Origin of the sequence: Enterobacter sp. J49, from assembly GCF_002148625.1 — a bacterium.
GTDB lineage: Bacteria > Pseudomonadota > Gammaproteobacteria > Enterobacterales > Enterobacteriaceae > Enterobacter > Enterobacter ludwigii.
Genome location: NZ_MWPY01000048.1, coordinates 1 through 44,483, shown reverse-complemented (window position 1 = coordinate 44,483; position 44,483 = coordinate 1). Strand labels below are relative to the sequence as shown.

The following is a 44,483-nucleotide window of genomic DNA, read 5'->3' as shown; positions in this document are numbered from 1 at the left end:
CGCGATCAATAACCTGCTTGACTGCTTCAATTTTAAACTCTTCGGGATAACGTTTACCGCTCATGGGCACCTCTCTTTAAGTCATCTTAAATGACTCTGAGGTGTCTGTTAAACCCGTGGCGATTCAAAAATGTATAGAGGGTACGATACAAGATAATTTTGAGTCGCTCTTTACTTTTAACAGCTCACGCAACAAATAAAAAATGGGCTTACCATTAGGTAAGCCCTTACATCGAATCAATAAATGCCAATAAATATTTTTTCGTCGACAAACGTAATCAAATTTTTGTATCGGGCATCTTTTGTATTAGTACCCGGATTTACTATATTCGTCACACTATGTGATGCACTCTCTGTTATACCACCATCAGCTTTTTTATATGCATCATAAAAATCCCAAAAGAACAATGCTGAACGAACCACTTGCTTTGTTGATGCAGTAATTAACTCTGGATGCTCTTCATAATCCACTGGATCGCCCCAAACCTTATTAGCATACTGAGTAAAGGCTCTATAATTATATCTCCCTGTGAGTTGTTTCATCCCCCTGCCCTTATAGCGCCATCCATCACCAGGCTCTGTATTACCATTACGTCCGCCATAAGCTTTATTGGCAATCGCTTCCTGATTTGCTCTGTGTGCACCTGTTCGCCCATCAATTTGCTGTTCATCAGGATGTCGTCGATAATAGCTGGGTTGGGCTACGGCGTATTCGCCGCACTCAATCAGCCGGCAGAAAAGGTATTTGTGTGGGTAGTGTTGATTGCCCTTCTGTTCGCCGGCATCAACGGTCTGACGATGTTTATGATGGGTAAAGGCAGCATTCGCGCCGTGCGGGTACATCTTTCTCTGGCATTCATAAGCCTTCTGCTGACGGTCGTTTATCTGCTTGCGGCTCTGAGCGGCACCATCTGGCCAGGCGTCAATTTAACAGCCGCACTGGTGAGTGTTGTCATGTTGCTGCTCAGCGGTTTCTGTATACGATCTCCTTCCTTCTATAAGATGCTGCTATTTACCCTTCATAATCGCGCCTGGCGCCAGCAAATCCGCCAGACACGCAATAACATGCAGCGTTAAACACCTTCCCGCCACTACTGGCGGGACTTCGCCCTGTGCCTGCGTAACCTTATCGCTCGGTCGCGGAGATCAAAAAATCAATCAGGGCTTTCACCCTTTTTGTTTTCCCCGCATTTTTCGGGTAATAGAGATACACTGGCGGATAGGTTTTCCAGAAGCTCTCCATCACAGGTACAAATTGTTCCCGATCTGGCTGTAACCGCCAGATGGGTTCGAACAAGCGCCCAATTCCCAGCCCGTTACGAATTCCGTCTGCCATAACGTCAATATCGTTGCTGATTAACTGTCCGGGCATCTCAACGGTTAACTGTTCTCCGCGATCGTTCAGGATCAACGGAAGGATGCGGTTGTTAGTGATAAAACGGTAACCAATCAATCGGTGATGACTGAGATCTGCCGGCACCTCAGGCATACCCTGTTCAGCGAGATAGACAGAGGATGCGTATAACCCTTCACGAAACGGTTTCATTAACGGTCGTGCTACCACCCCACCCTCCAGAATATCGCCAAAACGAATCCCCAGATCAAAACGCTCCTCGATAATATTCACGGTACCGTCGAAGACCGAAATTTCCAGTTGAATCCTTGGGTATTGCTGACAGAACGCAGCCATTGCAGGCTTGAGAATTAACAGATAGGCGAAACGCGAGAGCGTAATTCTTACCACACCAGAGGGTTCCTGACTCCGATCGCGAATGCTTTCCAGCGATTTTTCCAGCGAATCCACCGCGGCGGCAGTTTGTTCCAGCAACTGTTGCCCGGTTTCGGTCAGCTCAATACGCCGGGTCGTGCGCACAAAAAGCGGATGACCAATATGCTCTTCAAGCAACTTAAGCGCATTGCTGACGGAGGGCGGCGTGATTTCAAGTTTCCTCGCGGCTGCCGAGATATTTCCTTCACGCGCAATGCTCTGAAAGATGCGGATCTGATTATAAAGAGCGTTATTCATAGCATTTTCCTTAAGCAATTACCACCTGATTATTAAGTACAGGCTAAAGATGCTTAAGTCAATGCTCGCCTTATCTTCTCATATAGAGGCTCTTATACTTTCTGCTCTTCTCACTGAAAACTGATTACTGGAGCGACTGATGCGAATTTTATGTCTGGATATTCCCGCCGCGGGTGCATCGCCGGAAAAATATGCACCGCACCTTACTGCTGAAGCATTGCACGCCTGGGGGCTGTATAAATCCGGCGTCATCCGCGACATCTACTTTCGTCAGGACAGACCCGGCGTCGCTATTTTCCTTGAATGTGACGCTGTCGAGGAAGCGATGAACGTAATGGCCGAATTCCCTCTGGCGAAAGCAGGCTTATTAAGCTTCGAGTGCATTCCTCTTGGCTCCTTTATTAACTGGGAAAATCTCTTCTCAGAAGAATTTAAAAACTAAAAGCACGGCGTGGCTGACGTCCCGTCTTTTTAAGACGCTGCATCTGAAAACACGCCTGAGTTAAACATCCACAATTCAACATAACTGATAGAAATGAAAAATATCCTTATCGTTTCCGGACATCCAGAGCTTAACCATTCTGTCGCCAACGCCATCATCCTTGACGAGGTGGCTACAGCCCTGCCCGACGCTGAAATTCGTCGTCTGGACTGGCTCTATTCGGACGGCAAATTCAATATCGGTGCGGAGCAGGAAAGCCTGCTCAGGGCCGATGTGATTATCTGGCAGTTCCCTTTTTCCTGGTACGGACTCCCGGGACTCATGAAACAGTGGCTGGATGAAGTTTTTGTTCACGGTTTCGCGCATGGTTCCACGGCGAAACTGGGTGGTAAAAAGCTGGTTCTCTCCTTCACAACGGGGGCACCGCAAGCGCTTTACACCGCTGACGGTTTCTTTGGCCACACCATTGAGGAGTATCTCATTGCGTTCGAGACGACGGCAAGGCTGTGCAATCTTGAGATGCTGGCACCGGTTTATACCTGCGGTATCAGCTACGCCGACAGGGATGCCGAGAAAATCGCCCAGCAAAAAACGCTTGCCCGGGAGCACGCGTCAAGGCTTGTCGACCTGCTTAACGCTATTGGTGAATAATTCGGAAGGAGAATAACGATGCAGTATACCCGGCTCGGTAAAAGTGACTTACTTGTCTCTCGCATCTGCATGGGATGCATGGGGTTTGGCGATCCGTTGACAGGCCAGCATCGCTGGACGCTGGACGAAACGGAAAGCCGGCACATCATTCGCTACGGCCTTGAACAGGGCATCAATTTTTACGATACCGCCATCGCCTATCAGAACGGTTCGAGTGAACGGTTTGTTGGCCGGGCATTGCGTGACATGGCGAAGCGCGATGATGTGGTGCTGGCTACAAAGTTTCTGCCGCGGACGCCCGCGCAAATTGCCGAGGGGATCAGCGGAAAACAGGCAATAGCCCGCTCGCTGGATCTGAGTCTGCAAAATCTGGGTATGGACTACATAGACATCTACATTTACCACATCTGGGATTACAACACGCCCGTTCTTGAGGTGCTTGAAGCGCTGCATGCCGCCGTTACTGCCGGCAAGGTGCGCGCTATAGGGATCTCAAACTGCTACGCCTGGCAGCTGGCTAAGGCGAACGCGCTTGCAGAACGCGAAGGGCTGACGCCCTTTGTTTCCATGCAGAGTCACTACAACCTGATTATGCGTGAAGATGAACGTGAACTCTTCGGTTTATGCGCTGAGGATGGGATCGCGTTGACGCCCTATAGTGCGCTGGCAAGCGGCCGCCTCTCCCGTAAAGAAGGCCACACGCGGCGAGCCGTCGAGGATGACTACGCCCGCGGGAAGTATGACCGTACGGCAGAACAAGATCGGATCATTATCGAACGCGTTGCCGAGCTTGCCGAACAGTATGAGGTAACCATGACGGAAATATCTCTCGCCTGGCTACTGACCAGGGTCACCTCACCTATTGTCGGTGCCACGCAAAAACGTCATGTCGAAGGTGCAGTAAACGCCGTGAGCCTGCAGCTGAGTCCGGAGGCGATCCGCTATCTGGAAGAATGCTATCAGCCCCACTTTCTGACGGGGGTTATGGCGCAAAATACGCCGCATACCAAAGACGTTAAGCAGGTCTGGACGCGGTAGCCTGTCTCTGGTTTAGAAAAAGGATCATCATGAAAAAGAGTCTCATGTTTTTAACTTACCTGCTAATAAGCAGTCCTGCCTTTGCAGAAAGTCAGGGCACACAGGATACGCCCGTGATGAATATCGTTGAGATAAGCATCACGCCCGATCGGGACAGGCATTTTGATGAGGTTGCCAGGCAAACAATCACCGCTTCGGTTGATCATGAAGTGGGCACGCTGGCGATGTACGCGCTGAAACGCAGTGACAAGGCGCGTCAGGCATATATGGTTGAGCTTTATGCAAGCGAGTTGGCCTACCGCAAACATCTGGATGCCTCTCCATACAAAGCGTTTGTTACTCAAGCACCTGATATGATTGATCGGAAGCTGAAAATCACACTGGTGCCGCAATTTACAGGGGACAAACACATCATACCCGATGAGCGGACCATCAATAATCTGGTGGTAGTTGAGGTGAAGCCGGAATATCAGACTGAATTCAAAAACATTGTCCTTCCTGAAATGGCTCAGTCGCTCAACATAGAAAAAGGCGTGCTTGCCATGTATGCCGCGACAGACGTAGATGATCCCCACCGCTGGTATTTCTATGAGATTTACGCCAGTGAGGAAGATTATCAACTCCACAGACAGACGCCGCACTTTAGGGATTATCTAAAGCAAACGGCGCACATGAGTACCCGTAAAACGTCTATTCCTGTCAAACCACTATTTCTGCGTAATAAAGGCGGGATAACCGCAGAAATCGCCCCTGGCGGCTAAAGCGTAGAAAAATGGCGTTTACGCAGGCCAGGTGTGATACATTCCGGGCGCTCTAATGACCACCACACATGACAGGTATGCAGAACATAACTCAACATTTTCGCTGGCTTCTGCTTGTTATCCCGTCACTGAGCGGTTGTGGCACCCTCTCGCAAATGTCCTCCCCGGCAGGAACACAGGAACTCCTCACCCATAAATCGCTGGACGGCGACGTTGATAGCGTGGTCCGTCACTATATGGCGCAAAAATCCGTTCCCGGGATGACGGTTGCGGTGATCCATAATTACGGTTCTCCGCAGTTTTACAGTTGGGGCGTAACCGATGTGGCCAATCGCTACCCGATCGGGTCCAATACCTTGTTTGCCCTCGGTTCGCTCAGCAAAGGGATTACGGCGGAAGTGGTGGCTTGTCTGGTGAACGAAGGAAGGCTGAGTTGGGACGATAACCTGGCGACATTGCTGCCACCGGGTACGCCCTTAAGCGCAGATGCACAAAAAATTACTCTACTGGAACTGGCGACCCACACCTCTGGCCTGCCCCGTCAGAATATGGATGTTCCGATGCTGGGAAAATTCATCAGCTATTTAAGCAGTGGTGATAATTTTTATGGCGAACTGGATAGCGATAAGGTATTGCGCTATTTAGCCAACTGGCATGCACCGCAGCATAAAATGCCGCAATATTCTAATACCGGCTATGCCCTGATTGGCTATATCCTGAAACACAAAACCGGCGAAGATATTCAGAGTTTAGCCTCGCGCTATATTTTTCAACCGCTGCAAATGGCTAACAGTAGTTTTACTCCCCAGACGTTAAAGGGATACCCGCAGCGTGCGCTTGGCCATGCTGGCGATCAGCCCAAATTCATCCCGCGCGGGCAACTGACGCCCGACTGGCATTTTTCCAACAACATGGTAGCGGCAGCGAGTTTATACAGTAACGCCGAAGATCTGGCCGCGTATGCCCGCTATCACGTGGCGACAACCGACAATCGCTTATTGGATAGCGTCTTTGCTGAAGTCAGTAATACCGATATTCAACGCCCCGATGGTGTACAGGGTATTGCCTGGACCACCGACTTTATCGGTCTGGAAAAAATTACTTATCAGGTAGGCTATATTGGCGGCTACTCAAGCTTTATCGGTTTCGATAAACAAAAAGGCAATGCGGTAGTCGTGCTTCAAAATGCGTTTAACTGGAGTAACTATATTGGTATCGCACTATTGATGGATATGGCGAAGAACGATAGCCAGAGAGAAGAATATTCTCGCGCGCTGTAACCTCGCCTGGTCATGTCTGCAAACCAACTGCAGCGCTTCTCCGTATCGGCATGATACTGCTCAGCGGTGGCTGCATTCTTACTGCGACCTTCTAAAAGATGCTGAAAACGCCCCTCACTCGAGGAGCGTATACCCGTGACATCCACCACGCGCCAGTTAATTCGCCTGATTCATACGGCGATGTTTCTCTGCCTGTTGCTGGTGAATAACAGAAGACTGCCCATTGTTCGCCGTTTCATGCACAACGGCGGCCTTCTCATGCTCATTCATTGCAGAGAAAGACTTTGCCGATTCGGGAGTATTACAGGGGCCAGCTTTGAGCATTTTCTTGTGCATCTCAGCCATGGTTTGATGCGCAGTTGCCTGAGCGTTATTAACCTGGTCGTGCACATTGATCGTTTCTGCTGCCCAGCCAGATGAGGTGACAGCCATAATGGTGACAATGGATAACAGGATCTTTTTCATGGTCGAATCTCCTAAGTTTACATGCTCTGCAATATCGCTGAATGAAAAGTCAGAGATAAATGCATCGGCGTCTGAATTATCATTGATTATAAAAACCGACCTCTGTTTATCCCGTGACGGGCTGATGACATTTCTGTCACTGGGCCATACGGGGAATAACCCTCTCCCCCATACGCATAAAAAAGGACACTCCAGCGTGTCCTTTTAATATCGTCGTGTGTTTATTTATGTCTTCGCAGCCAGATTAATTTGTAGGCGGCCGGAATAATGAACAGGGATAACAGCGGAGCCGTAATCATTCCTCCAATCATCGGCGCGGCTATCCGGCTCATGACTTCTGAGCCCGCACCGGTTCCCCAGAGGATGGGCAACAGACCGGCAATGATAACCGCTACGGTCATCGCTTTCGGTCTCACGCGGAGTACCGCCCCCTGATAAAGGGCTTCATCGAGCCCTTCCGCGGTAAAGGTTTCCCGCTGGGCAAGCGCCGGATGGGCTTCAATGGCATGACGCAAATACATCAGCATCACCACGCCAAATTCTGCTGCCACCCCGGCCAGGGCAATAAAGCCGGTTCCGGTCGCCACGGACATATGGAAGCCCTGCCAGTACAGGAACCAAATTCCGCCGACCAGGGCGAATGGCAGACTCATCAGAATAAGCAGGGCCTCATCAACACGACGGAATGCCAGATATAACAAAATGAATATGATCATTATCGTCATCGGCACCATCAGTTTCAGTTTTTTATTGGCGTGCTCCAGCAATTCAAACTGTCCGGAGAAAGAGACACTGGTGCCCGGTCTTAATTTTACGTGCTGGCTGATAGCGGTTTTAATGTCGTTTACAACCGACACCATATCCCTGCCACGGGCATCAATATAAATCCAGCTGGCAGGACGGGCATTTTCCGTTTTCAGCATGGTAGGTCCGGAAACGACACGAATATCAGCGACATCGCCCAGGGTAATTTGCTGTTTCATTGGCGTCAGAATGGGCATCTGTTTCAATGCCTGTGGGCTGTTTCGGTAATCCTGAGGGTAGCGGATATTGATCGGGTAACGGGCTACGCCCTCAACCGTCTCGCCGATTGTTGCGCCACCGATGGCTGATGAGACAAACAGCTGCACATCACCCACCGTCATTCCGTATCGGGATGCTTTCTCCCGGTTGATATCCACATCGATGTAGCGTCCGCCTTCCAGACGTTCTGCCAGTGCTGAAACCACGCCCGGCACGGTTTTGGCCACCGCTTCGATACGTTGTGCCGTGACATCAATATCAGACAAAACGGTGCCAGACACCTTGATACCGATTGGGCTTTTAATGCCGGTGGAGAGCATATCTATACGGTTACGGATCGGCGGTACCCAGAGGTTAGCCAGGCCGGGCAAACGCACGGTCTTATCCAGCTCATCAACGATCTTGTCAATCGTCATTCCTGGTCGCCACTGATCTTCAGGTTTGAGCTGAAGGGTGGTTTCGACCATTTCCAGTGGCGCGGAGTCGGTCGCCGTTTCGGCCTTACCGGTCTTACCAAATACGGACGCCACTTCAGGGACGGTTTTGATTAATTTGTCTGTCGTCTGCAAGAGCGCGGCAGCCTCTGCCGGCGATACGCCAGGTAACGTTGAAGGCATGTACAGCAGATCGCCCTCATTGATCTTTGGCAGAAATTCCCCCCCGACCTGACTCAGCGGCCATATGACCGTAAAAATAGTTAACGCCGCAATCAGCAAGGTCGTTTTCGGCCAGTGGAGCACGCGAAGCAATAACGGATGATAGGCATTAATCAGCAGTCGGTTCAGCGGGTTGCTGGTCTCCGCGGGGATTTTCCCTCTGATCCAGAACCCCATCAGTATAGGAATGACGATGATTGCCAGCGCGGCCGCGCCCGCCATGGCATACGTCTTCGTGAAGGCCAGCGGCCCAAACAGGCGCCCTTCCTGTCCCTCAAGCGTGAAAATGGGGATGAACGACAAGGTGATGATCAGCAGGCTGATAAACAGCGCCGGGCCCACTTCAACGGACGCATCGGTAATGACCTTCCAGCGGGTTGCGTTGTCTATCTGCTCCCCTGGGTGTTGATGATCCCACTCTTCCAGCCGTTTATGCGCATTTTCAATCATCACAATGGCGGCATCCACCATCGCCCCCACGGCAATGGCAATCCCGCCCAGTGACATAATATTGGCGTTTAGCCCCTGGAAATGCATGACGATAAAGGCAATGCACAGGCCAAGCGGCAGAGAAACGATCGCCACCAGCGCAGAGCGGATATGCCAGAGGAACAGCGCACAGACGATGGCCACCACGATAAACTCTTCAAGGAGTTTGTTACTCAGGTTATCAATGGCGCGGTCAATTAACTGGCTGCGATCGTAGGTAGTCACCACCTCGACACCGTCTGGCAGGCTGGCTTTCAGCGTCTCCAGCTTGTCTTTCACTGCGGTAATGACTTCACGTGCGTTTTTCCCCGAGCGCAGGATCACGACGCCACCAGCAACTTCGCCCTGGCCGTTAAGTTCTGCAATGCCGCGCCGCATCTCCGGGCCCGTTTGCACGCGTGCCACATCGCGCAGATAAACCGGCACGCCGTTCTCGCCCGTTTTCAGGACGATATTATTGAAATCATCAATGGACTGAAGGTAACCGCTGGCGCGGACCATGTACTCCGCTTCCGCCATTTCAATGGATGATCCCCCTGCTTCCTGGTTAGATGATTCGAGAGCCTGTTTAACGTCGGGCAGCGTGACACCGTACTGCGCCAGCTTCAACGGGTTAACCTGAATCTGATACTGCTTAACCACGCCGCCTACTGACGCAACCTCCGCGACGTTAGGGATGGTTTTCAGTTCGAATTTCAGGAACCAGTCCTGAAGGGAGCGCAGTTCTGCAAGATCGTGTTTTCCGCTGTGATCCACCAGGGCATATTCAAATATCCAGCCGACACCGGTGGCATCTGGTCCTATTTCTGAGCTTACACCGGCAGGCAATTTGCCCTGCACCTGATTCAGGTATTCCAGAACGCGTGAGCGGGCCCAGTAGAGGTCAGTACCGTCTTCAAAAATGACATAAACATAGGAGTCACCAAACTGGGAAAAACCACGCACGGTCTTTGCGCCGGGTACCGACAGCATGGTTGTCGTGAGCGGATACGTGACCTGATTTTCAACAATCTGCGGGGCCTGACCGGGATAGCTGGTTTTTATGATCACCTGCACATCAGACAGATCGGGCAATGCATCCACAGGGGTATTGATGATAGTCCATGTTCCCCAGACGCTGAGAAACAAAGCGCCCATCATCACCAGGAAACGGTTGGCGACGGAGCGCCGGATAATCCATTCAATCATCATCGTCTCCTTAATGGCCCGAATGCGCGTCGTGAGTTTTTTCAGGATGACGCATGCGCTCCAGCGCACCGCTAATATTGGCTTCGGAGTCAATCAGGAACAGACCGCTGACCACGACAGCATCGCCTTCGTTCAGTCCGCTGCCAATCGCGGACTGTTGCTGAGATTCATGCAGAACATGAATGCTTTTCGGCACAAAACGCCCTTCCGCATCGACCACAATCACCCGCTGTTCTTTGCCCGTATCAATCACGGCCTGGGATGGGATCAGCAGCATCTCCTGGCTCCTGGCGTTCAGTTTCAGGTAGGCGTTCATGCCGGGTTTCAGACTTTCGTCTTGGTTGGAGACCTGCAGACGGACCTGCAGCGTGCGGGTAGTTTGATCCACGCTGGGGAGAATGTTCCATTTTTCAACGGCAAACGATTTATCCGGATACGCGGGCACTGAAATTTCAAACTGCGAGCTGTCTTTGAGAAGATACGCAATGGATTCCGGCACGGCCACACTGATCCAGACCGGATCCATCCCCTGTATCTGTGCCACCACGTTATCTTTGGTAATGTTCATGCCCGTGCGCAGGTTAAACGCCGTAATCACGCCATCTATGGGGGCCTTGATAGTAAAACGGGTCTGGATACTCCGGGTCGCACGCAGTCGTTGAACATCCTCTTCCGGCATGCCGGCAAGACGTAGTCGCTCCAGAACACCTTTTATCTGGGTAGGGGTTCCGCCGGTACCCGATAACAACAGGAACTCGCTTTGCGCTTCTACCCATTCCGGAATGGTGATATCGATAAGCGGCGTCCCTTTTTTAACATGATCGCCCACGGTCAGTGGGTACACCCTCTCAACGAAACCCTCAGAACGCGCCTGCACAATGACAAACTGATATTCGTTATAACTGACGTTGGCCGGTATGGTCTGGGCGTAATTCAGCGCTCCCCGCGTCACTTTCTGCGTTTTGAGTCCCAGGTTCTGAACCTGCGTCGGGTCAATACGAATACCCTCACTCCTTTTTTCGTCATTTTCATCGGCATATTTCGGCACCAGATCCATATCCATAAACGGAGACTTGCCGGGTTTATCAAACCGGGTATCCGGCTTCATCGGGTCATACCAGAAAAGTACCTTTCTCTCCGTCGTGGTCTGTTCTGTTTTTTCTGCGGGATGCACCGACTGCCAGGCGATAACTGAAATCAGCCCTCCTGCAATAAGGCTGCCGATGATGACGGCAGCAAACTTTATTCTTAAAGAGGCCATGCTTTTTCTCGCTATTTAATGCTCTTGAGTAAAGAGATATTGCCCTGCTGAACAAACGTGAAATTAACGTGGCTGCCGGCTTTTAAGGCGAGAAGCGTTTCGTCTGCCTGGACAAAGGTGAAACGCATGGTCATGGCGGGCCAGCCAATCGCTGGAATAGCATCATGCGCGATAGTGATTTTTTTAGTGCTCAGATCAACCGCTTTCACCACGCCGGTTCCCGCGATGACCTGCTCTGGCGTGGCTTGTGCTGCTGTGCTCATCTCCCCGTGCTGATGTGTTTCAGCATGCAGGCCTGCAGAAAATATAACGGAGAGTGCGCCCAGTACGACCGCGTTAAATAAACTGTTCATTTTTCATTTCCTGATGGAGTAATTAAAAGGAATTACTCAACCCAACCGCCACCCAGCGCGGTGAATAAGTTAATTTCATTCACCTGTCGGGAATAGATAAGGTCGAGAATGGTTTGTTGTGTTGCAAAAAGAGAACGTTCAGCATCGAGCACTTCAATGTAACTGACCGCGCCACTGGAATATAAACCTCTGGCTCGCTGCAGGGTGATGTGTAGCGAATCAAGATAACGTTGCTGGGCGTCGAGTTGCTGACTGATGCTGTCCCGCAATGCGAGCGCGTCGGCGACCTGTTTAAAAGCCGCCTGAATTTTTTGTTCGTAATTGACGATTGACTGCTGCTGGCGAATTTCAGCCAGTTTGAGATTGGCTTTATTCCTTCCGGCATTAAAAACAGGAATGTCAATTTTCGGAATAAAATTCCACATCCCGCTTCCTGCGGTGAAGAGGCTGGATAATTCCGTACTGCTTGCTGAAAGCCCGCTGGTTAGCGTAATAGACGGGAAAAAGGCGGCGCGCGCCGCGCCAATATTGGCATCAGCCGCTTTCAACTGATACTCCGCTTCCATAATGTCCGGGCGCTGAAGCAATATTTCTGACGGCAGACGAGGCGGCAGTTTGACGGGTGAAATCTCATCGACGCTGCCTCCTTTCTCTGCCGGCAGCGCGCGATAGGTTCCCAGAACCTGCTGCAGGGCATTATTGGCCTGAGCCAGCTCGCCTTCTCTTTTCGCTATTTCTGCACGGGTACTTTCAATCTGCCCCCGGGCCTGTTCAAGTGCCAGAACGTTGGTGCTGCCCGTTACCAGCTGTTGTTCAACAAAAGCCCAGGATTGTTGATAGTTTTTTAGCGTATCGCGGGCAATACGACGTTGTTTGTAGGCCAGCTGCTGGCTGAAATAGCTCAGCGACACGCTGGAGACAAGCAGGATATGCACGGCACGGCGAGCCTCCTCGCTGGCAAAATAGTTCTGTCTGTCAGCATTACTCATATTCCTGAGCTTGCCGAAGAAATCGAGTTCGTAACTGAGGTTCAACCCTGCGTCGTACTGCTGTGTGGTCGGCTTGTCCGTTTTCAGCCCACCGCTGTAGGTCACACCTGACGAGGCATTCAGCTGCGGATACCGGTCGGCATCCGTCACGTTGAACTGCGCGCGCGCCTCTTCAACCTTAAGGGCGGCCATTTTTAAATCACGGTTGTTATTCAGGGCTTCGGCGATCAGTGCTGCAACCTGAGGATCGGTAAAAAAGCTACGCCATCCGCTGTCGTGATACCCCACCACCACCGGCGTGAGGCTATTTCGGGATAACGAGAACTGCTGCGGAACCGGTGCTGGCGGACGCGCATATTCTGGTGCCAGCGAGACGCAGCCTGCCAGGAAAAATATTGTGCTAATGCTAAGTCGTTTTAATGTGCACATCACGCTTCTCGTCCAGGCAGACCTGGTAAATGTTTCAAATGAAGTCCAGAGTATTACCAGGGTTACTCTACAGCGTGCTTCCTGTTTGCCTGGTGACAGGATAATGACAATGTTGTCATTCTTAACGTAAGTCATTGATAACGGCTTAAGGCTCTCTAGAATGTCCAGAGCAGCCAGTCAGGGGAGCAAGATGAAAATACTGATCGTTGAAGACGAGATAAAAACCGGGGAGTACCTCAGCAAGGGGCTAACTGAAGCGGGGTTTGTGGTAGACCACGCTGACAATGGCCTGACCGGATATCATCTCGCCATGACCGCCGAGTATGACCTCCTGATTCTGGATATCATGCTTCCCGACGTGAACGGCTGGGATATCATCCGCATGCTACGTTCTGCCGGGAAGGGAATGCCGGTTCTGTTACTCTCAGCCCTTGGCACTATTGAACACCGGGTGAAGGGTCTTGAACTGGGCGCGGATGATTACCTGATCAAACCCTTTGCCTTTGCGGAGCTTCTCGCCCGCGTCAGGACGCTTCTGCGACGGGGCAATACGGTGATCACGGAAAGCCAGTTTCAGGTGGCTGATCTGATGATTGATCTTGTGTCCAGAAAGGTGAGCCGCGCGGGAAACCGCATCCTGCTGACCAGCAAAGAGTTCAGCCTGCTGGAGTTTTTTATGCGACACCAGGGGGAAGTGCTGCCCCGCTCCCTGATTGCATCCCAGGTCTGGGACATGAATTTTGACAGCGACACCAACGCGATTGATGTCGCCGTCAAACGGCTTCGCGCGAAAATAGACAATGATTATGAGCCGAAGTTGATCCAGACGGTCCGCGGCGTGGGGTACATGCTGGAGGCACCGGATGCGCGTTAAATTACCCAGACGCCCTTTCTCATTAGCCCTGAGGCTGACGTTTTTTATCAGCCTCTCCACGATACTGGCATTTTTCGCCTTCACCTGGTTTATGCTGCACTCCGTTGAAAAGCATTTTGCCGAGCAGGATATCAACGATCTGCAGCAAATCAGTACCGCGATGCACCGTATCCTGCAGTCCCCGGCAGATCCGGACGAGAAGAAAATCAGTAAAATCAAAGAGTCAATTGCCAGCTATCGCAACGTTGCGGTTCTGCTTCTCGACGCGCGTGGAGAGGTGTTGTTCAGTACGGCGCAGGGGGCAGCGTTACGCCCTGCCGTGAACACGGCGGCATTCAGCACGCACAGCCGGGCACGGGATGTGTTTCTCTGGACGGTAGATGCCCCCACCCTGCAGAGTCATTCCGGCGCTGAGATGAAAAGTGACACGTACCGGATTATCGCCTCGTCAGGCATGGCGACGCTGCAGGGAAAAGCGCAGAATTACGTGATGCTGATCGGGCTTTCTATTAATTTCCATCTCCATTACCTCGATGCGCTGAAAAAGAACCTGATTGCGATTGCCGTGGTGATCAGCCTGCTGATTATTCTTATCATTCGAATCGCGGTCCGTCAGGGACACCTGCCGCTGCGTAACGTCAGCAATGCCATTAAAAATATCACCTCTGAAAATCTCGATGCGAGGCTGGAACCGTCGCGCGTTCCGGTTGAACTGGAGCAACTGGTGATTTCGTTCAACCATATGATTGAAAAGATTGAAGATGTGTTCACCCGCCAGGCGAATTTTTCTGCCGATATCGCCCACGAAATCAGAACCCCCATCACCAATCTGGTGACCCAGACTGAAATCGCACTCAGCCAGAACCGGACGCCGAAAGAGCTGGAAGATATCCTCTACTCAAGCCTTGAAGAGTATAACCGGATGACCCGGATGGTCAGCGATATGCTGTTCCTGGCGCAGGCGGATAATAATCAGCTGATCCCGGACAGGGTGATGTTTGATTTAAGCGCGGAGGTCATTAAAGTCTTTGATTTCTTCGAGGCCTGGGCGGAAGAACGTCATATCACGCTGACGTTTCACGGGATGCCCTGCCTGATCGAAGGCGATCCGCAGATGTTCAGACGCGCAATCAACAACCTGTTATCCAATGCCCTGCGCTATACGCCGGAAGGTAAGACGGTGACCGTCTCGATCGCCGAACGGGAAAGCGATTTTGAGCTGATGATTGCCAACCCCGGGAAACCTGTCCCGCAAGAACATTTACCCAGGCTGTTTGACCGTTTTTACCGGGTGGATCCTTCCAGGCAGCGAAAAGGCGAAGGCAGCGGGATTGGTCTTGCCATTGTGAAGTCAATTGTCACCGCGCATCATGGCAAAGTCCGCGTCGAATCGGATGCTCAGTCGACACGCTTTATCTTGTCCGTGCCTAAGCGGGTTACTCAGCACTGAGTGGTTGCTGCACAGTCCGACACACGTCCAGCACTTTCTCTCTCAGCCAGCGGTGCCCCGGATCCCTTTCCATTCGCGGGTGCCACATCTGCGATACCGTAATGGTTCGAGTTTTAAATGGCAGTTCAAAGACATGCACACTCTGCGCCATCGGCTGGTTCAGCAGATACAATGCCGGAACCATGGCGATCAGATCGGACGCCAGCGCCACGGATAACGCCGTCGGGAAACCGGGCACGACGCTGGCAATTTTGCGCTTCATCCCCACTTCAGCCAGCGCATCGTCGACAAAGCCGTGTAGCGACCCGTCGGGCGCGGCAACCACGTGGCCCCAGGAAACATAATCGTGAAGGCTGACCGCGGGGTGTGCCGCCAGCGGATGTCCCTTACGCACCGCGGCAATGAACCGATCCTGAAATAATCGCTGCAGGCGTATTTCAGGTCCCATGTTGCTCTGCACGCCAATTTCCAGGTCAACCAGCCCTTCCCGTAGATAGCGTGACGTTTTCTCGGGCTTCGGCGAGAACCGAATACACACATCGGGCGCAGCTTCGGCCACGGCGGCAATCAGCAATGGGCCAAATGCGACCACAAAACCATCATTGGCTCTGATGGTGAACAGCCGCTCGAGGTCTTCCACCTTCAGCGTTTCAGTGGAGGGCTGCAGTACGGCTCTTGCCTCATACACGGCCCCTCGGGCTCGCTCCCGGGTGGCCTCGGCCCAGGGCGTCAGCACCATATTACGCCCTGCCCGCACCAGGATCGGGTCGCCGGTCACCTCTCGCAGCCTGCTCAGGGTACGGCTCATGGCTGACGTACTCAGGTTTAAACGCCGCGCCGCGCCCGCCACGCTGGCTTCGGCCAGCAGAACGTCGAGGGCGACAAGCAAATTAAAATCCGGATCGGACATGATGCATCCTCAGATAAGGCGTTGTATGCAACTGAACAGTGCAACTGCTGCGTCTTCCGCCTTGTATATCCCATGATTATAGTTTCGTCATCAACATTCTTTCCGGAGTTACGACGATGACGCTATTTTCAAACCAGCCCGGCGACGAAGGATTGCCCGGCCATGAACGCGCTCGGGTGATGGCCGCGGTAATGACGACCACGCTGATGGGCGTTTTTGATGGCACCATGATCAACATTGCCTTGCCTTCGATGGCAAGCGCAATGCAGGTGCCCGCGAATGTGGCCGTCTGGTTCGCCAATGGGTATCTGTTGTCCGCGGCCATGACTCTGGCCATCTTCGCCGCCCTTGCGGCCCGCGTTGGCTACCGCCCGGTATTTCTGACCGGACTTGCCGTCTTTACACTCACCTCGCTCGGCTGCGCGCTGGCCCGCACCCCGGACATGCTGATCGGGATGCGGATATTGCAGGGGATTGGCGGGGCGGCCACACTGAGTATTGCCCCGGCGATACTGCGCGCCGTCTTCCCCGGTCGACTGCTTGGCCGCATTCTGGGACTGCACGCCCTGCTGATCGCCTCCAGCACGGCCATTGCACCCGTACTGGGCGGGACGATCCTGGACGTACTGCGCTGGCAGTGGTTATTCGCCATTAACCTTGTTCCCGGAACGATTGCCCTGCTGTTGGCCTGGAAGGCCTTACCACGACAACTGGCTTCAGATCCCTCTCCGTTCGATGCCCCGGGCGCACTGCTCTCCGCGGTCCTGTTGGGGGCGATGATCATGACGGCCAACAGTTTCCAGCGTGCTTCGCACCACATCAGCCACGAGGCCATCAGCTGGGCGCTGCTCGCCACGATTAGCGCCATCACCTTTGTCTGGCATATTCGCCGCGCCCGAAGCCCCATACTGCCTCCCGTTATTTTTCACAATGGACGCTTTACGCTCGCCGCGCTCACGTCGCTGGCCTCGTTTGTGAGCCAGGGCATCACCTTTATCGCCCTGCCGTTCCTGTTTCAGAGCGTATATGGCTACAGTCCGGTGGTCTCCGCGCTGCTGTTCACGCCCTGGCCGATAGGCATCGTACTGATTGCGCCGCATGCGGGCCGCTGGGCAGACACAATTTCAGCCCCGCTGATATCTACCCTCGGGCTTATCGTGTTTGTGGTGGGATTGATCCTGCTCGCGACACTGCCCGCCAGCCCTTCCGCTTGGAATATCTGCCTGCGAAGCCTGGTGAGCGGGATCGGTTTTGGCTGTTTCCAGAGTCCCAATAACCGGGAAATGCTCTCTAACGTGGTGCGGGAGTATGCCAGCTACGCATCCGGCGTACTGGCTATCGTGCGGACGTTTGGACAATGCCTGGGGGCTGCCGTGGTCGGCGTTCTGCTGGCCACAACGCAGAATCAGCCGGCTTTTGACGATCGGGCCGTTCATTATTCACTGTGGATTGCGGTCATTGCTTCGGCGGTTTCTGTCGTGTTTAGCGTGAGCCGGCTGCGCGCCACGCGTCAGGCTACGGCATAAACACGGTGCAGCGCACTACGCGCTGCACCTGTGATTTACTCCAGCGCCAGCAGCGCAAAACTCGCCAGCCAGTGTCCGCCGCTGTAGTGGCTTCCCACCACATGCTCGACGCTTGCCGCCAGATGTCGGTTGACTGCCTCGCGCAGCGCCTGTTGTCCCGGATGGTTATCGGGCAACGCGCGGGCAATATGCTTCATGCACCAGGCGCGGCTGAGGTTTAACCCATCCAGATGGGCAATTTTCGGGTCGGTACGATCGCTCACTTCTGCCGGGTGCATCAGGGCCGAAACAGACCCCACATCAGGAAGAAAGGCGTCAAACCACGTCGGGAAATGCTCCGCCACCTTACTCATCAACAGCGCTTCCGTCAGCGCGCCGGAAATATACTCATCACCACCCGGTTCATAGTGAGCCGGGTAATGCGTGTCAGCCAGATAAAAGCGCGTCGCCGCCGTCAGAATAGCCTGTTCAAGGGCGTTATCCTGCACTGCACGGGCGTAATCAATCCCCAGCGCCAGCGCAAAAGCGGTGTTGTAATGCGTACCGACACGGATCGGATAGGTGAGTTTGCTGAGGTAATCCACCAGCCTGTCGCGAATGTCCTGCGTTAACGGCTGCAGTGTCTGATACCAGCTGGCGGCCTGAGGTAACGCGGACTGCTTCAGCTCCTGCGCCAGCGCCAGAAGCCAGCCGTAGCCATAAGGGCGCTCGAACGAGGCGCGAAACGGTGCCTTGAAATAGGCCAGCTCTTTCGCCACCTTCTCCTGCGTGATGTGTTCATCAAACAGGGCGACAATTTCATCCCGGCACGACAGTTCAGGGTAAAGCCGCACGCAGCGCAGCAGCAGCCAGTAGCCGTGCACCGCCGAGTGCCAGTCGAAGCAGCCATAAAAAATGGGGTGCAGTTCGCGGGGTGGCAGGACATCACCGTCATCATTAAGCAGGTGCATAATGTGGTTCGGATATTCCTGGCGTAAATAGGTCAAAGGCATGCGGGCAAACGCGTCGGCCTGGTGTTGCGTTAATTCCATATCAGCTCCTTAGATCGTTGCCGCGCTTAGCGAAAAACGAGGAAATACATTAAGAACACGTTGACCACCAGCAGGGTTAACGCCGTTGGGATCTGGATCTTGATCACCTGGTACTTATCTTTAAGCTCCAGCAGCGCGGCCGGAACGATATTAAAGTTGGCCGCCATCGGCGTCATCAACGTGCCGCAATAGCCCGCGTACATGCCAATCGCCAGCAGCGGTGCCGGGTTACCATGATGAACGTTAATCAGGAACGGCAAGGCGATACCGGCGCTGAGCACCGGGAATGCCGCGAAGGCGTTGCCCATGATCATGGTGAAAAGCGCCATGCCCATGCAGTAAATCACCACCAGCATGAACCGGCTATCGGGGTTCACAAACAGGCTAACGACCTTCTGGACTGATTCGCCGGTGTTCGCCACCACAAACACCCCGCCCAGCATGGCCAGCATCTGTGGCAAAATCACCGCCCAGCCAATGGTGTCGACCAGGCGCCGGGACTGGCGAATAGCCTGCAATGGCGTGCCTTTTGTCAGCCACCAGCCGGTCAGGATCGCCGCCACACAGGCGACGCACAGTGCCGCCAGCGTGAGCTGTTTCTGGTCAAGAAGGAATACGCCCCCTATCGACACCCCTTTCAGGAATAATGTCCCGATCACCGTAACCACCGGGATCATCAGCGCAGGCAGGAACAGCCAGTTTTTCAGCCGCGTTGACGAGGCTTCGCGCTCGGCATCGGTAGCCATTTTATAGTGTCCTTTGCCGACCAGACCAAAGCCCGCCAGCAGTGCAATCACAATGACGCAGCCGCCGATGATTCGATAAGCAAGGGATTTGCCCAGCTCCTGCACCATCAGGTCGCCAAACAGGAAGATCCCGCCGAACAGGAACCAGAATAGCGCAGTGGTAAAACGTTTAGGATTCGCGCGATCGCGCAGGGTCATCACGACCAGCAGCATCACGACAAAGCCGATCAGGTAATACACGCGGTTAATGGTGATCAGGGTCATCATGGCGCGATCTCCTGTGTACCCTGCTCAGCGCGCCAGGACATAACGTCACGACGGATGCTGGCATCCAGACGCAACAGGCGCGTCATATGAATAATCAATGCCGCGATGGCGGTCGGAATGGCCCACAGACCGATATGCAACGGTTCAATGCCCTGTATCCCATTCTCTTTCAGGAAAGCGTCGATCAGCAGCACCGCGCCAAACGCGATAAAAATATCTTCGCCAAAGAAAACCGCGATGTTGTCGCACGCCGCGGCATGCGCTTTGATCTTGTCCCGGATATGTTGCGGCAGTTCGCCATACTCATTGAGCGCTGCGCCTTCGGCCATCGGTGCCAGCAGCGGACGAACGGTCTGAGCATGCCCACCCAGCGACATCAATCCCAGCGCGGCCGTCCCTTCACGCGCCACAAAATAGAGCATCAGAATACGTGCCGAGGTGGCGCTGGCAATCTTTGCCACCCACGCCTGCGCCCGCTCTTTCAACCCGTAATATTCCAGCAGGCCAATAACCGGCAGGATCAGAATAAAGGTCGCCAGGGAACGACTGTTGACGAACTTCTCGCCAAAGGTCTCCAGCAACATCCCAAAATCCATGCCAACCAGCAGTCCGGTAGCCAGCCCCGCCACCACAACCACCAGTAGCGGGTTGAAACGCAGAGCAAAACCAATAACCACCACCGGTATACCGATGAGCGGCAACAGTGTCGAACCGTCCATAAACGTTTACCCTATCCAAAGTGAGCGTTGCGCGCCGGCGGCTATTTTTTTAATACTTCGCATCATGGCGAAGCGGGATGCAGTGCGGCGCGCGATGTTGTGTTTTGCGTCAGGCTCCGCAGAACCTGCACTAAAAAGCTATATCTGAACCACAAAAACATGTAAACAATTTATCAATAAAATGTTCTTATTTTATCGATGAGTTTACATTTCCGGGCCAACGTCACCCCCCGTAAGGAACGTTATGACTGCAAAGAAGAGTGCTGGATCATCAAATCACGACGATATAACCGATGGCCGTATCGTGTCCTCTCGCCATCTGGTATCGGAACGTTGCGCGGAATTATCAGAGCTGGAGTACGCGTTGATCATGACCAGCAACGCGTTTAACAAATGGATGGTGCGCTGCATGACCGCAGCCGGTGAGCCAGATATGGGCGCTTTTGATGTCTCGCTTCTGCATCACGTGAACCACCGCGATCGCAAGAAAAAGCTGGCCGACATCTGTTTTGTCCTGAACGTGGAAGATACCCATGTGGTGACGTATGCACTGAAGAAGCTGGTCAAGGCGGGCTACGTGACGAGTGAAAAAGCCGGAAAAGAGCTCTATTTCTCAACGACGAAGGAAGGGAAAGCGCTATGCATGAAATACCGCGACGTGCGGGAAGCGTGCCTGATCAATATCCATGCGGAGAGCGGGATTTCCGGAGCGTCTATTGGTGACACCGCGCAGCTGCTCCGGACCATATCTTCCCTGTATGACACCGCCGCGCGGGCAGCGGCATCACTGTAGTTAAGGGCGTCTGAAAAGCGAAATACTTCGTCCGGCCAGATGGTATTCCACGGCTTTGGTGATGACCGTCCCGGGGACAACGTCATCCGCCGTGGAGAGTTCCAGTACCCAGCCTCCTTCGCCAAACTGGGGGATCTGGAACGGCACGGTGCCTTCAAACGGGTTAAACAGCATCAGCACATCGTGCCAGAGGCCCGGCTCCTGTCTGAGGTCCGGTCTGCTGATGGATACGCCGAGGGTTGAACCTTCATCCCACTGCTCATCCTGCTGCGGGCCGCCGCCGGCGTTAAACCAGCGGATCTCAAGTCCGTCGCGCCAGCTTTCTCGCCGCAGCAATGGCTGTTTCGCGCGAAGGGCAATCAGATGGCGGGTAAAGTCGCGCAGGGCAGTGTCGTTTTCCGATAACCCCTTCCAGTCGATCCAGGAGATCTCGCTGTCCTGGCAATACCCGTTATTGTTCCCCTTTTGCGTACGGCCAAACTCGTCTCCGGCCAGCAGCATTGGCGTGCCGTGAGAGAACAACAGCGTGGTGAGGAAATTACGCTTCTGCCGCTCCCGGGTAGCGATAATATCCGGATTCTCTGTCGGCCCTTCCTCTCCGTAGTTATACGACCGGTTATCGTTATGCCCGTCGTTATTGTCTTCACCATTGTCGGCATTATGCTTTTCGTTGTAAGACACCAGGTCGTTCAACGTAAAGCCGTCGTGGGCGGTGATAAAGTTGATGCTGGCCCACGGACGGCGTCCGCGCAGATCGTACAAGTCACCGGAACCGAGCAGGCGCGCGGCGAAGTCGTTAGACACGTTATCGCCCTTCCAGTACTCACGTACGGTATCGCGGTATTTGTCGTTCCACTCCCCCCAGCCTGGCGGGAAGCCGCCGACCTGATAACCACCGGGGCCGATATCCCAGGGCTCACCAATCAGCTTCAGACGGGATAACACCGGATCCTGCGTGACGGCATCGAAAAAGCCACCGCGCGGATCAAAGCCTTCGGGCTCACGGCCCAGAATTGTCCCGAGGTCGAAACGGAAACCGTCAATATGCATCGATTCGGCCCAGTAGCGCAGTGAATCCATCACCATCTGCAGCACTCTCGGGTGGGAGGTATTCACCGTATTCCCCGTGCCGGTGTCGTTAATGTAATACCGGTGTTGATCGGGTAAGGTGCGGTAATAGCTGAAGTTATCGATGCCCTTAAACGACAGCGTTGGGCCGAGCTCATTGCCTTCTGCCGTGTGGTTATAGACAACATCGAGGATCACCTCGATGCCTGCGTCATGGTAGGCGCGCACCATATCGCGAAAACCCTGGATCCCCGCCGGACCGTAATAGCGTGACGCCGGTGCAAAGAAGCCGAGCGTGTTGTAGCCCCAGAAATTTTTCAGCCCCCTGTCGAGCAGGTGTTGATCGTCCGGGAACCAGTGAACCGGCAGCAGTTCAACCGAGGTGATGCCAAGGCTTTTGATGTAATCGACCGAGGCTTTGTGTCCCATCCCTTCAAACGTACCGCGCAGTTCAGGCGGAATCGCCGGGTTAAGCTGGGTAAAGCCCTTCACGTGGCTCTCATACACAACGGTATTCGGCCACGGAATGGTTGGCCGGTTATCATCCTGCCAGTCAAAAGCATTGGGGTCGATGACCTTGCATTTTGGCGTGAACGGCGCGCTGTCGCGGGTATCAAAACTGAGGTCGAGATCGTCATGACCCAGCTCATAGCCGAAATGGGCGTCGTTCCAGTCGATATCGCCCACCAGTTCACGGGCATACGGATCGATAAGCAGTTTATTGGGGTTGAAGCGATGCCCGTTTTCCGGGTCATACGGGCCGTAAACACGATAGCCGTACAGCGCGCCAGGCTTCAGATCCGGCACATAGCCGTGCCACACTTCATGGGTATATTCCGGTAGCTCCAGCCGGGCGATTTCGGTTTTTCCTGAAGGGTCAAACAGACAGAGCTCAACCCGCTCCGCATGTGCTGAAAACAGCGCAAAGTTGACCCCCTTCCCGTCATAATTTGCGCCTTGCTGCTGGCCATGACCGGCCCGAATTTCAAACGTATTATCCTTTGGCATTTTTTGTTCTCCACGATCATTCGCAGGTAAGCAGAACCATTAAGCATCCCGTTTCAGACGTTACATCCAGCGTCTCTTGCAGAACCCGGCTTTCACCGGTGAACAGATCCCGGTAGCGTTTTCCTGCCAGCGCATCGGGTATAGCAATAGTGGTATTGGCCCACAGTGCTTCATGGGTTGTCACGTCGAAGACCAGCCGCGGCACGGCAACAACCAGCGCCTCCTCGTCTTTCACGCGTGCATAAACAATCAGGTTCTCCGCCCGCTCGCCGCTCACCTTCAGCGGCAGCCAGTCACCGTAATGGAATAGCGCGGCATAATGCGGACGAAGCCGTAACAGCGTGGCGGTGACATATTGCTTAACGCTTCCGTCTCGCCAGCATTCCGGGCGGGCAAATACCCCGGCATCCGCCGTGCTGAGGTGGTGCACCAGCGCGGGGAAATCCGGTTCCCGTCGGTTATCCGGGTCGACAAGGCTAAAGTTAAGCGCTTCGCAGCCCTGATAGATGTCCGGTACCCCAGGTGCGGTGAGTTTGATCACCGTCTGGCTGAGGCTGTTCATCAGCCCGGCACGGATAAAGGGCTGCATCGCCTCACTGAAATCCTTCAGGAACAGCGTGTTGTCCGGTGAAAGCAGATGCCGGGCATAGCTCAACACCACGCTCTCATAGCTTTCGTTGCTGTCTATCCAGTCTGTGCGTTGTTTGGCTTCGCGTAGCGCTTTCTCCAGGAAGCCGAGGAAGCGCTCTTCGAGTGATTTCAGCCCGTCGACATCGTCAGGTGACAGCGTGGCGGGCCAGACGCCGGCCAGAGCCTGATAAATCATCCAGGTATCGGCAGCGTTCGGCGCGGTACCGTCGCTCAGAAAACGCACGTGGGTTTGATTCATCTGCCGCCAGCGGGCCAGATTTTCGCCCCACTGTTCCGGCGCTTCCGTCAGGGTATAGAGGCGTGCCCGGGCATCTTCACCGCGCTTCGTGTCATGGGTGGATGTCCCGAGTAAGGCGTCAGGCTGACGGGCAAGACGGATGCGCATTTCCTGATGAAAACGCGATAGCGAAAAGGCGCGCGGCGTCGGGTCTGCCCCCACTTCGTTAAGCGCCAGCTCCAGGTTATGGCGAAAGAACAGCGTATCTTCCACGGATTTCGCCATCAGTGGCCCGGTGAGCTGCTGGAAGCGGGTTCTGAAACGAGCCGCGTCGTCGTGGCAATTTTCAGGAAGATCGCCGGTGAGAATGCACACGATCAGGCTCAGGGCCGCTTCAGAGGTGTTAACGCTTGCGACAACGCGATTGAGCAGCGCCACGTCAGAGGCGGTTAATCCTTCACGGGTGCCGTAGGTCCGATACACCGGAAACGCGATCAGCAGCTCGCGCAACGCATGGTGGATCTCATCGGGTTGCAGTTCAACCGCATTGCGTCGGGCAAGATCGGTGGCGATAGTTAACAGGGTAGTGAATTCGCCCTCAAAATTGCGATCGATCATCAGCCCTTTGGCATCCCGTAACGCTGCAAACCGATCAACGGTTTCCCCGAGCGTGTCGTCATGGATTTTCTCCAGGCGGTCCAGGCGGCTGTCGTCCACCAGAACTTCCGCCAGCGAGGCAATAAACTCGTACCCCGTGGTGCCGGAAACTGGCCATTCGACGGGCAGCTGTTCCCCTTTGGCGAGAATTTTTTCAACTGTGATGTAACAGGCCGGTCCGGTTGCCTGGCGCAGACGCTGCAGATAGCCCAGCGGATCGGCCAGACCGTCGATATGGTCAATTCGCAGACCGTCAACGACGCCAGAATGAACCAGTTCAAGGATCAATCGGTGTGTATCACTAAATACCGACGCGTCTTCAACCCGCACGCCCACCAGGCCGGTGATTTCGAAGAAACGCCGCCACGAGAGCTGTTTCGGGGCTTCACGCCAGGACATCAGCCTCCAGTTCTGGGCCTCGTGCAGCGCCGCAAGGCTTTTACCCTCCACAAAGGTCCCGGGGTTAAGAGGATAGGCGGTGTCGTAGTAGACCAGCGCGGCTTTGTCCGTGACAGGGTCACGTTTTAAAGTGATCGCACCCTTTTCAAGCTCCGCCTCAAAGGTGTCGCCCAGAAACGGCAGCGTAAGCGGCCGTGACCAGTCAATATCGAAATAGCGTGCGTAGCGGCTCTGTTTGCCATGCTCAATCACGTCTCGCCACCAGTGATTCTCCAGCGAGGTCGACATGTGGTTAGGCACAATATCCAGTATCAAGCCCATTCCCGCCTGCCTGAGCGCGGCCGCCATACGGTCGAATCCTTCTCGTCCGCCAATGGCGGGGTCGATTTCATTCGGGTCGGTCACGTCATAGCCGTGCGTAGAGCCGGTCGTGGCGGTAAACACAGGTGAGGCGTAAAGATGGCTGATGCCGAGATCTTTCATATACGGCACCAGTTCCACGACACGGTCAAACGTCATGCCGTTACGGAACTGAATACGGTAGGTCGCGGAAGGGATCATAACGATGCTTCTCCATCAGCAAAGCGAACAACAATACTGTTCGGCGGTAACACCTCGTTCACCTCCGGCCAGCTAAAGAGCGTTTCTCCTGCCAGTGCAGGCACATCAACAGCCTTATTGCCGGTATTGAACGCCAGAGACAACGTTCCGGTCGGGAATCGCCAGCTCACTGCAATCATGCCGGGTGCCGTCCTGATGACCTTGCCCTCCACCGTGACGCCCTTTCGCAGTAACGGAACGATATGATGATGGCGCAACGTCAGCAGCGTTCGCGTGAAGCGCAGCCACGTTTTGCCGTCATCGGTGGCGACCTTATTCCAGTCAATTTTGGAGCGAACAAAGGTCTGCACGTCATTCGGGTCGGGGACGGACGCACCGTGCCCGGCATGGCCGGTAAACTCTTTTGCGCGCCCTTCCCGCACGGCTTTAGCAAGCTCACCGTGAAAATCGGTAAAGAACAAAAACGGATTGGTTTCACCAAACTCTTCCCCCATAAACAGCAGCGGAATATGGGGCGAAAGCAGCAGTGCAGCAAGCAACACCCGTGTTTTATCGGCCCCCGCGAGGGCGATCAGTCTCTCTCCCTGAGCGCGGTTGCCGGTTTGATCGTGGTTTTGAATAAAATCGACAAAAAACTGTGGCGGCTGCGTGTGACATTCCACGCCGCGCGATTTGCCGGTCTGGAGAGAAACCTCGCCCTGATAGACAAAACCTTCCGTCAGCGCACGGGCGAGTTTTTTCTCCGGTTCAAAGGCAAAATCCTGGTAGTACGCATGCGTTTCGCCGGTGGCAAAGACATGCGCGGCATTATGAAAGTCATCGTTCCACTCCGCGGTAAAAAGCGGTGTCGCACCGTGTGCGTCGCGCGGATGCAGGAAGATAACGTTACGGCTGTCTTCGGTGGTGAGATGGATCTGCCGCCCGGGGATAGCCTCGCGAATGCGTTCGGCAATCTCCTGCAGGATGTGTTTATCCGACGCGTCTTCAATCTGGTCGATGGCGTCAAACCGTAATCCATCAAGATGGTATTCCGTCAGCCAGAACAGCGGGGCTTCGGTAATGTATTGCCTGACCGGCTCAGTCTCGTAAGCAATCCCGTTGCCCCAGGGCGTCATCCGTTCCGCGTCGAAAAACGCGGGTGACAGCACAGGCAGATAATTGCCTTCCGGGCCGAAGTGGTTAAGCACAATATCCAGCACGACAGAAAGCCCAAGCCCATGCGCAGCATCGATAAAGGCGTGGAAGTCTTCTGGCGTGCCATAGGCAGCGTGCGGTGCATACAGCAATACCCCGTCATATCCCCAGCCGCGCGATCCGCCAAACTGTGAGACGGGCATGACTTCAATCTGGGTAATGCCAAGTTCAGCCAGGTAAGGCAGTTTTTCAATGGCGGCCCGGAAGGTGCCCTCCGGGGTAAAGGTGCCGATGTGCAGCTCGTAAATCACCGTGTCTTCCCACGGACGCCCTGCCCACTCCCGGTTGCCGGGCGGATACCGTCTGGCATCGATAACAACCGAGGGACCGTTAACATCCCCAGCCTGGGCGCGCGACGCCGGATCGGGAACGGCCATGCCGTCCGGCAAAACATACTGATATTCTGTGCCGTGCGTGACGCCGGGGACGTCAATCTGGAACCAGCCGCTGCCGACCGCCGTCATTGGCAAGTCGTTTTCTGCCAGACGTAGCGTAAGTTCTTTCTGTCCTTCTGCCCAGACGCGAAAACGTACAACGTCATTGGAAATAAACTCAGCACCCCAGTGTTTTTGAAATGTCCTGAATTCCATTCATTGTCCTCGAATGACCCACATTTTACGCGGAATGAAGTACAAGCTTAGTTCAGGATCAAAAGAGTGTTACGCCAGCGGTTTTAATGGCTTCATCTATTATTTATAAAAATATTCGCCATAAGGAATACCATGCAGATTCGAAAAGGATTAAATACCGACCTCGCACGTCTTGAATGCTGTGACTTTTCATTCACCGTCAGTCACGTTGCGCGGGAGCCTTTTATACATTGTGATTTGCATATCGACGCTGTCGCCGTGCCTTATCATAAAACGTATGAGCTCGATATGCAGACCCTTGAAAATCATTGCGTTAATCCGGATGCCATATTTCTTGTGGCCGAAACAGATGAGGGAGAAATTGCCGGTTTTATCACCGCCTCAATGAGCTGGAATAAATTTATCGCCGTTGACTATATTGCCGTTGAGCGCACGAAACGCAGAGCTGGCGCGGCGCAAAAATTGATGGCGGCCGCACACGTGTGGGCGCGGAGCGTCAACGCGGCTGGATTAAGGCTTGAAACCCAGAATGTGAATGTTTCTGCCTGCCTGTTCTACCGTCATTATGGCTTTACGTTAGGCGGATACGATCGTTTCCTCTACAACGCATTACCGGAAAAAGACGAAATCGCCCTGTTCTGGTATTACATGCTGATCTGACTCTGGCTCTAACGGATATTGGCGGACGAAAGCGATTTGTCTGAAAATTATCCACCCGGCGCTCAAAGGAATGTGCGTCAGAATATGACTCGCCTGCCTCCCTTCATTTTTCTGTCACTTAACTTCAATACGCTTACATGATTTTGATAATGACGTTAAGGAAAGAAGAGTGAATTCAATGGCTAAGGCATTACTGCTGGCATTACCTGTTTTGAGCGCGACCGCCACGGCAGCCGACCACGAAATCTGTGAGCCGAAAGCGTATGAGATGGCGCTGCGCTATCAACAGAAGTCGGCAGAAATCATGGCACTTCAGCTGCAGACCTATCGTTTCGCCACCGAGCGTTTTAACGAAAAAATAAAAGGGCTGACTGCGCCTGAGAACTATGCCGTTGTGATGGATCTTGATGAAACGGTGCTGGATAACACTCCGTTACTGGCGCGTGATGCCGAACAGTGCCACGACTACACGAAATGGGACACCTGGAGTGACTGGGAAAAGCAGGGAAAACCGGGATTAATTCCTGGCGCGAAGGCGTTTCTTGATCGCGTGAATCAAAGTAAGGTCCGTATTTATTATGTATCTGACCGCATGCAGGAAAACAAAGCAGATACGCTCAATACGTTAAAATCCCTTGGCTTACCGCAGGTTTCAGAGGATAGCGTTCTGCTCGATACGGTCAGTAAAGAAGCCCGCCGCCAGAGCATCCTGAAGAAACAGCAGATAATCATGCTCTTCGGTGACAGCCTGCCTGATTTCGCCGCGCAATTTAAAAACAAAAAGCCGAGCGAAGCGCAGCGTGAACTCGTTGAGGCCAGCGCCGATCGCTTTGGCAGTGACTGGATTGTGCTGCCCAATGCCGCGTATGGCTCGTGGTCAAAAGCCACGCTTGAAGGCTGGAAAGCCCCGCTGAAGCAATAACGTCTGGCTTGCCGGGTGGCACATTGCTGCCACCCGACATTTGACCCGACCTATCCATCCCGTTTATAGGTCCTATCATTATCAGGCGGGTTCATATAATTTTACGGAGAAGTAAGATGAGCTCTTTCTGAAGGAGACCCTTATGCTGACCGTAAAAAAACTTGCCCTGACAACGCTGATTTCCAGTTCGTTATTGTTCTACCCTGCGCTTCAGGCTTCGGCAGAAACGCCCCAGCACGTGGTTAAACAGCCTGCCGGGGGGTACAGTGTGCAGGTTGGCGATATTATGGTGACCTCGTTTACCGACGGTACCGTGGCGCAAGACCTGCACAAATTACTTCGTCGGACGACCCCGCAGAAGACCGATGCGTTGCTCGCACAAAATTTCCAGACCAACCCGGTAGAGGTGTCCATTAACGCTTTTCTGATTGCTCTGCCCGGCCACAAGATTCTGGTGGATACCGGCTCAGGCCAGCTTTTTGGCCCCGGTAACGGCGGGCGGCTGATTGAGAGTCTGGCAACGCAGGGGATCGCGCCGCAGGACATCACCGAGATTTTACTGACCCATGCACATTCCGACCATGCCGGTGGCCTGGTTAAAGATGGCAAGGCGGTGTTTACCAATGCGCGCGTTTTTGTCGGCAAACCTGACATCGACTTTTTCTTTAACAACGATAATCAGAAAAAAACCGGCTACGACCAGAACTACTTCGATGTCGCGCAGAAAACCTTAAAACCGTATCGTGATGCCGGCAAGGTGGTTCCTTTTTCCGGAACCTCGCAGCTTCTGCCCGGGATAACCGGCACGGTTCACCCGGGCCATACGCCTGGATCAGCCTTCTATACGCTGGAAAGTAAAGGCGAGAAAATCACCTTTGTCGGCGATATTATCCACGTCGCGGCGGTACAGTTCCCGCAGCCCGCCGTGACCATCGCCTACGACCAGGATCAGGACGGTGCGGCACGTGTCCGCCAGGATGCTTTTGCTGATTTTGTGAAAAACAGAGACCTTGTCGCAGCCCCCCACCTGCCGTTCCCGGGTATCGGTTACGTCACGAAAGGCGAGCACGGCGGTTACGCCTGGGTGCCCGTCACCTATACCAATCGTGACAGCCACAGCGCAAAGTAAAACGGATAACACGATGACGCCCGTTGCTGAGATGGATATCGACCTGATCCTGACGCTGGATGCATTGCTCCAGGATCAGAACATCACCCATGCGGCCGCGCGGCTCGGCATCAGCCAGCCCGCGATGTCCGCCCGTCTGGCGCGCCTGCGTTCGCTCTTTGGCGAACCGTTGTTTATCCCTTCCCCACATGGACGTGGGGTGTTGCCCACGCCCAGAGCGGAGGCGCTGCGACCGCAGGTCATGACCGTATTGCGGGGCATTAACGCGATGTTTGCCCCCACCACCTTTGATGCGCAAACCAGCCAGCGGACATTTGTGATTGCCCTGCATGAAAATCCGGCCCTGATGCTGGGTGCGGAACTGCTTAATCAGTTCCGGGCCCATGCCCCGGGGATCCGCTTGCGATTCGCGCTGCCAGAAATGGCAACCCTGCCACAGCAGCTGGAAAAGGGTGATGTGGATGTCTATATCGGTGTGAGCACCGGCGCGCACGACGGCTGGGTCAGACGTAAACTTTTCGATGACCAGTTTGCAACAGCCCAGCGGAAAGGCCACCCCCGTGGTGTCGGGCCACTGGATCTGGAGCACTATTGCGCGCTCTCTCATCTGGTGGTCTCTTCAGAGGGTGACCCGTTTACCGGCTTTGTGGATCAAACCCTGGGCGGACTGGGCTATCAGCGCAACGTGGTGATGTCCACGCAGAGCTACGCCATGGCACCTCCGCTTGTCGCCAGCACGGACCTGCTCTGCACCTTACCGGAACGTATGCTGCAACGCTTTGCCTCGACGCTGGATATCTTTCCCCCGCCGCTGCCGCTGCAGCCGATTACCATCAGCATGTACTGGCACCCGAAAAACAGCCAGGATCCGGCAAGCCTCTGGCTACGCGAGCAACTGCTGCTGGCCGCGGGACGTCAGATGTGATCGAGGGTGTGCAGAAATTTCTTTAACACCTCTGAGCGAATGATCCGGTGGCACACCAGCTTCAGCTCGCTTTCCCTGAGCCTGTCAAGGATGTCGACGTACACGACATTCTCCACGCTGACCGCCCTGGCGGAGGCCGGCAGTAGCGCCATGCCAAACCCCGCAGAGACCAGGCTGATGACAGTAGGTACGTCGGTGGCGTTTTGTACCACCTCAGGCTGGAAACCTGCACCGTAACAAACGTCATAGAAGTACTGTTCGAGGCCCATTCCCTCCGGGTCGCGCAGGGAGATCCATTTTTCATCTTTCACCGAGGCGAGCGTAAGCGCGGACGATTTCGCCAGAGGGTGCTGTGAAGAGAGCGCCAGCACCGTTTTCTCGGACGTAAACGGGCGGCTTTGCAGGTCGTCTGGCAGAGACGGCAGCGGTGCCCGGATGATGGCCACATCCAGCTGGTTGCTTTGCACGGCGGTATAGAGCGTCTGCACATTCCCCGTCATTAGCGACATGGTTATGGCAGGCCACCGACTGTGCATCTGGCGCAGCGCGGCAGGCAGCCTGGTGTCAAACATGGCGCTCGATACGCACCCGAGATTCAACACCCCTTGCTCCCCCCTCGCCGTTTGCCTGGCGTCCAGCACCGCCTGTTCCGTCAGGGCGATGGCCAGCCTGGCTTTCTCCAGGAAAGCTTCACCGGCCGGCGTCAGGGTTAAACGGCGGTTCGCCCGGCTAAAGAGCGTAACGCCTAACCGTTCCTCTAACGTTTTAATCTGCTGACTCAGCGCGGGTTGTGCCATGTTCAGGCGCTCCGCAGCCCGGTGCATGTGAAGCTCTTCCGCAACGACAATGAAATTACGCATCTGACGAAATTGCATAACGCTTCCCCGGATTTTTTGATAACAAATTTATTATCAAAATAGCAGTAATGATGCAATTGATGCTATTGGCTATTGCCATAAAAATGGAGGCATGCAAACACGGGAGGAAAAAATGGAAAGCCCAGTCAACGATCTCAGAAGTGCCATCGCGTTACTGCAACGCCATGAAGGACAGTATATTGAAACGGATCATCCGGTCGATCCCAACGCAGAGCTGGCGGGTGTTTATCGACATATTGGTGCGGGCGGCACGGTGAAACGCCCTACCCGAACGGGCCCGGCCATGATGTTCAATAACGTTAAAGGCTATCCGGATTCGCGTATCCTGGTGGGCATGCACGCCAGCCGGGAAAGAGCGGCACTCCTTCTGGGATGTGAACCCTCGACGCTCGCGCAGCACGTCGGTCAGGCCGTGAAAAACCCGATCGCGCCGGTTGTTGTCCCGGCATCGCAGGCCCCTTGCCAGGAGCAGGTATTCTACGCTGACGATCCTGATTTTGATCTGCGTAAACTGCTTCCGGCCCCGACAAATACGCCGATTGATGCTGGCCCATTCTTCTGTCTGGGGCTGGTACTGGCAAGCGATCCGGAAGACAGTTCGCTGACTGACGTCACGATTCACCGTCTCTGCGTTCAGGAGCGCGATGAGCTTTCCATGTTCCTGGCCGCGGGGCGCCACATTGAGGTCTTTCGTAAAAAGGCTGAAGCAGCCGGAAAACCGCTGCCGGTGACGATCAACATGGGGCTCGACCCGGCGATTTATATCGGCGCCTGCTTTGAAGCGCCCACGACGCCGTTTGGTTATAACGAACTGGGCGTTGCCGGGGCGCTGCGTCAGAAACCGGTCGAACTGGTGCAGGGCGTGGCGGTAAAAGAGAAAGCGATCGCGCGGGCTGAAATCATTATCGAAGGCGAACTGTTGCCAGGCGTGCGCGTTAGAGAAGATCAGCACACCAACAGTGGCCATGCAATGCCGGAATTTCCGGGCTACTGCGGCGAGGCAAACCCTTCTTTGCCCGTCATCAAAGTGAAAGCCGTCACCCTGCGTCACCAGGCAATCCTGCAAACGCTGGTGGGGCCAGGTGAAGAGCACACCACGCTCGCTGGCCTGCCAACGGAGGCCAGCATCCGCAATGCCGTTGAAGAGGCCATTCCTGGCTTCCTGCAAAATGTCTATGCGCATACCGCGGGCGGCGGTAAGTTCCTCGGCATTCTGCAGGTGAAAAAACGCCAGCCATCCGATGAAGGACGTCAGGGACAGGCGGCGCTTATCGCACTCGCGACCTATTCCGAGCTGAAAAACATCATTCTTGTCGACGAAGACGTGGATATTTTCGACAGTGACGACATCCTGTGGGCGATGACCACCCGCATGCAGGGAGATGTCAGCATCACCACTATTCCAGGGATCCGCGGCCACCAGCTGGATCCGTCGCAGTCGCCGGATTACAGCACGTCGATTCGCGGAAATGGCATTTCCTGTAAGACCATCTTCGATTGCACGGTACCGTGGGCGCTGAAGGACCGCTTCGAACGCGCGCCGTTTATGGAGGTTGACCCACGTCCGTGGGCACCAGATTTGTTTGACACACAACACGCCTAGCGCGTTCGCGATACAGAGGAGCGTATGGCTTTCGGGTCATACGCTCTTCTGTTTTTCATCGCAGGCAAAAAGGGAAATTGCCGCTTCCCCTGCTTTCTTGTACCCTTTCGTCGTTAACCCCAACCCCACAAGAACTGAGACATCCGGACGCTTATGACTGCACACCTTTCTAAAGACCCTTTACATGGCGTAACGCTGGAGATGCAGGTCAATGCCCTTGTTGCACGATATGGCTGGTGTGAGTTGGGCGATCGAATCAAAATTAACTGTTTCAGAAAAGACCCAAGCGTTAAATCGAGCCTGAAATTTCTGCGCCGCACGCCCTGGGCTCGCGCAGAAGTTGAAGCCCTGTATCTTGATTCCCTGAATGATGAGGGGATCGCAGAACCGGACGAACCCGCCTTTAACCCCTGGGCTAACAGTCGGATAACCAAGAGCTAAAACGCAAATGACGCGACATGTAAAACGGATTGGTGCGCTGACTGCCTGCGCACTTTTACTTGTTAGTTGCTCCTCAAAACCACCAAAATCACTGGTAACGCCTCTCCCGACCGCGAGCAAACCGACCCAGCAGGCTAACGAGCCGATGCGTGGGATCTGGCTGGCAACCGTCTCACGCCTGGACTGGCCCCCGGTGGCCTCAGTGAATGGCCGCGATGCGCAAGACCGTATCGCGATGCAAAAACAGGCCCTGACGAACAAGCTCGATAAGCTTAAGCACCTCGGTATCAATACCGTGTTTTTCCAGGTCAAACCGGACAGCACGGCGCTCTGGTCGTCTAAAATTCTGCCGTGGTCAGATATGCTCACCGGCAATATCGGCGAGTACCCGGGATACGATCCGCTGCAGTTTATGCTCGATGAAGCGCACAAGCGCGGCATGAAAGTCCATGCCTGGTTCAACCCTTACCGTGTTTCAACCAATACCAAACCGTCGACCATTGCCGCACTGAACCGCACGTCGTCATTGCACCCTTCCAGCGTTTATGTCCAGCACCCGGAATGGATTCGTATTGCCGGCGATCGTTTTGTGCTCGACCCCGGCATTCCGCAAGTGCGTGACTGGATAACGCAGGTGGTCACCGAAGTGGTTGCGCACTATCCCATTGATGGCGTGCAGTTTGACGACTATTTCTATACCGAATCACCGGGATCCGCGCTCAATGACGCGCAGACTTTCAGACAATACGGTCAGGGATTTGCCTCTAAAGCAGACTGGCGCCGCCACAATACACAGCAGTTGATTGTGCAGGTCTCCCGGGCCATTAAGCAGACGAAACCGGGCGTGGAGTTTGGTGTCAGCCCGGCTGGCGTATGGCGTAACCGCTCATTCGACCCGGCAGGCTCAGACACGCGCGGTGCCGCAGCCTACGATGAATCCTATGCCGACACGCGTCAGTGGGTGCAGCAGGGTCTGCTGGACTATATCGCGCCACAAATTTACTGGCCTTTCTCCCGGGATGCGGCGCGCTATGACGTGCTGACGAAATGGTGGGCAGAGGTGGTGAAACCGACGCATACCCGCCTGTATATCGGCATTGCGTTCTACAAGGTAGGCGAACCGTCGAAAAATGAGCCGGACTGGACGGTTCAGGGCGGCGTGCCGGAGCTGAAAAAACAGCTCGATCTCAACGATTCACTGCCCAACGTGAATGGCACGATCCTGTTCCGCGAAGATTATCTTAACCAGCCGCAGACGCAGGAAGCCGTCAGCTACCTGCGCGGACGCTGGGGTAGCTGACCGGTCAACCCCAGGCAGAAACACCCTGTTTCTGCCTGTTTTTTTTTACTACGGCTTCGGCCCAAACATCGCCTCAAGCTGTTTCTCATCCGGCATGCCGACCACCTGCTGAAGCTCATTATCGGCATTCAGATAATAAATAGCGGGCGTAGCGTTCGCGCCCAGGTTGTCCATTAACGTCTGGTGTTTTTGCAGTATGTTGACGGTTTCACGGGATGCAGTACCCTGCGGTTTTGGCAATTTTTTCCCGCCTGAAAGCTCGTAATCACGCCAGGCCGAAACGGGATCTTTCGCATTCAGGATAGCGGAGGCATTACGCCCACTGTTGGGGTTGAGAAACGCCACCAGCAGCGTATTAAGCTGCACCTTGCCCGCCTTCACCCAAGGCTGCGCCTCGGACCAGAATTGCTTACAGTACGGGCAGAACGGATCGGCAAAGACGAAGACTTTGCGCGGAGCGTTATCCGCCCCCTCTTTCAGGGGATGCGCCGCGTTCAGTTGCTTCCACATTTCGCGTCCCATCGGGGCGTAGATCTCTTTCTGGAAATAGCCTTCACTCAGGTTTTTTCCCTTTTCATCGTACAGATAGCCAGAAATTACGTGCTTGCCGTCAGGGGTTAAAAACAGCGTAACGCCCATATCCTGATACTGCCCCAGCCAGGCCGGCGCGCCCCCTGGTGCATCAATTTTCTTAATGATTTTGATATTCTGCTGCTCGCTGAAGAGCTTCACCACATCCGGTATCGCTTCAGCGGCCTGCGCCAGCCCTGACGTTGCCAGCACCGACAGTAACAGTAATTTTTTCATTTTCCGCTCCGGGATCATTGGGGACGAACCGCCCCCTTCACGTTAACGATTTTTCAGTGCGTCACTGACCATTTCATCGAACTGCTCAAAAGGAACCCAGCCCGGGAGTAACCCTTCGCCAATCAGCGTGGCCGGTGTTCCCTGGATACCCATCTTTTCGGCGATGATCAGGCTGCGTTTGATCGTCACCAGGCTCTCATCATCAGGCGTTGTGACGTTCACCCCGGCCCGTTTTTGCGCCTCCTGAATGCTGGCGTCATCGTGATATCCCTTTTTGGCCATCAGGGTATGGTTAAATTTCATAAACTGCTCAGGATGCGCGCGCCAGACGGTTAAGGCATCGCGTGCTGAGGTCAGTGAACTTTCCGACCGGAAAGGCAAAAACTTAAATACCACCGCCACATCCGGGTGTTTTTCGACGATCTTTTCCAGGTAAGGATCGAATTTCTTGCAGTACGGGCAGTTGTAATCCGTAAAGACCACCAGGGTGAGCTTCGGATCCTTAGCGCCAATGCGCGGCGAGTCCGGGTCGTTAAACAGAAAGTCATAAACCATCTTCTGTGCACGTTGCTCCTGTTCCGGCGTCATGGTCTGCGCCGCCATCACCTGCGCTGAGGTCAACAGTAGCAGAAGCGTAATAAGAATTCTTTTCATAATACATTTAGCCTTTAGCGTTGTTCAGGGTGGCAATAAGCGTGTCTTTATCCAGCAGCGGCGAAAGCATCTCCCCCTCAGGGAAGCCCGGGCCGTACACCTCGTTAAACGGGATGGCGTAACGGTTTCGCTTTTCAAGAAATTCGGCGATAAACGCTGACGGCTTACTCCAGTCGCCACGCAGCGCCACCACGTCCGACTGGCTAAGCGCGGCAATAACGTCAGGCTGATTCAACACCCGATGCTCGTTTACCTTGCAGGTAACACACCAGTCCGCGGAGATATCCACGAAGACCCGTTTGCCCTGCGCAAGGGCACCCTGAATAGCGTCTTCACTGAGCGGTTGCCACGGGATTGCCTGAGCGACGCTTGCGGTGTTTGTTACAGGCGGTGAGGTAAGCACCCCGCGCAGCTGGTACCCGCCAAAAGCTGACAGCGCGATCACCACGCACCAGAACAGCGGCGAGGTTTTCTGCCCGGTCATCGCAAGCAGTGCGATAGCGACGACGATAAGCACTAACATCACGCTCTGGCTCACCGCCTCACCCAGATGCGGGCTAAGCAACGTCACCAGCCACAGGCTGGAAGCCAGCATCATCAGGCCAAGAATAATCTTCAGGCCGTTCATCCAGCGACCGGGTTTTGGCAGCAGCATGGCGGTTTTTGGAACCAGCGCAACGAACAACCACGGCAAACTCATCCCCACGCCGAGCATCAGGAAGATAAGCCACAGGGAATGCAGCGGTGCGCCAAGGGCAAAGGCCACCGCCGTGCCGAGGAACGGCGCAGAACATGGTGTGGCCAGCAGCGTGGCAAACATCCCTTCGCAGAAACTGCCGGCAAGCCCCGTTCCCCCTGCCGTTGCCAGCCGTCCTGCGGCGGCAGAAGGCAGCAACATCTCAAACGCCCCGAACAGATTGAGTGCAAAGAGGAAAGTTACCGCGACCATCAGGCCAATAAACCACGGATTCTGGAACTGAATACCCCAGCCCAGCGAGGCACCGGTCAGCTTCAGTGCGGTTACCATTGCGGCCAGCAGCATAAAGGAGACCAGGATCCCGGCACTGGTTGCCAGAAAACGGAGCCTGATCATCCGTCTGTCTGAGCCCGCATGGAGCACGCTGTTGAGCTTCATGCCCATCACCGGCAGCACGCAAGGCATCAGGTTCAGGATCAACCCGCCCAGTAGCGCAAAGAGCACCATTTTGCCGGTTCCCTCAGACACGCCCGCCGCTGACGGTTCCGCGGGCGTTGCCCCGACGGTCATCACGGTTTGCTGCGCTTTATCGCCATTGGTGAGCACAAACGACAGCGTTTTCCCCTGCAGCGAAGTGGGTTTATCTCCCCACTCATCGGTCACGGGCACCGTTACCCGAAGCTGATTGCCGTCGGATTTGAGGGTCGGTTCACCGGGAAGAATGTCGCCTTCCAGCGGGTCAAAATAGATCCCTGGTTTGTTCCATTGACCTTGTGTGGTTCCCGTAATGATCAGCTTGTCGTCTGATAACCAGGCTGACAGGTCTGCGGACACGCCAGATGTCGCGGGAATAGCCTGCATCGCGCGTTCAAAGGCGTGGCTGAATCCCTCATCCACCGGCTGGTTAAAATCAAGATGCAGCTTATAGTCCGTCAGCAGACAGACATTACTGCACGTGGAAAGGGTAAGCGTCCCGTCGAGCGCATCCCCCGTCGCACCGTCGAGGGTTATGGGGATGATGACCTTATCGTGATAGCCCTGGGTGGTCATCCCGGAGATATCAAAGCGCGAAGGCACCGGCCAGTGCCAGTCATCCGTTACGCCAGTAGGCCAGGTGATTTTCGGGGCTACGCCGCCCTCGCCGGGTGAACGCCAGTAGGTTTTCCAGCCGGGCTGCAGCTCAACGGTGAGCAGCGCGAGGATGCGGTTTTGCTCCCTTTCCGCCTGAACGCGGATCCGGGCATGATCGTTTTGCGGGGAAACCAGCCAGCCTGTATCCGCCGCATGGACAATGCCAATGCAGGACAGCCACAGGAAGACGAATCCCCTGAAGAGGTTAAACATGTTTTACTCCGTGAATAGTGAAAATTATCGTGTGGTGACGATGCTTTTCATTCACGGAAAACGCAGTTTTTGAGGTGTATTCGGGGAGGCGGTGCCTGAACGGGCTGTTCTCTCGGAACGCATGCCCGCCCCTGCGTAAACAACTGAAGTAGCGCGAAGAAGATGATAATCGCCGGTAGCGCACCATCAAAGAACAGAGGCTGAGCACAAAGCAGCGAGTGTGCGCCTAACTGACACGGCGATGGCCCGGACGGCTCAGCGTCGCTGGTTTGAGCCGGGGCATCAGGAATCAGGGTCGTTTGCGGATCCAGTCCCTGCAAAAAATGGTTGAGATAAACCGCACGCTGCACCAGGCAAATAGCCATCGCCACACATGTGATTATCAAAAGCCATTTTCCCAGAAGCTGACGGTTGCGCATAACGTTCCAAATTTACCAGACGCCCCGATCATAAACGATAGTGATGAATCTACAAGTCCTGATAATGTAAGGTTTTGTCTGTCGGCGTTACTCACCGGTCAGCGCATCATAGACGTCCCGCAGTCGCGTGCGCAGGAAAAGCACCGCCTTGTGCTTACGCGATAACAGCGCCTGCTCGCTGGCCCCGGTTTCCTCTGCCAGCATTTTAATGCTGTAGCCCTGGAGCTCCGTTTTTTCAAAAACCTCGCGCTGAGGCGGCGGAAGTTCAGACAGCGCCTGACCCAGTTCTTCCCACAGCAGCGTTTTGAGGTACTCCTCCTCCGGCGTATGCGGGACACCGAACAGGGTTTCCGCCAGTTCATCTTCGGGGAAGTCCTCATCATCATCCCCGGTAAAATATCCTGAAAGAGAGACCTCACGTTTTTTTCGTGCCCGGTCGGTCATCTCATTACGCGCCGCGCGAAACAGCCAGGCGGCGACGTTTTCGACCGGCTGCTCCACTTTCATCAGCTGATAGGTGACTTCCTGCAAAATATCGTCGGCATCATCGCGCACGGACGTTCGTCCGCGGATAAAGGCTTTCAGCCGGGCGCGGCAGGCATTAAGCGCCGACATCAGCAATGACTCTCCCGCCAGCCCGGTTTTCATCTCGCTCACTCTGCTTCCGGCGTTTTCGGCGCGCTGTCGTCGCGTTTATCTTCGCGATGACCGTGCCAGCCGCAGTGCCCGCGACCATGGCGACCAAAGCCTTCGCGACGCTGCTGAATAAACGCCTCACGCTGTTCGGGGGTCATGTTCATCCAGCGTTCGTGCATACGACGGTGCGCGCCGAACATCCCCGGGCGGAAGCCCAGCCCACCGAACAGGATCCGGCTTAATACCAGAATCCCCAGCGCCTGCCAGAAACCGATGGCTTTCACGCCAAGAATGGCCGGGAGTAAGGCATTCCACAGGGTCATGACCACCAGTCCAAGCACAAGGACGATTACCGCGCCTATCACCAGCCCTTTACCCATACGGTGGCGGCCAAACCCGCGTCCGTGCCCTCTTCCGTGCATATCGAAATCTCTCATGGTGTTTACCTCATTTACAGTGATTGAGTATGGCTTGTGATGAGGTAGACGGATAAGGCGGGGAAATATTGCTGGGGAAATGGGGAATTTTTGAGGCTTGTGGAAACGCGGTTTTTGCCGGGTGACACTGGCGGGGTCAGCAAAAACGGCGTTAAAGTATCTGCAAACTCGTGCACCTGATGCATGCACAACTAACATTGAAAATTAATTTGCCCAATTAATGATTTCGTCCAGCCCTAAAAGTAGTGCAGGAAAGTAACTTTCATCCAGCCCAAGAATATCGTTAACAACTACACTTTCGGCAGGGTTTTCCGGTCTGAGAGTTAATGTCAAAAGCACCCCCCGACCAACAGATGAGGGTGAAAATATCAGGTTTAACTGGTTCTCCGTGCTATCAAAAACCACGTCCTGCGCTTTAACGCCATTAACTAAATTCGCATGTAAATTTTTGAGCTTATCTTTTAAAGCTCTAAGTTCACCGACATTAAAAGAAGCCTTATATTGAGCCTTAAGCTCTGGTAGCTCATACTCTACATAAGTTTGTATCCAGTCATACGCTGGGGCTTCGGGTGTATTTTCCCGCTCAAAGGGGGTAATCCGAAGTACTTTCCTGTCGCTAATTATTTCAATCATATTCAGTTCCATCACTTGTATAGAAAGTGAGTTATTGTCCAGTCTTTTTCACGCACCAACACCTCTAGTGTGTATTTTTTATAAATATAGGTGCCCTTTTCTGCCCGATTCTCTACGAGTTTATATATTTCTGATTCGTAACGAAAAAGCCCAGGGACCTTTTGAGGGTCAGGAGTTCTTTTTCCGTAGCGAATAACTTTTTCCTGAAGTTGCAAAGGAACATAGCGCCCGGGATTAAGCATATGTTTAGCAGGGGTTTCAGTCATTTTAAGAGACTGTGCAGATAAGCCCATTTTCAGGCGTCCACGCAAGAGACTGATGGTAGCCTCGCTGAGTCTCACAGTTACGGCGGTTTTGACACCACTCTCCAGTAATGCTTTACCTGCGCGGAAAAGACGAAATGCGCCAAAGGCAATTAAAGCGAGGTCAGTTGGATCAATCAGAGGGGCTTCTAATGGCGCTTCTTCCAGCCTGATGAACACACCATCAGCATCATATATCTGCCATAAACCGGGCGCCTGAGCGACGGAGTAGCCAATACACATTCCACTCTCATCATCTACGATAGGCTTAGAATTCAGTGGAGGATTGCGAGGTCGAAACTGGAAGTATTCACCGGAGGGTAAATTTGACTGGAAGGTGTAGTAGCGTCCGGGCTCGTCTGTAGCCAATCCAACAGTCATTAGCATGATTTCCTTTTGACTAAATCTTGTGGTCATCATAATTGACGTTTTCGTTTCATTCCACTTTTCATGACTCGAGCTTAAGTCGCATTTAACGCTAACGCCTCATTGGGATAGTCGTTCAACCTCGCCAATACTGAAAGCAAATTTCTTCAGCGCCTACGGCAACTTACTGTCGACCAGCGTTATCAGTGGAAAGGTATGGGGTTTGCCGAACAGGCCGAGGTCGTCCGGGCGTTGACCAGGAAATACACCGTCAACTATATCTGCTTCGATGCAACCGGGATCGGCCTGTGTGTTTACCAGCTCGTGCGCTAATTCTTCCCTGCGGCGCGCGCCATCCGCCACACGCCGGAAATGAAAACCGCAATGGTGCTGAAAGCGAAAGACAGCATCGGGCGCGGATGTCTGGAATACGACGCAGGGGCGACCGACATCACGCAGTCATTTATGGCTATCCGCAAAACCATGACCAGCAGTGACCGCTGCGCCACCTATGAAGCCAGCCGCAGCGAGGAAGCCAGTCACGCGGATATCGCGTGGGCGACCATGCACGCGCTGTTAAACGAACCGCTTTCCGCCGGTAGCGGTATGCATTCCACCTCAATTCTGGATATGAACTAACATGAAAAAACGACATAAAAACCAGTCAAAGCAGACATCAATCATGACCGCCAGCGCATCACAGAAAATGGAGGCGTTCACTTTTGGCGAACCGTCACCCGTTCTGGATCGCCGCGACATTCTCGATTATGTCGAGTGCATCAATAACGGCAAATGGTACGAACCGCCGGTTAACTTCTCCGGGCTGGCAAAAAGCCTGCGCGCCGCCGTACACCACAGCTCCCCGATTTATGTGAAGCGCAATATCCTGACGAGCACCTACATTCCGCACCCGTTGCTGTCACGTCAGGACTTCAGCCGCCTTGTGCTCGATTATCTGGTCTTTGCTAATGGCTATCTTGAAAAACGCATGAGCGTGACCGGTCAGCTCTTTAAGCTGGAAACCTCACCGGCCAAATACACCCGACGTGGTATCGAGGATGGCGTTTACTGGTATGTATCGAATTTTTCTAACCCGCACCAGTTCGCCCCCGGCTCAGTTTTCCATTTGCTTGAGCCCGACATCAATCAGGAGCTTTACGGGATTCCGGAATACCTGAGCGCGCTTAATTCCGCCTGGCTGGCTGAATCCGCCACGCTGTTTCGTCGCAAGTATTACCAGAACGGCGCGCACGCGGGTTACATCTTGTACGTCACCGACGCGGCGCAGAGCAGCACAGACGTTGAGTCGCTGCGCTCCGCAATGCGTGACTCGAAAGGGCTCGGGAATTTCAAAAACCTGTTTTTCTATGCCCCCAACGGGAAACCGGATGGCATCAAGATTGTCCCGCTGAGTGAGGTCGCCACGAAGGATGACTTTTTCAACATCAAGAAGGTAAGCGCCGTTGACCTGCTCGATGCGCACCGCGTGCCGTTTCAGCTCATGGGCGGCAAGCCCGAGAATATCGGCTCAATGGGTGATGTCGAGAAGGTGGCGCGGGTGTTTGTGCGTAACGAGCTGACACCGCTGCAGGAGCGTTTCAAAGAGATAAACGACTGGCTCGGAATGGAGGTGATCCGCTTTAAGGATTACGGTATCGAGGCCGACTAAATCCCGTCAAAAATGCCGCCTCCGGGCGGCACATCCTCAGACCTCGCCAGAAGCCGCACAAGCCGCGCAACCGCATCAACATCTCATTGGCCATCCTCACAGCACAGCGCGCCACCACGACGCGCAAAGACGCGTAAAATAAATCCTGACACCACTCCTGGCGCGCAGTGCTACCCCCGCCTCGCCTACCCGCTTAAGAGGGCACTTTTTATGCAGGTGCAACAAGAGTTCCAAGCCGCACCAGCTATGGCTATTTCAACCAAATGCTGACATGTGAAAAAAATGCAAATTAATGCACCATTAATTCAGAATAATGTGGTCAGTACACAAGGCTACTTCCATTCTTCAGAATATATTGCGTCTGATGAGCGTGGGCTCGGTTCAGCTTGATAAATAGAAATCCTTAGAGGGAGATTAAATGCGGAACCAAATGCAATCGCATCCCCCCTTGGTAGACCAGAAACTTGGCGAATCATTAATTCGTTTCCGCTTTCCATCGCATAACGGAGCGCTTGTAAGTCACGCTCATTAGTCAGTCGTAGTGTGAACCAGTTCGAACACATGGCTAATACTGTTGAAGACAGCTCAGAAGGACGCTGAGTACTTACGATCAGGGAACACTTGAACTTGCGACCTTCCTTTGCCAAACGCTCGTAAGCTTTGATTTGTGCATCAACTTCAGAGTATGGATCTCTCAAATAATGATGAGCCTCTTCAAGAAGTAACACTGTTGGATAGGCTTTGTTTTGCCCTCTCAAGAAAAGAACTTCTGCAAACATTTCGAGTAATGCACTCAACAGCATTGGAGCGTGGTCTTGTGACTGAATCGCCACGGGTTTAACAGACACCTCAGAGTCATTTAAGATGACTTAAAGAGAGGTGCCCATGAGCGGTAAACGTTATCCCGAAGAGTTTAAAATTGAAGCAGTCAAGCAGGTTATTGATCGCG

42 protein-coding genes and 1 pseudogene are annotated in these 44,483 nt (G+C 54.1%); 19 read left to right on the top strand and 24 right to left on the bottom strand.

From position 1 onward, the window contains the following. Positions 1 to 237: 237 nt before the first annotated feature. On the bottom strand, positions 238 to 543 hold the full coding sequence (locus BJP35_RS24915; protein WP_086463628.1) for a hypothetical protein: 306 nt from the start codon (positions 541 to 543) through the stop codon (positions 238 to 240). Positions 544 to 675: 132 nt separating this feature from the next. Here BJP35_RS24915 and BJP35_RS24040 point away from each other — a divergent pair, with 132 nt between their 5' ends. After that, the gene (locus BJP35_RS24040) at positions 676 to 1,077 is read left to right on the top strand and encodes a hypothetical protein (RefSeq protein ID WP_086463627.1); all 402 of its coding nucleotides are present in this window, start codon (positions 676 to 678) and stop codon (positions 1,075 to 1,077) included. Positions 1,078 to 1,126: 49 nt separating this feature from the next. Here BJP35_RS24040 and BJP35_RS24035 read toward each other — a convergent pair whose 3' ends face one another. Further along, on the bottom strand, positions 1,127 to 2,026 hold the full coding sequence (locus BJP35_RS24035; protein WP_086463626.1) for a LysR substrate-binding domain-containing protein: 900 nt from the start codon (positions 2,024 to 2,026) through the stop codon (positions 1,127 to 1,129). 139 nt (positions 2,027 to 2,165) lie between these two features. Between BJP35_RS24035 and BJP35_RS24030 the strand changes: the two genes are divergently transcribed. The 5 genes from BJP35_RS24030 to BJP35_RS24010 all read left to right on the top strand — a co-directional run bounded on the left by BJP35_RS24030 (position 2,166) and on the right by BJP35_RS24010 (position 6,198). Beyond that, positions 2,166 to 2,468 carry a hypothetical protein gene (locus tag BJP35_RS24030; RefSeq protein WP_032680999.1) on the top strand — a complete coding sequence of 101 codons (303 nt, stop codon included), beginning with the start codon at positions 2,166 to 2,168 and terminating at the stop codon, positions 2,466 to 2,468. 93 nt (positions 2,469 to 2,561) lie between these two features. Further along, complete coding sequence (locus BJP35_RS24025; protein ID WP_086463625.1) at positions 2,562 to 3,119, top strand: NAD(P)H-dependent oxidoreductase; 558 nt, start codon at positions 2,562 to 2,564, stop codon at positions 3,117 to 3,119. 18 nt (positions 3,120 to 3,137) lie between these two features. Further along, positions 3,138 to 4,157 carry an aldo/keto reductase gene (locus tag BJP35_RS24020; protein ID WP_086463624.1) on the top strand — a complete coding sequence of 340 codons (1,020 nt, stop codon included), beginning with the start codon at positions 3,138 to 3,140 and terminating at the stop codon, positions 4,155 to 4,157. Positions 4,158 to 4,186: 29 nt separating this feature from the next. Next, on the top strand, positions 4,187 to 4,918 hold the full coding sequence (locus BJP35_RS24015) for a putative quinol monooxygenase (RefSeq protein WP_086463623.1): 732 nt from the start codon (positions 4,187 to 4,189) through the stop codon (positions 4,916 to 4,918). Between the two features lie 77 nt (positions 4,919 to 4,995). Continuing rightward, complete coding sequence (locus BJP35_RS24010) at positions 4,996 to 6,198, top strand: serine hydrolase (protein WP_086463630.1); 1,203 nt, start codon at positions 4,996 to 4,998, stop codon at positions 6,196 to 6,198. A gap of 156 nt (positions 6,199 to 6,354) precedes the next feature. Here BJP35_RS24010 and BJP35_RS24005 read toward each other — a convergent pair whose 3' ends face one another. The 5 genes from BJP35_RS24005 to BJP35_RS23985 form a co-directional block, all read right to left on the bottom strand. Next, positions 6,355 to 6,663, bottom strand: coding sequence for a Silver-binding protein (locus BJP35_RS24005; protein ID WP_073396823.1), 309 nt, complete (start codon positions 6,661 to 6,663; stop codon positions 6,355 to 6,357). A 221-nt stretch (positions 6,664 to 6,884) separates the two neighbouring features. After that, complete coding sequence (silA, locus tag BJP35_RS24000; RefSeq protein WP_086463622.1) at positions 6,885 to 10,019, bottom strand: Cu(+)/Ag(+) efflux RND transporter permease subunit SilA; 3,135 nt, start codon at positions 10,017 to 10,019, stop codon at positions 6,885 to 6,887. A gap of 10 nt (positions 10,020 to 10,029) precedes the next feature. Continuing rightward, a complete protein-coding gene (locus tag BJP35_RS23995; protein WP_086463621.1) occupies positions 10,030 to 11,280 on the bottom strand; it encodes an efflux RND transporter periplasmic adaptor subunit in 1,251 nt (416 codons plus the stop codon). Between the two features lie 11 nt (positions 11,281 to 11,291). Next, a complete protein-coding gene (cusF, locus tag BJP35_RS23990; RefSeq protein ID WP_086463620.1) occupies positions 11,292 to 11,633 on the bottom strand; it encodes a cation efflux system protein CusF in 342 nt (113 codons plus the stop codon). Positions 11,634 to 11,665: 32 nt separating this feature from the next. Beyond that, positions 11,666 to 13,051 (bottom strand): efflux transporter outer membrane subunit, encoded by a 1,386-nt coding sequence (locus BJP35_RS23985; RefSeq protein WP_086463619.1) that lies wholly within the window; start codon positions 13,049 to 13,051, stop codon positions 11,666 to 11,668. Between the two features lie 190 nt (positions 13,052 to 13,241). Between BJP35_RS23985 and silR the strand changes: the two genes are divergently transcribed. After that, on the top strand, positions 13,242 to 13,925 hold the full coding sequence (gene silR / locus BJP35_RS23980) for a copper/silver response regulator transcription factor SilR (protein ID WP_032670366.1): 684 nt from the start codon (positions 13,242 to 13,244) through the stop codon (positions 13,923 to 13,925). Beyond that, the gene (locus tag BJP35_RS23975; RefSeq protein WP_086463618.1) at positions 13,915 to 15,375 is read left to right on the top strand and encodes a Cu(+)/Ag(+) sensor histidine kinase; all 1,461 of its coding nucleotides are present in this window, start codon (positions 13,915 to 13,917) and stop codon (positions 15,373 to 15,375) included. Before silR ends, BJP35_RS23975 begins: the two co-directional genes overlap by 11 nt. On the opposite strand, the gene BJP35_RS23970 is transcribed toward BJP35_RS23975, so the two are convergent. Then, complete coding sequence (locus tag BJP35_RS23970; RefSeq protein WP_086463617.1) at positions 15,362 to 16,285, bottom strand: LysR family transcriptional regulator; 924 nt, start codon at positions 16,283 to 16,285, stop codon at positions 15,362 to 15,364. The genes BJP35_RS23975 and BJP35_RS23970 overlap by 14 nt on opposite strands. Positions 16,286 to 16,401: 116 nt before the next feature. On the opposite strand from BJP35_RS23970, the gene BJP35_RS23965 reads away from it, so the two are divergent. Next, positions 16,402 to 17,811 carry an MFS transporter gene (locus tag BJP35_RS23965; protein ID WP_086463616.1) on the top strand — a complete coding sequence of 470 codons (1,410 nt, stop codon included), beginning with the start codon at positions 16,402 to 16,404 and terminating at the stop codon, positions 17,809 to 17,811. A 35-nt stretch (positions 17,812 to 17,846) separates the two neighbouring features. Here the strand turns inward: BJP35_RS23965 and BJP35_RS23960 are convergent, their stop codons facing one another. From BJP35_RS23960 to BJP35_RS23950, 3 genes are read right to left on the bottom strand one after another with little or no spacing between them, the layout of a single operon-like run. Next, on the bottom strand, positions 17,847 to 18,842 hold the full coding sequence (locus BJP35_RS23960) for a DUF2891 domain-containing protein (protein ID WP_086463615.1): 996 nt from the start codon (positions 18,840 to 18,842) through the stop codon (positions 17,847 to 17,849). A gap of 26 nt (positions 18,843 to 18,868) precedes the next feature. After that, positions 18,869 to 19,855 carry a DUF979 domain-containing protein gene (locus BJP35_RS23955; RefSeq protein ID WP_086463614.1) on the bottom strand — a complete coding sequence of 329 codons (987 nt, stop codon included), beginning with the start codon at positions 19,853 to 19,855 and terminating at the stop codon, positions 18,869 to 18,871. Further along, positions 19,852 to 20,574, bottom strand: a complete 723-nt coding sequence (locus tag BJP35_RS23950; RefSeq protein WP_014170091.1) for a DUF969 domain-containing protein — start codon at positions 20,572 to 20,574, stop codon at positions 19,852 to 19,854. The genes BJP35_RS23955 and BJP35_RS23950 overlap by 4 nt, the downstream gene beginning before the upstream one ends. A 244-nt stretch (positions 20,575 to 20,818) precedes the next feature. Here BJP35_RS23950 and BJP35_RS23945 point away from each other — a divergent pair, with 244 nt between their 5' ends. Next, a complete protein-coding gene (locus BJP35_RS23945; RefSeq protein WP_047744670.1) occupies positions 20,819 to 21,367 on the top strand; it encodes a winged helix DNA-binding protein in 549 nt (182 codons plus the stop codon). Here BJP35_RS23945 and glgX read toward each other — a convergent pair whose 3' ends face one another. Genes glgX through treZ form a run of 3 tightly spaced genes read right to left on the bottom strand, consistent with a single transcriptional unit; the run spans position 21,368 to position 27,712 of the window. After that, positions 21,368 to 23,443, bottom strand: coding sequence for a glycogen debranching protein GlgX (glgX, locus tag BJP35_RS23940; protein ID WP_032680984.1), 2,076 nt, complete (start codon positions 23,441 to 23,443; stop codon positions 21,368 to 21,370). It lies immediately after the preceding gene. Between the two features lie 16 nt (positions 23,444 to 23,459). Further along, complete coding sequence (gene treY, locus BJP35_RS23935) at positions 23,460 to 25,928, bottom strand: malto-oligosyltrehalose synthase (RefSeq protein ID WP_086463613.1); 2,469 nt, start codon at positions 25,926 to 25,928, stop codon at positions 23,460 to 23,462. Then, positions 25,925 to 27,712 carry a malto-oligosyltrehalose trehalohydrolase gene (gene treZ / locus BJP35_RS23930; RefSeq protein WP_086463612.1) on the bottom strand — a complete coding sequence of 596 codons (1,788 nt, stop codon included), beginning with the start codon at positions 27,710 to 27,712 and terminating at the stop codon, positions 25,925 to 25,927. Before treZ ends, treY begins: the two co-directional genes overlap by 4 nt. A gap of 132 nt (positions 27,713 to 27,844) precedes the next feature. Here treZ and BJP35_RS23925 point away from each other — a divergent pair, with 132 nt between their 5' ends. The 4 genes from BJP35_RS23925 (at position 27,845) to BJP35_RS23910 (ending at position 31,348) form a co-directional block, all read left to right on the top strand. Continuing rightward, the gene (locus tag BJP35_RS23925; protein WP_014170096.1) at positions 27,845 to 28,372 is read left to right on the top strand and encodes a GNAT family N-acetyltransferase; all 528 of its coding nucleotides are present in this window, start codon (positions 27,845 to 27,847) and stop codon (positions 28,370 to 28,372) included. A 178-nt stretch (positions 28,373 to 28,550) separates the two neighbouring features. Then, on the top strand, positions 28,551 to 29,294 hold the full coding sequence (locus BJP35_RS23920; protein WP_020884117.1) for a 5'-nucleotidase, lipoprotein e(P4) family: 744 nt from the start codon (positions 28,551 to 28,553) through the stop codon (positions 29,292 to 29,294). A 142-nt stretch (positions 29,295 to 29,436) separates the two neighbouring features. Beyond that, a complete protein-coding gene (locus BJP35_RS23915) occupies positions 29,437 to 30,423 on the top strand; it encodes an MBL fold metallo-hydrolase (RefSeq protein WP_086463611.1) in 987 nt (328 codons plus the stop codon). 13 nt (positions 30,424 to 30,436) lie between these two features. Next, the gene (locus BJP35_RS23910) at positions 30,437 to 31,348 is read left to right on the top strand and encodes a LysR family transcriptional regulator (protein ID WP_047744675.1); all 912 of its coding nucleotides are present in this window, start codon (positions 30,437 to 30,439) and stop codon (positions 31,346 to 31,348) included. Here BJP35_RS23910 and BJP35_RS23905 read toward each other — a convergent pair. After that, a complete protein-coding gene (locus BJP35_RS23905; protein WP_086463610.1) occupies positions 31,339 to 32,223 on the bottom strand; it encodes a LysR substrate-binding domain-containing protein in 885 nt (294 codons plus the stop codon). The genes BJP35_RS23910 and BJP35_RS23905 overlap by 10 nt on opposite strands. 115 nt (positions 32,224 to 32,338) lie before the next feature. Between BJP35_RS23905 and BJP35_RS23900 the strand changes: the two genes are divergently transcribed. From BJP35_RS23900 to BJP35_RS23890, 3 genes are all read left to right on the top strand, one after another. Then, complete coding sequence (locus tag BJP35_RS23900; RefSeq protein WP_086463609.1) at positions 32,339 to 33,829, top strand: UbiD family decarboxylase; 1,491 nt, start codon at positions 32,339 to 32,341, stop codon at positions 33,827 to 33,829. Between the two features lie 153 nt (positions 33,830 to 33,982). Then, complete coding sequence (locus tag BJP35_RS23895; RefSeq protein WP_032680976.1) at positions 33,983 to 34,270, top strand: VF530 family DNA-binding protein; 288 nt, start codon at positions 33,983 to 33,985, stop codon at positions 34,268 to 34,270. A 7-nt stretch (positions 34,271 to 34,277) separates the two neighbouring features. Further along, positions 34,278 to 35,570, top strand: a complete 1,293-nt coding sequence (locus BJP35_RS23890; protein WP_014170106.1) for a glycoside hydrolase family 10 protein — start codon at positions 34,278 to 34,280, stop codon at positions 35,568 to 35,570. Between the two features lie 48 nt (positions 35,571 to 35,618). Here the strand turns inward: BJP35_RS23890 and dsbG are convergent, their stop codons facing one another. From dsbG to BJP35_RS23850, 8 genes are all read right to left on the bottom strand, one after another. After that, positions 35,619 to 36,377 carry a thiol:disulfide interchange protein DsbG gene (gene dsbG, locus BJP35_RS23885; RefSeq protein ID WP_050736814.1) on the bottom strand — a complete coding sequence of 253 codons (759 nt, stop codon included), beginning with the start codon at positions 36,375 to 36,377 and terminating at the stop codon, positions 35,619 to 35,621. A gap of 42 nt (positions 36,378 to 36,419) precedes the next feature. Then, the gene (locus BJP35_RS23880) at positions 36,420 to 37,031 is read right to left on the bottom strand and encodes a DsbA family protein (RefSeq protein ID WP_020884110.1); all 612 of its coding nucleotides are present in this window, start codon (positions 37,029 to 37,031) and stop codon (positions 36,420 to 36,422) included. A 7-nt stretch (positions 37,032 to 37,038) separates the two neighbouring features. Further along, positions 37,039 to 39,072: a protein-disulfide reductase DsbD gene (locus tag BJP35_RS23875; RefSeq protein ID WP_086463608.1), complete on the bottom strand. Its 2,034-nt coding sequence runs from the start codon at positions 39,070 to 39,072 to the stop codon at positions 37,039 to 37,041. Between the two features lie 47 nt (positions 39,073 to 39,119). Then, positions 39,120 to 39,491, bottom strand: coding sequence for a hypothetical protein (locus BJP35_RS23870; RefSeq protein ID WP_086463607.1), 372 nt, complete (start codon positions 39,489 to 39,491; stop codon positions 39,120 to 39,122). Positions 39,492 to 39,578: 87 nt separating this feature from the next. Further along, positions 39,579 to 40,139: an RNA polymerase sigma factor gene (locus tag BJP35_RS23865; RefSeq protein WP_086463629.1), complete on the bottom strand. Its 561-nt coding sequence runs from the start codon at positions 40,137 to 40,139 to the stop codon at positions 39,579 to 39,581. 5 nt (positions 40,140 to 40,144) lie between these two features. After that, a complete protein-coding gene (locus BJP35_RS23860) occupies positions 40,145 to 40,564 on the bottom strand; it encodes a hypothetical protein (RefSeq protein WP_014170113.1) in 420 nt (139 codons plus the stop codon). Between the two features lie 204 nt (positions 40,565 to 40,768). After that, positions 40,769 to 41,197 carry a hypothetical protein gene (locus BJP35_RS23855; RefSeq protein ID WP_086463606.1) on the bottom strand — a complete coding sequence of 143 codons (429 nt, stop codon included), beginning with the start codon at positions 41,195 to 41,197 and terminating at the stop codon, positions 40,769 to 40,771. 11 nt (positions 41,198 to 41,208) lie between these two features. After that, a complete protein-coding gene (locus BJP35_RS23850) occupies positions 41,209 to 41,880 on the bottom strand; it encodes a hypothetical protein (protein ID WP_040019031.1) in 672 nt (223 codons plus the stop codon). Positions 41,881 to 42,060: 180 nt separating this feature from the next. On the opposite strand from BJP35_RS23850, the pseudogene BJP35_RS23845 reads away from it, so the two are divergent. Beyond that, positions 42,061 to 42,504: pseudogene (locus tag BJP35_RS23845) on the top strand (oxidoreductase); the annotation flags it as partial. A gap of 1 nt (position 42,505) precedes the next feature. Then, the gene (locus tag BJP35_RS23840) at positions 42,506 to 43,534 is read left to right on the top strand and encodes a phage portal protein (protein ID WP_086463605.1); all 1,029 of its coding nucleotides are present in this window, start codon (positions 42,506 to 42,508) and stop codon (positions 43,532 to 43,534) included. Positions 43,535 to 43,866: 332 nt separating this feature from the next. Here BJP35_RS23840 and BJP35_RS23835 read toward each other — a convergent pair whose 3' ends face one another. After that, the gene (locus tag BJP35_RS23835; RefSeq protein WP_256971813.1) at positions 43,867 to 44,382 is read right to left on the bottom strand and encodes an ATP-binding protein; all 516 of its coding nucleotides are present in this window, start codon (positions 44,380 to 44,382) and stop codon (positions 43,867 to 43,869) included. Positions 44,383 to 44,483 lie beyond the last annotated feature (101 nt).

Coding starts and splice junctions, on each gene's coding strand:
- BJP35_RS24915 (WP_086463628.1), bottom strand. CDS start 543: ATGAAACAACTCACAGGGAGATATAATTATAGAGCCTTTACTCAGTAT.
- BJP35_RS24040 (WP_086463627.1), top strand. CDS start 676: ATGTCGTCGATAATAGCTGGGTTGGGCTACGGCGTATTCGCCGCACTC.
- BJP35_RS24035 (WP_086463626.1), bottom strand. CDS start 2,026: ATGAATAACGCTCTTTATAATCAGATCCGCATCTTTCAGAGCATTGCG.
- BJP35_RS24030 (WP_032680999.1), top strand. CDS start 2,166: ATGCGAATTTTATGTCTGGATATTCCCGCCGCGGGTGCATCGCCGGAA.
- BJP35_RS24025 (WP_086463625.1), top strand. CDS start 2,562: ATGAAAAATATCCTTATCGTTTCCGGACATCCAGAGCTTAACCATTCT.
- BJP35_RS24020 (WP_086463624.1), top strand. CDS start 3,138: ATGCAGTATACCCGGCTCGGTAAAAGTGACTTACTTGTCTCTCGCATC.
- BJP35_RS24015 (WP_086463623.1), top strand. CDS start 4,187: ATGAAAAAGAGTCTCATGTTTTTAACTTACCTGCTAATAAGCAGTCCT.
- BJP35_RS24010 (WP_086463630.1), top strand. CDS start 4,996: ATGCAGAACATAACTCAACATTTTCGCTGGCTTCTGCTTGTTATCCCG.
- BJP35_RS24005 (WP_073396823.1), bottom strand. CDS start 6,663: ATGAAAAAGATCCTGTTATCCATTGTCACCATTATGGCTGTCACCTCA.
- silA (WP_086463622.1), bottom strand. CDS start 10,019: ATGATTGAATGGATTATCCGGCGCTCCGTCGCCAACCGTTTCCTGGTG.
- BJP35_RS23995 (WP_086463621.1), bottom strand. CDS start 11,280: ATGGCCTCTTTAAGAATAAAGTTTGCTGCCGTCATCATCGGCAGCCTT.
- cusF (WP_086463620.1), bottom strand. CDS start 11,633: ATGAACAGTTTATTTAACGCGGTCGTACTGGGCGCACTCTCCGTTATA.
- BJP35_RS23985 (WP_086463619.1), bottom strand. CDS start 13,051: ATGTGCACATTAAAACGACTTAGCATTAGCACAATATTTTTCCTGGCA.
- silR (WP_032670366.1), top strand. CDS start 13,242: ATGAAAATACTGATCGTTGAAGACGAGATAAAAACCGGGGAGTACCTC.
- BJP35_RS23975 (WP_086463618.1), top strand. CDS start 13,915: ATGCGCGTTAAATTACCCAGACGCCCTTTCTCATTAGCCCTGAGGCTG.
- BJP35_RS23970 (WP_086463617.1), bottom strand. CDS start 16,285: ATGTCCGATCCGGATTTTAATTTGCTTGTCGCCCTCGACGTTCTGCTG.
- BJP35_RS23965 (WP_086463616.1), top strand. CDS start 16,402: ATGACGCTATTTTCAAACCAGCCCGGCGACGAAGGATTGCCCGGCCAT.
- BJP35_RS23960 (WP_086463615.1), bottom strand. CDS start 18,842: ATGGAATTAACGCAACACCAGGCCGACGCGTTTGCCCGCATGCCTTTG.
- BJP35_RS23955 (WP_086463614.1), bottom strand. CDS start 19,855: ATGATGACCCTGATCACCATTAACCGCGTGTATTACCTGATCGGCTTT.
- BJP35_RS23950 (WP_014170091.1), bottom strand. CDS start 20,574: ATGGACGGTTCGACACTGTTGCCGCTCATCGGTATACCGGTGGTGGTT.
- BJP35_RS23945 (WP_047744670.1), top strand. CDS start 20,819: ATGACTGCAAAGAAGAGTGCTGGATCATCAAATCACGACGATATAACC.
- glgX (WP_032680984.1), bottom strand. CDS start 23,443: ATGCCAAAGGATAATACGTTTGAAATTCGGGCCGGTCATGGCCAGCAG.
- treY (WP_086463613.1), bottom strand. CDS start 25,928: ATGATCCCTTCCGCGACCTACCGTATTCAGTTCCGTAACGGCATGACG.
- treZ (WP_086463612.1), bottom strand. CDS start 27,712: ATGGAATTCAGGACATTTCAAAAACACTGGGGTGCTGAGTTTATTTCC.
- BJP35_RS23925 (WP_014170096.1), top strand. CDS start 27,845: ATGCAGATTCGAAAAGGATTAAATACCGACCTCGCACGTCTTGAATGC.
- BJP35_RS23920 (WP_020884117.1), top strand. CDS start 28,551: ATGGCTAAGGCATTACTGCTGGCATTACCTGTTTTGAGCGCGACCGCC.
- BJP35_RS23915 (WP_086463611.1), top strand. CDS start 29,437: ATGCTGACCGTAAAAAAACTTGCCCTGACAACGCTGATTTCCAGTTCG.
- BJP35_RS23910 (WP_047744675.1), top strand. CDS start 30,437: ATGACGCCCGTTGCTGAGATGGATATCGACCTGATCCTGACGCTGGAT.
- BJP35_RS23905 (WP_086463610.1), bottom strand. CDS start 32,223: ATGCAATTTCGTCAGATGCGTAATTTCATTGTCGTTGCGGAAGAGCTT.
- BJP35_RS23900 (WP_086463609.1), top strand. CDS start 32,339: ATGGAAAGCCCAGTCAACGATCTCAGAAGTGCCATCGCGTTACTGCAA.
- BJP35_RS23895 (WP_032680976.1), top strand. CDS start 33,983: ATGACTGCACACCTTTCTAAAGACCCTTTACATGGCGTAACGCTGGAG.
- BJP35_RS23890 (WP_014170106.1), top strand. CDS start 34,278: ATGACGCGACATGTAAAACGGATTGGTGCGCTGACTGCCTGCGCACTT.
- dsbG (WP_050736814.1), bottom strand. CDS start 36,377: ATGAAAAAATTACTGTTACTGTCGGTGCTGGCAACGTCAGGGCTGGCG.
- BJP35_RS23880 (WP_020884110.1), bottom strand. CDS start 37,031: ATGAAAAGAATTCTTATTACGCTTCTGCTACTGTTGACCTCAGCGCAG.
- BJP35_RS23875 (WP_086463608.1), bottom strand. CDS start 39,072: ATGTTTAACCTCTTCAGGGGATTCGTCTTCCTGTGGCTGTCCTGCATT.
- BJP35_RS23870 (WP_086463607.1), bottom strand. CDS start 39,491: ATGCGCAACCGTCAGCTTCTGGGAAAATGGCTTTTGATAATCACATGT.
- BJP35_RS23865 (WP_086463629.1), bottom strand. CDS start 40,139: ATGAAAACCGGGCTGGCGGGAGAGTCATTGCTGATGTCGGCGCTTAAT.
- BJP35_RS23860 (WP_014170113.1), bottom strand. CDS start 40,564: ATGAGAGATTTCGATATGCACGGAAGAGGGCACGGACGCGGGTTTGGC.
- BJP35_RS23855 (WP_086463606.1), bottom strand. CDS start 41,197: ATGATTGAAATAATTAGCGACAGGAAAGTACTTCGGATTACCCCCTTT.
- BJP35_RS23850 (WP_040019031.1), bottom strand. CDS start 41,880: ATGACTGTTGGATTGGCTACAGACGAGCCCGGACGCTACTACACCTTC.
- BJP35_RS23840 (WP_086463605.1), top strand. CDS start 42,506: ATGAAAAAACGACATAAAAACCAGTCAAAGCAGACATCAATCATGACC.